General features: G+C 70.2%; 50 protein-coding genes (1 of these 50 only partly in view). 30 read left to right on the forward strand and 20 right to left on the reverse strand.

Annotated elements, in window-relative coordinates; all coding sequences use genetic code 11:
- The 3 genes from EV284_RS05665 to EV284_RS05675 form a co-directional block, all read right to left on the reverse strand.
- Positions 1-697: the 5' portion of an ATP-binding cassette domain-containing protein gene (locus EV284_RS05665; RefSeq protein WP_130330800.1), read on the reverse strand. 140 nt of this gene lie to the left of the window's left edge; 697 of the gene's 837 nt are visible here — the first part of the coding sequence; the start codon lies at positions 695-697; the stop codon falls past the left edge of the window.
- Positions 694-1,689: an ABC transporter permease gene (locus tag EV284_RS05670; protein ID WP_130330802.1), complete on the reverse strand. Its 996-nt coding sequence runs from the start codon at positions 1,687-1,689 to the stop codon at positions 694-696. Before EV284_RS05670 ends, EV284_RS05665 begins: the two co-directional genes overlap by 4 nt.
- A gap of 124 nt (positions 1,690-1,813) precedes the next feature.
- Positions 1,814-2,836: a sugar ABC transporter substrate-binding protein gene (locus EV284_RS05675; RefSeq protein WP_130330804.1), complete on the reverse strand. Its 1,023-nt coding sequence runs from the start codon at positions 2,834-2,836 to the stop codon at positions 1,814-1,816.
- Here EV284_RS05675 and EV284_RS05680 point away from each other — a divergent pair.
- Positions 2,835-3,023, forward strand: a complete 189-nt coding sequence (locus EV284_RS05680) for a hypothetical protein (RefSeq protein WP_130330806.1) — start codon at positions 2,835-2,837, stop codon at positions 3,021-3,023. The genes EV284_RS05675 and EV284_RS05680 overlap by 2 nt on opposite strands.
- A gap of 217 nt (positions 3,024-3,240) precedes the next feature.
- Complete coding sequence (locus tag EV284_RS05685) at positions 3,241-5,790, forward strand: GH32 C-terminal domain-containing protein (RefSeq protein ID WP_130330808.1); 2,550 nt, start codon at positions 3,241-3,243, stop codon at positions 5,788-5,790.
- A gap of 51 nt (positions 5,791-5,841) precedes the next feature.
- Here EV284_RS05685 and EV284_RS05690 read toward each other — a convergent pair whose 3' ends face one another.
- Positions 5,842-6,216, reverse strand: coding sequence for a VOC family protein (locus EV284_RS05690; protein ID WP_130330810.1), 375 nt, complete (start codon positions 6,214-6,216; stop codon positions 5,842-5,844).
- A 151-nt stretch (positions 6,217-6,367) separates the two neighbouring features.
- Complete coding sequence (locus EV284_RS05695) at positions 6,368-6,931, reverse strand: DinB family protein (RefSeq protein WP_130330812.1); 564 nt, start codon at positions 6,929-6,931, stop codon at positions 6,368-6,370.
- Positions 6,932-7,380: 449 nt separating this feature from the next.
- Here EV284_RS05695 and EV284_RS05700 point away from each other — a divergent pair, with 449 nt between their 5' ends.
- Positions 7,381-8,901, forward strand: a complete 1,521-nt coding sequence (locus EV284_RS05700; protein WP_130330814.1) for an RICIN domain-containing protein — start codon at positions 7,381-7,383, stop codon at positions 8,899-8,901.
- 51 nt (positions 8,902-8,952) lie between these two features.
- Here the strand turns inward: EV284_RS05700 and EV284_RS05705 are convergent, their stop codons facing one another.
- Both EV284_RS05705 and EV284_RS05710 read right to left on the reverse strand, forming a co-directional pair.
- Entirely contained in the window at positions 8,953-9,459 is a 507-nt protein-coding gene (locus EV284_RS05705; RefSeq protein ID WP_130330816.1) for a hypothetical protein, read from the reverse strand.
- 40 nt (positions 9,460-9,499) lie between these two features.
- Complete coding sequence (locus EV284_RS05710) at positions 9,500-10,594, reverse strand: hypothetical protein (RefSeq protein WP_130330818.1); 1,095 nt, start codon at positions 10,592-10,594, stop codon at positions 9,500-9,502.
- 351 nt (positions 10,595-10,945) lie between these two features.
- Here EV284_RS05710 and EV284_RS05715 point away from each other — a divergent pair, with 351 nt between their 5' ends.
- From EV284_RS05715 to EV284_RS05725, 3 genes are all read left to right on the forward strand, one after another.
- A complete protein-coding gene (locus EV284_RS05715) occupies positions 10,946-11,665 on the forward strand; it encodes a hypothetical protein (protein ID WP_130330820.1) in 720 nt (239 codons plus the stop codon).
- 67 nt (positions 11,666-11,732) lie between these two features.
- Positions 11,733-13,565, forward strand: coding sequence for an FG-GAP-like repeat-containing protein (locus tag EV284_RS05720; protein WP_130330822.1), 1,833 nt, complete (start codon positions 11,733-11,735; stop codon positions 13,563-13,565).
- Positions 13,566-14,100: 535 nt separating this feature from the next.
- Positions 14,101-16,803 (forward strand): fibronectin type III domain-containing protein, encoded by a 2,703-nt coding sequence (locus tag EV284_RS05725; protein WP_130330824.1) that lies wholly within the window; start codon positions 14,101-14,103, stop codon positions 16,801-16,803.
- Positions 16,804-16,880: 77 nt separating this feature from the next.
- Here EV284_RS05725 and EV284_RS05730 read toward each other — a convergent pair whose 3' ends face one another.
- Positions 16,881-17,381, reverse strand: coding sequence for a transglycosylase SLT domain-containing protein (locus EV284_RS05730; RefSeq protein WP_130330826.1), 501 nt, complete (start codon positions 17,379-17,381; stop codon positions 16,881-16,883).
- Positions 17,382-17,888: 507 nt separating this feature from the next.
- Between EV284_RS05730 and EV284_RS05735 the strand changes: the two genes are divergently transcribed.
- Positions 17,889-18,941, forward strand: a complete 1,053-nt coding sequence (locus EV284_RS05735) for a dihydrodipicolinate reductase (RefSeq protein WP_242625581.1) — start codon at positions 17,889-17,891, stop codon at positions 18,939-18,941.
- Positions 18,942-19,002: 61 nt separating this feature from the next.
- Here EV284_RS05735 and EV284_RS05740 read toward each other — a convergent pair whose 3' ends face one another.
- Positions 19,003-19,611 carry an XRE family transcriptional regulator gene (locus EV284_RS05740; RefSeq protein ID WP_130330828.1) on the reverse strand — a complete coding sequence of 203 codons (609 nt, stop codon included), beginning with the start codon at positions 19,609-19,611 and terminating at the stop codon, positions 19,003-19,005.
- A 527-nt stretch (positions 19,612-20,138) separates the two neighbouring features.
- Between EV284_RS05740 and EV284_RS05745 the strand changes: the two genes are divergently transcribed.
- Positions 20,139-21,503, forward strand: coding sequence for an FAD-binding oxidoreductase (locus tag EV284_RS05745; RefSeq protein WP_130330830.1), 1,365 nt, complete (start codon positions 20,139-20,141; stop codon positions 21,501-21,503).
- Positions 21,504-21,902: 399 nt separating this feature from the next.
- Positions 21,903-22,709 (forward strand): oxygenase MpaB family protein, encoded by an 807-nt coding sequence (locus EV284_RS05750; RefSeq protein ID WP_242625583.1) that lies wholly within the window; start codon positions 21,903-21,905, stop codon positions 22,707-22,709.
- A 56-nt stretch (positions 22,710-22,765) separates the two neighbouring features.
- On the opposite strand, the gene EV284_RS05755 is transcribed toward EV284_RS05750, so the two are convergent.
- Both EV284_RS05755 and EV284_RS05760 read right to left on the reverse strand, forming a co-directional pair.
- Entirely contained in the window at positions 22,766-23,737 is a 972-nt protein-coding gene (locus EV284_RS05755) for an SDR family NAD(P)-dependent oxidoreductase (RefSeq protein WP_130330834.1), read from the reverse strand.
- A gap of 89 nt (positions 23,738-23,826) precedes the next feature.
- The gene (locus tag EV284_RS05760; RefSeq protein WP_130330836.1) at positions 23,827-25,344 is read right to left on the reverse strand and encodes a catalase; all 1,518 of its coding nucleotides are present in this window, start codon (positions 25,342-25,344) and stop codon (positions 23,827-23,829) included.
- Between the two features lie 594 nt (positions 25,345-25,938).
- Between EV284_RS05760 and EV284_RS05765 the strand changes: the two genes are divergently transcribed.
- The 5 genes from EV284_RS05765 (at position 25,939) to EV284_RS05785 (ending at position 30,805) form a co-directional block, all read left to right on the forward strand.
- Positions 25,939-26,532 (forward strand): hypothetical protein, encoded by a 594-nt coding sequence (locus EV284_RS05765; RefSeq protein WP_130330838.1) that lies wholly within the window; start codon positions 25,939-25,941, stop codon positions 26,530-26,532.
- Positions 26,529-27,140 carry a toxin gene (locus EV284_RS05770; protein ID WP_242625584.1) on the forward strand — a complete coding sequence of 204 codons (612 nt, stop codon included), beginning with the start codon at positions 26,529-26,531 and terminating at the stop codon, positions 27,138-27,140. Before EV284_RS05765 ends, EV284_RS05770 begins: the two co-directional genes overlap by 4 nt.
- Positions 27,137-28,327: an MAB_1171c family putative transporter gene (locus EV284_RS05775; RefSeq protein WP_130330840.1), complete on the forward strand. Its 1,191-nt coding sequence runs from the start codon at positions 27,137-27,139 to the stop codon at positions 28,325-28,327. Before EV284_RS05770 ends, EV284_RS05775 begins: the two co-directional genes overlap by 4 nt.
- Complete coding sequence (locus EV284_RS05780) at positions 28,320-29,711, forward strand: FAD-dependent monooxygenase (RefSeq protein WP_130330842.1); 1,392 nt, start codon at positions 28,320-28,322, stop codon at positions 29,709-29,711. The genes EV284_RS05775 and EV284_RS05780 overlap by 8 nt, the downstream gene beginning before the upstream one ends.
- 266 nt (positions 29,712-29,977) lie before the next feature.
- The gene (locus tag EV284_RS05785) at positions 29,978-30,805 is read left to right on the forward strand and encodes a sugar nucleotide-binding protein (protein WP_130330844.1); all 828 of its coding nucleotides are present in this window, start codon (positions 29,978-29,980) and stop codon (positions 30,803-30,805) included.
- Positions 30,806-30,847: 42 nt separating this feature from the next.
- Here EV284_RS05785 and EV284_RS05790 read toward each other — a convergent pair whose 3' ends face one another.
- The gene (locus tag EV284_RS05790) at positions 30,848-31,696 is read right to left on the reverse strand and encodes a helix-turn-helix transcriptional regulator (RefSeq protein ID WP_130330846.1); all 849 of its coding nucleotides are present in this window, start codon (positions 31,694-31,696) and stop codon (positions 30,848-30,850) included.
- Positions 31,697-31,832: 136 nt separating this feature from the next.
- Here EV284_RS05790 and EV284_RS05795 point away from each other — a divergent pair, with 136 nt between their 5' ends.
- Both EV284_RS05795 and EV284_RS05800 read left to right on the forward strand, forming a co-directional pair.
- Positions 31,833-32,687: an NAD(P)-dependent oxidoreductase gene (locus tag EV284_RS05795; RefSeq protein ID WP_130330848.1), complete on the forward strand. Its 855-nt coding sequence runs from the start codon at positions 31,833-31,835 to the stop codon at positions 32,685-32,687.
- Positions 32,688-32,826: 139 nt separating this feature from the next.
- Positions 32,827-33,954 carry an NADAR family protein gene (locus EV284_RS05800; protein ID WP_130330850.1) on the forward strand — a complete coding sequence of 376 codons (1,128 nt, stop codon included), beginning with the start codon at positions 32,827-32,829 and terminating at the stop codon, positions 33,952-33,954.
- Between the two features lie 542 nt (positions 33,955-34,496).
- Here the strand turns inward: EV284_RS05800 and EV284_RS05805 are convergent.
- Entirely contained in the window at positions 34,497-35,282 is a 786-nt protein-coding gene (locus EV284_RS05805; RefSeq protein ID WP_130330852.1) for an SDR family oxidoreductase, read from the reverse strand.
- 38 nt (positions 35,283-35,320) lie between these two features.
- A complete protein-coding gene (locus tag EV284_RS05810) occupies positions 35,321-35,683 on the reverse strand; it encodes a nuclear transport factor 2 family protein (protein ID WP_130330854.1) in 363 nt (120 codons plus the stop codon).
- Between the two features lie 78 nt (positions 35,684-35,761).
- On the opposite strand from EV284_RS05810, the gene EV284_RS05815 reads away from it, so the two are divergent.
- A complete protein-coding gene (locus EV284_RS05815; RefSeq protein ID WP_130330856.1) occupies positions 35,762-36,556 on the forward strand; it encodes a MerR family transcriptional regulator in 795 nt (264 codons plus the stop codon).
- Between the two features lie 578 nt (positions 36,557-37,134).
- On the opposite strand, the gene EV284_RS33670 is transcribed toward EV284_RS05815, so the two are convergent.
- Positions 37,135-38,400: a nitrilase-related carbon-nitrogen hydrolase gene (locus EV284_RS33670; protein WP_347402173.1), complete on the reverse strand. Its 1,266-nt coding sequence runs from the start codon at positions 38,398-38,400 to the stop codon at positions 37,135-37,137.
- Between the two features lie 491 nt (positions 38,401-38,891).
- Positions 38,892-39,872 (reverse strand): DUF5937 family protein, encoded by a 981-nt coding sequence (locus EV284_RS05830; protein ID WP_130330858.1) that lies wholly within the window; start codon positions 39,870-39,872, stop codon positions 38,892-38,894.
- A gap of 66 nt (positions 39,873-39,938) precedes the next feature.
- On the opposite strand from EV284_RS05830, the gene EV284_RS05835 reads away from it, so the two are divergent.
- The 10 genes from EV284_RS05835 (at position 39,939) to EV284_RS05880 (ending at position 48,621) form a co-directional block, all read left to right on the forward strand.
- Positions 39,939-40,412: a cupin domain-containing protein gene (locus tag EV284_RS05835; protein WP_130330860.1), complete on the forward strand. Its 474-nt coding sequence runs from the start codon at positions 39,939-39,941 to the stop codon at positions 40,410-40,412.
- Between the two features lie 75 nt (positions 40,413-40,487).
- A complete protein-coding gene (locus EV284_RS05840) occupies positions 40,488-41,162 on the forward strand; it encodes an SDR family NAD(P)-dependent oxidoreductase (RefSeq protein WP_130330862.1) in 675 nt (224 codons plus the stop codon).
- A 353-nt stretch (positions 41,163-41,515) separates the two neighbouring features.
- On the forward strand, positions 41,516-42,325 hold the full coding sequence (locus tag EV284_RS05845; RefSeq protein ID WP_130330864.1) for an alpha/beta hydrolase: 810 nt from the start codon (positions 41,516-41,518) through the stop codon (positions 42,323-42,325).
- Positions 42,325-43,587, forward strand: coding sequence for a SpoIIE family protein phosphatase (locus EV284_RS05850; protein WP_130330866.1), 1,263 nt, complete (start codon positions 42,325-42,327; stop codon positions 43,585-43,587). The genes EV284_RS05845 and EV284_RS05850 overlap by 1 nt, the downstream gene beginning before the upstream one ends.
- Positions 43,584-43,943 (forward strand): STAS domain-containing protein, encoded by a 360-nt coding sequence (locus EV284_RS05855; RefSeq protein ID WP_130330868.1) that lies wholly within the window; start codon positions 43,584-43,586, stop codon positions 43,941-43,943. The genes EV284_RS05850 and EV284_RS05855 overlap by 4 nt, the downstream gene beginning before the upstream one ends.
- A gap of 147 nt (positions 43,944-44,090) precedes the next feature.
- Positions 44,091-44,579: a GNAT family N-acetyltransferase gene (locus EV284_RS05860; RefSeq protein ID WP_165425459.1), complete on the forward strand. Its 489-nt coding sequence runs from the start codon at positions 44,091-44,093 to the stop codon at positions 44,577-44,579.
- A gap of 417 nt (positions 44,580-44,996) precedes the next feature.
- Positions 44,997-46,037, forward strand: coding sequence for an LLM class flavin-dependent oxidoreductase (locus EV284_RS05865; protein WP_130330872.1), 1,041 nt, complete (start codon positions 44,997-44,999; stop codon positions 46,035-46,037).
- Between the two features lie 127 nt (positions 46,038-46,164).
- A complete protein-coding gene (locus EV284_RS05870; protein ID WP_242625585.1) occupies positions 46,165-46,575 on the forward strand; it encodes a hypothetical protein in 411 nt (136 codons plus the stop codon).
- A 214-nt stretch (positions 46,576-46,789) separates the two neighbouring features.
- Positions 46,790-48,145, forward strand: a complete 1,356-nt coding sequence (locus tag EV284_RS05875; protein WP_242625586.1) for an MATE family efflux transporter — start codon at positions 46,790-46,792, stop codon at positions 48,143-48,145.
- A gap of 275 nt (positions 48,146-48,420) precedes the next feature.
- Positions 48,421-48,621, forward strand: a complete 201-nt coding sequence (locus tag EV284_RS05880; protein WP_130330876.1) for a hypothetical protein — start codon at positions 48,421-48,423, stop codon at positions 48,619-48,621.
- Between the two features lie 618 nt (positions 48,622-49,239).
- On the opposite strand, the gene EV284_RS05895 is transcribed toward EV284_RS05880, so the two are convergent.
- Together EV284_RS05895 and EV284_RS32615 are read right to left on the reverse strand one after the other, a co-directional pair.
- The gene (locus tag EV284_RS05895; protein WP_130330878.1) at positions 49,240-50,274 is read right to left on the reverse strand and encodes a tetratricopeptide repeat protein; all 1,035 of its coding nucleotides are present in this window, start codon (positions 50,272-50,274) and stop codon (positions 49,240-49,242) included.
- A gap of 106 nt (positions 50,275-50,380) precedes the next feature.
- A complete protein-coding gene (locus EV284_RS32615) occupies positions 50,381-50,806 on the reverse strand; it encodes a hypothetical protein (protein WP_165425414.1) in 426 nt (141 codons plus the stop codon).
- A gap of 81 nt (positions 50,807-50,887) precedes the next feature.
- Between EV284_RS32615 and EV284_RS05900 the strand changes: the two genes are divergently transcribed.
- Positions 50,888-51,259, forward strand: a complete 372-nt coding sequence (locus EV284_RS05900; RefSeq protein ID WP_242625587.1) for a helicase associated domain-containing protein — start codon at positions 50,888-50,890, stop codon at positions 51,257-51,259.
- A gap of 65 nt (positions 51,260-51,324) precedes the next feature.
- Entirely contained in the window at positions 51,325-53,448 is a 2,124-nt protein-coding gene (locus EV284_RS05905) for a HEAT repeat domain-containing protein (RefSeq protein ID WP_242625588.1), read from the forward strand.
- A 94-nt stretch (positions 53,449-53,542) separates the two neighbouring features.
- Here EV284_RS05905 and EV284_RS05910 read toward each other — a convergent pair whose 3' ends face one another.
- Positions 53,543-54,910 carry a Fic family protein gene (locus EV284_RS05910; protein ID WP_130331154.1) on the reverse strand — a complete coding sequence of 456 codons (1,368 nt, stop codon included), beginning with the start codon at positions 54,908-54,910 and terminating at the stop codon, positions 53,543-53,545.
- A gap of 197 nt (positions 54,911-55,107) precedes the next feature.
- On the reverse strand, positions 55,108-55,872 hold the full coding sequence (locus EV284_RS05915; RefSeq protein ID WP_347402174.1) for a hypothetical protein: 765 nt from the start codon (positions 55,870-55,872) through the stop codon (positions 55,108-55,110).
- A 366-nt stretch (positions 55,873-56,238) separates the two neighbouring features.
- Between EV284_RS05915 and EV284_RS05920 the strand changes: the two genes are divergently transcribed.
- A complete protein-coding gene (locus EV284_RS05920; protein ID WP_130330882.1) occupies positions 56,239-57,609 on the forward strand; it encodes a hypothetical protein in 1,371 nt (456 codons plus the stop codon).
- Positions 57,610-57,671: the final 62 nt, after the last annotated feature.

Here is a 57,671-nt window from a genome sequence, read left to right on the forward strand (position 1 = left end):
CCCGGCGCCCCAGCCGGTGCACATGGACACGGTCCGCGATCTCGAAGACGTGCGGCATGTTGTGACTGATCAGCACCACCGGCAGCCCTCTGTCCCGCACCCGCCGGATGAGGTCGAGCACCTGGCCGGACTCCTTCACACCGAGCGCGGCCGTCGGCTCGTCCATCACCACGACGCTGCGCGCCCAGGCCACCGACCGCGCCACGGCGACCGCCTGCCGCTGCCCGCCGGAGAGCGTCTCCACGGCCTGGGTGAGCGAGCGCAGGCCGATCTTGAGATCGGCCATGTGCTCGGCGGCCTCCTGCCGCATCCGCTTCTTGTCCAGCATCCGGAAGACACTGCCCAGCACACCGGGGCGGCGCAGTTCCCGGCCCAGGAACATGTTGGACGCGATGTCCATCGAGGCGGCGACCGCGAGGTCCTGGTGGACCGTCTCGATGCCGTGCGCGCGGGCGCTCTGCGGCCCGCTGAACCGGATCGGCTCGCCGTTCAGCCGGATCTCGCCCGCGTCCGGCACGAGAGCCCCGGTCAGCGCCTTGATGAGGCTGGTCTTGCCGGCTCCGTTGTCCCCGATCACCGCCAGCACCTCACCGGGCAGCAGATCGAAGTCGGCGCCGTCGATGGCGGTCACCTGGCCGTAGCGCTTGACCAGACCGCGGGCCTGGAGGACGGGCGTGGGGGAGTCGGCGGCGGTCATCGGGCCCTCTTCCGGGAGATCTGGTCGACGGTCACCGCGAGGATCACCAGGACCCCGGTGATCAGCGTCTGGTAGATGGACGCGACCCCCATCAACTGGAGGCCGTTGCGGAACACACCGACGATCAGCACACCGATGAACGTGCCCAGCACCGAACCGCGCCCGCCGAACAGGGAGGTCCCGCCGATGACCACGGCCGTGATGCTGTCGAGGTTGTCCGTCTGACCCGCCTGCGGATCACCCACGCCGGTACGGGAGACGAGCAGCAGCGCGGCCACCCCGTAGAGCAGCCCGGCGACCGTGTACACCCCGATGGTGAGCCGGGAGGTGCGGACGCCGTTCAGCCGGGCCGCCTCCACGCTGTTGCCGAGCGCGTACACGTGCCGGCCCCAGCCGGTGCCGCTCAGCGCGTAGGCGAACAGCAGGAACAGGGCGATGGTGACCAGCGATCCGTACGTGATGTCGGTGTGGCCGAGCGGGAAGGTGCCGCCCAGCGCGGTCAGCGGGCCGGGCAGCTCGGTGACCGTCTGCTCCTCGGAGTAGATGTGGGTCAGCGCGAACGCCACGTTCAGCATGCCGAGGGTGACGATGAACGGCGGCAGCGGGACCTTCTCCGTCAACACCCCGTTCAGCAGCCCGAATCCGGCGCACACCAGCAGCCCCAGACCGATGGCGAGCAGCGGCGGCAGTGAGCCCTCGGCCGCCATCCGCGCCATCATGATGCTGCCGAACGCCATCACCGCCCCGCAGGACAGGTCGATCCCGGCCGTCAGGATGATCAGGGTCTGCCCGATGGCGAGCGTGCCCACGACCATGACCTGCTGCACGATCAGGGAGAAGTTGCCGCCGGTCAGGAACTGGTCGGTGGAGAAGGAGAAGAAGACGCAGGCGATCAGGAGGGCGGCCAGGGGACCGGTGGTGGGAGCCGTGAGCAGTCGGCGCGCCGTGCTCGGCGCCGTGAGCCCGGCGTACGGCGTGGTCGTGGCGGTCATACGACGTCCTTGTCGAAAAGGGCTTGCCGGCAGTCGAGTTGTCCGCAGGAAGGCGGGAGAGCGGGGGCGGCCGGCCCGGCGGGGGAGTGGCCGGGCCGGCCGCCCGGTCGAGGGGACCGGAGCCTCAGCCCCAGCAGTTGTCCAGGCCGTACGCGGTGTCCTTCGCGTCCACCCCGGACTGTGCCTTGTCGGTGATCAGAGTGACGCCGGTGTCGGTGTAACCGGACGCCTTCTTCCCGTCCTTGGCGTAGGACACCACCGCCTTCACGCCCTCGGCGGCCATCTTGAGCGGGTACTGCTGCGCGGTCGCCGCGATCTTGCCGTCCTTGACCGCCTTGGTGCCGGTGCAGCCGCCGTCCACGGAGACGATCAGTACGTCCTTCTCCCTGCCCTTGGCCTTCAGCGCGGTGTAAGCACCCAGTGCGGCAGGCTCGTTGATCGTGTAGACCACGTTGATGCCCGGCTCCTTCTGGAGACAGTTCTCCATCGCCGTCTGTCCCTTGGCCTGGTCACCGGCGGTGTCCTGGGAGCAGACCACGGACGGGTCCTTGGCGCCGACCCCGAAGCCCTTGAGGAACCCGTCGTGCCGCTGCACCCCCACCGAGACGCCCGGCGCCAGATCGAGCGTGGCGATCTTCGCCTTCTCGCCCTTCATCGCGGCCTTGGCGTACGCGCCGATCAGCTCGCCCGCCTTGAGGTTGTCCGTGGCGAACAGCGCGTCCACCGCGCTCTGCGGCTCGGTCGGCGTGTCCAGCGCGATCACCAGGACGCCCTTGGCGCGGGCCTTCGCCAGGGCGGGCACGATCGCCTTGGAGTCGCTCGGCGTGATCAGGATGCCCTTCACCCCGGACGCCACCATGTTCTCGATGGCCGTGACCTGACCGGCGTTGTCCCCGTCGAACTTGCCCGCCGCGGTGAGGAGCTGGGCGCCGTTCTCCTTGGCCGACCGCTCCGCGCCCTCCTTCATCTTCACGAAGAACGGGTTGGTGTCGGTCTTGGTGATCAGCCCGACCTTGACGCCGCCCGAACCCGGCTTGGCCGACCCCGCTCCGGAGCCTGAGCCGCACGCCGTGACGGCCAGGGCCAGGGCGCCCGTACACGCGGCGACTCTCAGCAGGGACAGGTGCGGGCGAGGATAGCGAGACATGAACGACTCCTGCGGGATTGCGAGCGGCGCGGCCGGCATCGGAGCATGCCGTCCCGAGGTGTCATCGTTGACTTATGTCATCGTTGACACGGCATGGCGAGGACTATGGACGGACCCTCAGGGCGCCGTCAATGCCCTGGACCTGTCACAAATCGGCAACGCCGGCGGCTTCTGCCGTACGCCGTGAACCGGCCAACCAGCGCCCGCGCGCGAACCGTTGACGCGCCCCGGTCCCTGCCGCATCATCGACCCACCCGCTCGCTGTCATCGATGACATGAGTCAACGATGACATCCTCGCCGACGCCGGGGACGACGGCACCGGCGGCCTGCCCACCTCCTCCCGGACCCGTGCGCCCCGCGCACCACGCTCCGCCGCGGGGCCGACCGCAGCACAGGAGATGTCATGAGCTCCGTACCCGGAGCGCGGCACGCCCGCGCCTGGCTGATCGCGGCGGCACTGTCCGCCTGCGCCCTGGCGGCCGCCTCGCTCACCCCGCCGGCGGCCGCCGCCGACGCACCGCCCTACACCGAGACCTACCGCCCCCAGTTCCACTTCACCCCCGAGAAGAACTGGATGAACGACCCCAACGGCCTCGTCTACTACCAGGGCGAATACCACCTCTTCTACCAGTACAACCCAGGTGGCAACTCCTGGGGCGACATGTCCTGGGGCCACGCGGTGAGCACCGACCTCGTGCACTGGAAGCAGCTTCCGCTCGCGCTGTCCCACGACGACAAGGAGATGGTGTTCTCCGGCAGCGCGGTGATCGACCGGAACAACACCAGCGGCTTCGGCACCCCGGGCAACCCCCCGATGGTCGCCGTCTACACCAGCGCCTACAAGAACGGCGGCAAGCAGGCCCAGTCCCTCGCCTACAGCACCGACCGCGGCCGTACCTGGACCAAGTACCAGGGCAACCCCGTACTGGACATCGGCTCCACCGAGTTCCGCGACCCCAAGGTCCAGTGGTACGCCCCGACCAAGAGCTGGCTGATGACGGTCGCGCTGCCCACCGAGCGCAAGGTCCGCTTCTACACCTCCCGGAACCTCAAGGACTGGACGCTGCTGAGCGACTTCGGCCCGGCGGGCGCGACCGGCGGCGTCTGGGAGTGCCCGGACCTCTTCCCCCTCGCCGTCGACGGCAACCCGCGCCAGATCAAGTGGGTCCTGGTCACCAACGTCAACCCCGGTGCGGTCGCGGGCGGTTCGGGCACCCAGTACTTCACCGGCGACTTCGACGGCACCCGGTTCACCCCCGACGACGACGGCAGCTACACCCCGCCGGCCGGAACCACGGTCCAGGACTTCGAGGCGGCCGGCTTCGGCGACTGGACGGCCACCGGCACGGCCTTCGGCGGGGGACCGGCGTCCGGCGCGGTGGACGGCCAGCAGACGGTCACCGGGTTCGACGGCACGGGACTCGCCAACAGCTTCCACGGCGGCGACCCGAGCACCGGCACCCTCACCTCACCCGGCTTCACCGTGCGCACGCCGTACCTCAACTTCAAGGTCGGCGGCGGCCGCCACCCGCACGAACCCGGCACCGCCGTGGACCGCGGCCCCACCCCCGAGGGCACCGTCCTCGCCGACTTCGAGGGCGGCACGTACGGCGACTGGACCGCCACCGGCGACGCCTTCGGCACCGCGCCGGCCACCGGCACCCTCCCCGATCAGCAGCAGGTCTCCGGCTGGCTGGGCGGCGGCCTGGTCAACACCTACCGCGGCGGGGACACCGCCACCGGCACGCTCACCTCACCCGAGTTCACCCTCGACAAGGACTACCTGGACTTCCTCGTCGGCGGCGGCAGCCACCCCGCCGCGTCCCCCGACCGCACCGCCGTCGAACTCGTCGTGGACGGCCGTACGGTACGCACCACCACCGGCCGTGACGCCGAGGCGCTCGACTGGTCCTCCTGGGACGTCCGCGACCTCAGAGGCGAACGGGCCCGCATCCGGATCGTGGACGACAACACCGGCCGCTGGGGCCACCTCAACGTCGACCACCTGGTCCTCTCCGACACCCGCGCCGAGCCCCTCACCCAGGAGACGGCCGTCGACCTGGTCGTCGACGGCCAGACCGTCCGCAGCGTCACCGGCCCCGACAGCGAGGCGATGGACTGGGCCTCCTTCGACCTGCGCCCCTACCAGGGCCGCACCGCACGCGTCCAGCTGGTCGACCGCAACACCGGGGGCTGGGGGCACATCATGGCCGACAGCTTCACGGAGGCCCAGGCACCCGCCCGCTCCGCCGTGGACCGCGCCTCATGGGTCGACTACGGCAAGGACCACTACGCGGCCGTGACCTGGAACGACGCCCCTGACGGCCAGCGGTACATGATCGCCTGGATGGCCGGCCTCGACTACGCCGGCGCCACCCCCACCACCCCCTGGCGCAGCGCCCAGACGGTCCCCCGCCGTCTGACGCTCCGCACCGTCGACGGCCGCGTCCGCCTGACGAGCGAGCCGGTGCCGGCGCTCTCCACCCTGTGGCGCCGGCCCACCACGACGACGGGCCTCACCCTCGCCGGCACCTCCCGCCCGCTCCCTGCCAAGGGCGACGCCCTCGACATCGAGGCCACCTTCTCCGTCCGCGACGCCGCCCGCTTCGGCCTCAAGGTCCGCACGGGAAGCGGGGGCGAGGAGACCGTCGTCGGCTACGACCGCACGACCGGCGAGATGTACGTCGACCGCACCCACTCCGGGGTGACGGACTTCAGCCCGTCGTTCCCCGGAGTGCAGCGGGCCCCGCTCAAGCCGCACGACGGCAAGATCCGGCTCCGGGTACTCGTCGACTGGTCCTCGGTCGAGGTGTACGGGGGCGACGGCGAGGCGACCATCACCGACCTGGTGTTCCCCGACCCCGCCTCCGACGGGGTGCGGGCGTTCGCCGAGGAGGGCTCGGTGCGGCTGGACCGGGTCACGGTGCGACAGATGGCCCCCTACCGGCAGTGAAGCTGCGGCCGGGCACCCCGCGCTGTCCGCTCGGGGTGCCCGGCCGGTGCGCTACAGGTACGGCCGGGTGATCAACTCGATCGCATGCCCGGCGGGGTCCTTGAAGTACACACCCCGCCCGCCGTGCTCGTGGTTGATCTCGCCGGGCCGCCGCATCTGCGGATCGGCCCAGTGCACGACCCCACCCTCCCGGAGCCGCCGGTAGGCCCGGTCGAACAGCTCGTCGTCGACGAGGAACGCGTAGTGCTGCATCTGGATCTCGACCGGCGGCTCGGCGAACTGGAGCAGCACGCCATCACCGAGCTGCACATTGACGAACGGCCCCCAGGACGGCGCCTCGGGCACCTCCAGCAACTCCCGGAAGAACCGGGCCGATTCCTCACGGTCCTTGGCGGCGACGATGGTGTGGTTGAACGCTACGGACATACTGACCTCACGGTGGGCTCTGACTCGGACGCGATGACATACGCGCGTCCCGGAGGCCCCCGGGCAGTCAGCCGTCCACCGGCTGACCGTCCTGTGCGTGGCTCGACGCCGATCCGGTGTTCACGTGGGGGAGGTTACCGGGTGGCGGGCTTCACTGTCCCACCCTCCCGTCGATCCGCTCCCGCAGCAGATCGGCGTGCCCGCAGTGACGCGCGTACTCCTCGACGCGGTGCACCAGCAGCTCCCGCACGGCGATGTCCGCCTTGCCGACACGCGCTCCCAGATCGGCGTGCTCGGCCAACGCGGCGTCTGTGGCAGCCTGTTCCCGTTCCAGGTCACGGAACGCCTGCTCCACCACGGCCTGTTCGCCGACGGCCCCGTCGAAGTCCGCGTCCCGGACGCCGTACAGCTTCGGCAGCGGCTCACCCTCACTGATCCAGTTCCGCCAGTCCCGCTCCACCTCGGCGAGGTGCCGGACGAGTCCGAGGAGCGACATGGTCGAGGGCGGGACGGACCGGAGCGCGAGCTGCGCCGCGTCCAGGCCCTCGCACTTCATCCGCAGGGTGAGGCGGTAGTTGGACAGGTAGTCCTGGAGGGTCGCCGACTCGCCCTCCGGGCTGGGACCTTCACGCGGGTCGTCGTCCGGATCGGTCCACATGTCGGGGTAGACGGTCGCGTCGGTCCATCGCGCGGGCTGCTCAGTCATGGGCCGCATGCTCTCGGGTAACGTCCCTTCCACGCCACCGAGTTAATGAGCACCCTGCTTCTGCTCGCCCTCTCCGGCAAGGGCCGCGGGAAAGCCCCGGTCTGCCCATGTCCCTCCCCCTGACGCGCCCGGAGTGCGACGCGCGGCGGCCGGGCGGGCAGAACGGCACCTGCCTGCCGGGGCCGCTGGGGCACTCCTCGAGGGATGCCTCTCCGTCCGCCGGTCTGTTGGGGTGCGCCAGGAGACGACGCGCGCCGGGCGCCGCCCCTCTCGTGACACGGAAGGTCCAGCTGGGGCAGGGGATCGGACCGACCGCCCGAGGCGGGCGGAGGACCCGGTCCCGCCCTCCGCGCCAATCACTCGTAAGTGATCTTGCCAACCTTCACCACCCTGTGACTTTCTGGTACCGAGCGATGACCGGCTGTAGCAGCCGGCTGGTGAACGGCGAAGGGAAGACGATGAGTACTGCGGCACCCACAGGTGACGGGCAGTCCGCCCCTCCGATCAACACCGTTGCGGGGACCGGGGCAGCAGGGTCCGCGGGGGACAGCGATCGTGCCGTCGCGGCACAGTTGAACCGCCCCTACGGGATGGCGGTGGACAGCACCGGCACCGTCTACGTCTGTGAGTTCGCCGGCCATCGGGTCAGGAGGATCACGACCGATGGCCGGATCAGCACGGTCGCGGGAACCGGCCGCGCCGGATTCAGCGGCGACAACGGTCCCGCCGCATCGGCCCAGTTGAACTCGCCGCGCGAAGTCGCGGTGGACGGCGAGGACGCCGTCTACATCGCGGACGCCGGCAACAACCGGGTCAGGAAGATCACGGCCGACGGGACGATCACCACCGTGGCCGGCACGAGTACCGCCGGCTTCGCCGGTGACGGCGGCCCGGCCACGGCCGCCCGGCTGAGCGGACCGTTCGGCGTGGCGGTGGACAGCACGGGCACGGTGTACGTCTCCGACTACTACAACAACCGGGTCCGGAAGATCACGCCCGACGGGACGATCACCACCGTCGCGGGCAACGGGACCGGGGCCTACCGGGGAGACGGTGGTCCGGCGACTTCAGCCCAGCTCAAGGGCCCGCACGCGGTCGTGCTGGGCAGCGCCGGTGACCTCTACATCGCCGACTACGGCAACAACCGCGTCCGCAGGGTCGCGGCCGACGGGACGATCAGCACGGTCGCCGGTACCGGTGCCGCCGGGTTCGGCGGTGACGACGGCCCGGCTGCCTCGGCGAAGCTGAGCGGTCCGACCGGGGTGGCGGTGGACAGCGCCGGTGACCTCTACATCGCCGACTACGGCAACAACCGCGTCCGCAGGGTGGCCGCCGACGGGACGATCAGCACGGTCGCCGGTACCGGTGCCGCCGGGTTCGGCGGTGACGACGGCCCGGCTGCCTCGGCCCAGTTGGACAAGCCGATCGCGCTCGCTGTGGACTGCGTCGACACGCTCTACATCGCTGACTTCACCAACAACAGGGTCCGCAAGATCGCGTCGGGGAAGCTTGCCGGGCTGCCCGAGTCCGGCACCGTGGTCTCCTGGGCCAACGTCCGCAGCAGGCTGCGGATGGGGGTCCTGCGCGAGTCCATCAAGGACGGGGCGGAGATCCACCAGACCCTGGCAGGCCCCCGCGACCACCAGCGTTGGCGGCTGGTCGCGGCGGGCCAGGACGACGGCGACATCCTGTACCGGATCGAGAACGTGCGCAGCCGCAAGGTCCTCGAAGTCCTGGGAGCGCAGGAAATGTCCGGCGCGGTGGTCGTGCAACGGTCCTACGAGGGCGGCGGAGCACACCACCAGCACTGGAGGCTGATCCCGGTGGGCTCCCAGGACGGTGCCTCTCAGGTCTATGAAATCGCCAACCAGAAGAGCGGGTTGCTGCTGCGGGTGGACACCAATGCCCGCGCGTCGGTCAAGCAGGACGGAGCGGACGGCGACCGCCGAGACCGCCAGTGGCAGCTGCTCCCCGTGTGACGCGCGAGGGGTCAGGGGCCTACTCGCCCCTGACCCCTCGGAAACCGGGTATCACTTCGCCTGGGGCGGCTTGTCCGCGGTCGGCTTGGGAGCCTGGGGGGCTTCCGGGGCCTTCGGCGCGTCCGGGGCCTTGGGGGGCTTGCTGAAATCGCTCTTCCTGGGCCTGTCCTCCAGGTCCTCGTCCTTCTTCAGACCGAGGTCGTCGGTCACCGTGGTACTCGACTCCCGCATGCCGGCGGACGCCGCCGCCGACACCGAGCCGGGGTCTGTCGCGAACTGGGCCTGCGTACCCGCCGATTCCCTGGTGGCCTGGATGAAGGAGCCGAGGAAGCCCAGGACGGCCCGCGCCTCCGGGGACTGCTCACGCACGATGCTCGCGCGGGAGGAGGCCCCGTGGATGGCACTGCTGAACAGGCTGGGGATCGTGTCGTCGTACGTCTCGTCGTCGGCGTCCTCGAAGTCGACGCCGGCGCCCGGCCGGGGCTTGGTGCCGTCGGTGGTCACGGAGAAGAGCCCCGCGCCCTTGCCCGCGGAGTTGAAGATGTTGTCGAACACCATGGTCGTCACCTCTGGTCGTCGTGGCGGCGGCGCCGCGCGGTCAGGGCTGCTTGTGCAGCGTCTGCTGGCTGACGGCGAGGCTCTCGCCGTCGAGCATCGTGTGGTGGATCTCCAGGGCGGAGACGACCTCGGCCAGACCCTTCATGCGGAAGCCGCCGGGTGCCAGGTCGATGTCGCCGATGTCGCGGGCGACGAGATGGTCGAGGCCGGGGTAGGTCTTGCTCTGCGGGGGAGACAGGACCGCCACGGGCACGGGGTACTGCACCGCGATCAGACCGGAGAAGGTCACCGGGATCTCGTAGGTGTACTGCTTGCGGGTGCGCCGCTGCGTCACCATGGTCTGTACGCGGGAGTTCGGCGGGACCTTCCCGGAGATCTGCGACTTCGACGCCCAGCTGGTGGTCAGGGAGCCGCCCACCGTGGCCGCGATGCCCAGGGCCAGCTGGGCGTTGAGCGAGGCGTTGCCGGTGGCGCTGCCCGAGGTGGTGAACCCCACCGAGTTCGTCATCCCGTTCGACGAGGAGTTCGTCGCGGAGCTGCTCGCGGACGTCTCGCTGGTGTTGGCGTTGTCGACCCCGACACTGTCCTTGCTGTTCTTGTTGGTGACCGTGTTCGAGTTCTTGTTCGCGGTCCCGTTCTGGCACGACGCCTGCAGCTGGGACTGGAGGTCGAGGCGGAGCTGATTCTGCAGCTGCAGCTGCAGCGACGCGCCGACACTGCCGCCGAACGTGAGCTTCGCGTCTCCGTGGAGCGACCAGGTGACCCCGTTCGACACGGTGAAGTCGACCGAGTCGGTGAAGGTCATCTCGGCCTGGCTGCGGTTGACGTAGGTGCGCGAGGAGAACGTGTCGGGCGGAGGCTGGCCGATGTCGCCGCGCACCTCGATCAGCGGCTCTCCGAGGTTCATGTAGGCGAGCCAGCCGAGCTGGAAGGCGTTGCCCGGGAACGAGCCGAAGCTCGACTTGTTCACGGAGAAGCCGATGGGTTTGTGCTTCACGCCGGAGGGATCGACGTAGACCAGGCCGGGGTGGCCCAGGATGGACTGCCAGGTCTGTTCGATGTCGAGTTCCCGGAGGTTCTTCTTCGTCAGGGGCTGACGCTTGGCCTGCACCAGGCTGTACGCGTTGGAAGGCATCTACCCGTCCTCTGATCATTCCGGATGTATCGCGCTCGGTGGAAAAAACAAAATTCGCGCACGTTCCGGCAGGCGAAATTAGCACGGCGTTGAAATCGCCGGGAAGACGTATCTGTACATCACACTCAATCGAGTGATGAGGGTTCGGTGCGAGCCCGCTGAATTCGGCGGGTGAGGACCCGAATTACCTCACTTCACTCGATCGATGACTTTCCGTAGTCGCCGCCCTTGGCTAGTGTGACCTCGATCGTTGTCGAGGACCCCGTTCTCGATTCGGCCATCCCCATGCTTTCGGACATCCGAGTGTCCGGAGCATTGTTCTCCCCATCCAGTCCAGGTGAGGAATCCGCGATGTACACGCAGGAACGCACGATGATGTCCAATTTGGTGGTCGGCGGCCCGGTGGCGGTGAACAGTTATGACAACGCCACCGTGGCGGCACTCGTCGAGAATCGGCCGGTCATGCTGGTACACGCTTTCAACGGCGGCTACCTGCGGCCGACCGAATTGAAGGAGACGAGCCACGACAAGGGGGTCAAGCTGGCCACCTCGCTCGACCCGGCCGTGAAGGAGGCGCAGGGCCACCTCTGGTACATCACCCCTGCGGGCTTCTTCGGGCAGCGACCGCTGTACGTCATCGAGAGCGCCGCGGGCCAGGTGACGCCCAAGCCGGCCGGTGCGGCCGACGCCGCCGCCGGGCGCGGCGACGACGGTGCGCCCAAGCCGCAGCGCAGGCGCATCACCGTCCACCAGGACGCCCCCAAGAGCACCGCCGACACCGTTCAGGTCGGTCTGCCCGACAAAGTGGGCGAGTTGTGGCGCGGCAAGAACGGCACCCCCGAGGACACCCAGCTCTGGGTCGTCACGGTGACGCCGTGGGGCGGGATCACCTTCGTGCCGATCACCCACCCCGACACCATCCTCGGCTTCAAGGACCACGCGGTGGCGGCCGACAGCGAAGTCCGCCTCACCTACAACTGGGGCGGGGACTTCACCGGAACGGTCATCAACACCTTCTACCCGCGGCTGCCCAGCGAGTGGAACGTCCCCTACCACCACGTCTTCACGTGAGCAGCGGCCACCGCCGCGCCGCATCCGCCCCGAGTCACCGCCCGCGCAGCCTGGAAGAGGCACCACGATGCCCGTGCCCACGGAAGAACTGAAGCTCCAGATCATCAACGACGCCACGGGGAAGACCCTCGCTGTCGGCACCACACCCGCGGACGGAGGCCTCGTGGTCCGCACGTTTCCCGACGGCGGCCCGGATCCCGACCAGTGGCAGCTCATCCCCGTTCCGGCCCAAGGCGGCCAGGACGACCAGTCGTACGCCATCCGCGCTGTGGCCGGCGGCAAGGTACTCGACAATCCCGCGGCGGCCGACCGTGGTGTGCGCCAGGGGAACGCCGCCGCCGGCAAGAAGAGCCAGCAGTGGCGCGTGGTCCCCGTCGAGGGGGAACCGGGCCTCCACTGCATCGAGAACGCGACCGACGACACCGTGCTCGACCTCGCCGGCTCCGGCGGGGAAGACATCCGGGTCGCCCTGCGTGAGTACGACGAGAACGCGCGGAGCCAGCGCTGGCGGTTCGTGACGGCCGAGCCCGAGCGCACCAGCGACCTCGCTCTCAGCTGGTCCGCGCTGAGCCACTGGAACGGACGCCGGTCCTGGCGGCTGGCCCCTTCGACGTCGCTGCGTCCGGCGCCCGGGGCGACGCCCTCCTTCAGCGACCTGCTGCTGGTCCTCAGGGGGTTCGGCAGCGACCAGGACGCCGGGGGCTGGAAGACCGAAGGGACGCACCGCCCCTGCGGGGGACAGCCGGGCTGGTGGGCCGGGCTCGGCGCGCGGTTCCTCGCCGACACCGGGGGAGCGGGGCGGGCGGACATCGTGGGGCTGAAACCCGGGAAGGGCGCCGTGAGGGCGTCCAGCCGGGGTGACGGCACCTTCGACGACGAGCGAGTCCTGCACCAGGCGGCGCAGTCCGCGAGCCCCAAGGACCTGTGGACCCTCGCGGACACGACGGGCGACGGGAGGCCCGACGTCGTCCTGCTGGCTGCGGACGGAGTCCGGGTGGCCACAGCGGACGAGACCGGTACGTACACGCCCGCGGGCGGCAAGCCGGTTCTCAAGGCGTTCGGTCACGGTGACGGGGCGGGCGGGTGGCTCGCCGACCAGCACCCTCGTTTCCTGGTCGACACCACGGGTGGCGGCAGGCTCGACCTGGTCGGTTTCCACGACGACGGCGTCTGGACCTCGCTCCAGGACGAGGACGGGACGTTCGCCCCGCTCCCCGACGAACCGGTCCTCCGGGCGTTCGGCCGCGGTGAGAAGGCGGGCAGCTGGCTGGCCGACCGGCACCCCCGCTTCCTGGCCGACACCACCGGCGACGGGCGCACCGACATCGTCGGCTGCCACGACGACGGCGTGTGGGTGTCCCTCCAGGACGAGGACGGCACGTTCGCCGAACCGCTCTACGTCCTCGACGACTTCGGAACCGACCAGGGGTGGACATCGGCCGAGGAGCACCCCCGGTTCCTGATGCCGACCGTCGGGGAAGGAGCGGTGGACCTCGTCGGGTTCGGCCCTCAGGGCGTCGTGGTCGCACGCGGACGCGGCGACGGCACGTTCGAACCCCCGCGGCTCGTCCTGAACGACTTCGGGCACGCCCAGGGCTGGACCGGCGGCAAACACCTCCGGTTCCTCGCCGATGTCACCGGCGACGGCCACCCGGACATCGTCGGTTTCGGCGACGAAGGGGTCTGGGTGGCCCACAACCGCGGTGACGGTCTTTTCGACCAGGCCCAGTTGGTGAGCCGTGGCTTCGGGTACAACGACGACTCGGGCGCCTGGCGGGTCGACCGCCACCCGCGCTTCCTCGCCGACATCACCGGTGACGGACGCGTCGACATCGTCGGGTTCGGCGGCCCGGGCGTGTACGTGGCCCGCAACCTCTTCCGCCGGTTCAGGACCCGGTGATCCTCCGAGTTCCTCACGGGCGCCAGGTGTCGTCGAGCCGGTGACAGCTCAGGCCGCCGAAGAAGGATCGCCGGCGAGGTGGCCTCGCGTCCCCTCGGCGACGACTCCGCACCAGCTGTGACTTCGCGCTGCTTCCGGCCAAGTCCGCCAACAGGAACCGGTACATCTTCCGGCAGACGCACGTCATCGGGGTCAAAGCCGCTCACGGAGTCCGTGCCTGATTCGCGGGAGGGCGTTCCGGCGCGCGCTCCGAGGAGCGATGATGATCACGACGCCGGTCGGTGCGCTCTCTGTGCTGCGGCGCGGGGCGGATGTGTGCGGAGACCGGTTGTCAGGAAGGCCCCCGAGGACTCTCCTCCGGGGCCCGGCAGCGCGCGCAAGGTGTGTCCCGTCGCGCGCCCCCGCCAAGCGTTCACCCCGGCGGTGCCACCTCTTGACGATCCGGAAGGAAACACGGTTCACGATGCGTGCGTTACACAGATCAGCGAGAACACGGCGCAGGGTCGGCCCGCGCCGCGCTCTCACCGATCACCTGGTGATACTGCTGCTCACTCTGACCATGGTGGTGACCGGGTCCGCGCTCGGCGCGGGCCCCGCGTCGGCGACCGCTGCGAGCGGACAGGACACCGGCGCGGCGTGCGCGGCGCACGCCACCTCGTTCGAGGCCACGGCCGACGCCCCGGCCATGAGCATCCGCATGGGCTGCGCCGGGGACGCGGGTTCACTGCGCACGCTCGCCCACAGCGACAGTGACCTCGTCGTCGCCTTCGACTACCACGTGCCGGAGCGCCGCGACGAGACCCGCGCCCTGGCCCAGGACGCGGTAGCAGCCGTCCAGGCCGACCAGGACTCCGGGCACACCCTCGCCCAGGCGCTCTACGACCACGCGCGGGACAACGCGGTGGGGCTCTACCCGGCGACCGACGCCGGCGCATACGACGGCCGGATCACGGCCACGGGCGACAGCGTCGTTCTCGTCCTGCCGACGGCGGAGATCGGCACGAGCGCCACCTGGTGGCAGAAGTTCCTCGCGAACGGCGTCGGCTGGGCCGTGGGCATCGGGGCGAGCGCCCTCTGCCTCGCCCTCACCGCTCCCGGGGCTCCGCTCGCCGCCCCCGTCTGCCTGGGCGTCGGAGGCGCGACCGGCGCGTTCGTCACCGAAGCGATGAACGCGGCCTTCGACCACGCGTCCTTCGGGGACCCGGACACCTGGGGCGCCCTGCTCGGCGCGGCCTTCTGGGGCGCGGTGTCGGGAGCCGCTTCCGGCTACCTGGTCAAGTGGGCGAGCGACGCCGCCGGGACCTTCGTCACCGGGCTCCAGCTCAGCCTGCGCGGCTTCGCCGCCAAGATCGGCAACCTCGGCAACCCCTTGACGTACATCAGCGACCGCCTGAGCGAGATGGTGCCGGCGCTGCTGCGCCGTCTGCAAGACCTCGAGCGGGGCATCGGAGGAGCCGACGCGCCCCTGCGGGTCATGGTGGTCGGCGACTCGATGACGCAGGGGTACGAGGGCGACTGGACCTGGCGCTACCGCCTCTGGAAGTGGTTCCACGACCAGCGTATCGACGTCGACTTCGTCGGGCCGTACAAGGGCACCAAGGCACAGGCCCAGCCGCAGCCCCCGGCGCGGCCCGCCCTGCAGGGCGAGGTCCCCGGTGCCTCGCTGGACAACCCGGACACCTCCGGCGGTTACGCGGCGGGCGTCGACCCGGCCTTCGACAGCGACCACTTCGGGGTCTGGGGCCGTCAGGCGATGCAGGACAAGAAGCTGATCCGCGGCATCGTCGAGCAGTACAAGCCCGACATGATCCTCGTCGGCCTCGGCTTCAACGACATGGGCTGGTTCGTGAGCGGCGCGCAGGGCACGCTCGACAGCATGAAGACGTTCGTGGACGAGGCGCGGGTCGCCCGTCCCGACGTGAAGTTCGCCGTCGCGGACGTCCCCCAGCGCACGTACATCGGCGGCCGGGACGACCTGCCGCTCAGCACCACCGAGTACGACCTGCTGCTGCGCCAGGCCGTCCCGCTGTGGAGCACCCCCGTCTCCCCGGTCCAGCTCGTGAACTGGTCGGGGAACTACACCTGCGCCCGTGACGCGTGCCCCGCCGGCTACGACGGTCTGCACCCCGACGCGCTCGGGGAGTTCCAGATCGCGCACGCCTTCGAGACCACCCTCCACGACCGGTACGGCATCGGCCAGATCGTCCCCGACGTGCCTCCCTCGGTACCGGATCGCCCGCTGGGCGTCGCGGCGAACGTCCGGGCCGTCTCCAGCGACCTGGGTGTCACGGTGACCTGGGACCGGGTGTACGGCGCGCGCGGCTACACGGTCCGCTCCCGGCTGGTGGGTGCCACCGCCTGGACCGAGACCCCGGTCCAGGCGAACCGTTACGACACGACCTGGACCCAGGACGGCTGGGAATGGGAGTACTCCGTCCGCGTCGACGACGCGGACGACGGCACCTCGGCGTGGTCCCCCATCGTCCGGGCCACCGCACACCCGCACACCGCGGCGGCACCCACGCCTGTCCTGACCACCCCCACCATGGACGGCGTGGACGTCTCCTGGGAGCCTGCCACGGGGCCCTACAGCGACAGCGTGGACCGCTACGAGATCATCACCCTGGACAAGGACACGCCGGGCGCCGTCCTGCAGAGCACGGCGGTGCGCGGCACCTCGGCGCACATCGCCGGGCTGACCCCGGACCATCACTACCTGGTCGCGGTGGCCACCTGGAACACGGTGGGCGGCGGTATGCCCGCCATCGCCCGGCCCGTCACCGTCAACGGCAAGAGGCCGCCGGTCCCGACGGATCTGCGAATCAAGTCCGTGGACGCCACGACGGTGCAGCTCGACTGGAGCGGTTCCCCGCAGGCCGCCGGATACCGCGTCTGGTACCGCAACCGCACGACGAGCAACCCCTGGCTGTCCGACGAGACCATCTCGGACGCCCCTGAGCGGGGCATCGCCTTCCTCTTCCCCGGCAACTGGAACTTCGAGTTCGCGGTGACGGCGGTCAACGGGCAGATGGAGTCGGCGCGGTCCGACACGGTCTTTGTCCCGGAGCCGCCGGGCACCGGAGGCGGCGGCACCGGCGACCCCGGCACGGGCACGAGCGGTACGTTCCGTCAGGCCGTCCGGACGGGCGGCGCTTCCGGTCCGGGCACCGGCCGGGACCTGGCCCGGTTGCGCAGGGCCCCGACCGCCTCCCCCGGTTCGGTGCCGACCGGGCAGTAGGCGGCCCGCCGCACGGCGACGGCCCCCGACCGGTGCGGTCGGGGGCCGTCGCGGCTGCGCGTGCGGGGCGCGCCGGCTCAGTACGCGGAGTTGACGTTGTCGATGGAACCGTAGCGCTGGGCGGCGTAGTTGGCGGCCGCGGTGATGTTGGCGACGGGGTCGGTCACGCTGTGGGCGGTGCCGGCCACGTGGTAGGTGTTGAAGGTGGGGTCGATCACCTGGAGCAGGCCCTTGGAGGGGATGCCCTTCTGCGCGTTGACGTCCCAGTTGTTCTGCGCGTTGGGGTTGCCGCCGGACTCGCGCATGATGTTGCGCTTCAGCCCGTCGTAGCTGCCCGGGATGTGCTTGGCCTTCATGATGGCCAGCGACTGCTTGATCCAGCCGTCCAGGTCGCCGGAGGCCTTCGTGCTCGCGGCGGCGTGCGACGCGGTGGCGGTGTGGGTGACGTGCGCGTCGGCGGCGAACGCAGAAGACGGCATCAGGGTCACGGCGGCGGCCGCGGCACCCGCGGTGGTCAGACCGGCCAGGGCCAGGGTGCGCAGACGGGCAGGACGGCGGGAACCGAAGATCGCGTTCAAGGGGGGTTTCTCCAAAAGACGTCGTTGAGGCGCCGGGCCGAAACAACGGTCACGGCGTCTGTAAGGCGTCGGGGCGAAGGCCCCGCTGCCGCCGGACGGAGAGTGAACCGGCACCAGGTGATCGCCCGGTCCGGCCCACTGCTCCAGCGACGAGAATGATGATTGAACACGTACGAAACGCCGCGCAAGTGTGTGACCTACTACCCCTATACGGACAAAAATCCCTTATGTCGCAATTTGACTGTTAAGGCGCTGATCGGAGGGGGGCTCCGTCTCCTATGCGCGGTAGGACGTGATCTGCCTCCTATGGGCACCGTCACGCCCCACCTGCCGGTCGCGCCGGTACCTGTCACTGCGGGCGACCGACCGGCCACGCCTCTGCGCAGGGCCGCCCACGGGCCAACCCTTGCGGTGGCATCACCCGGGTGATAGAGCTTCTCCGTGGGGTTTAGTAGCACTAAACACCGTGTGGCGGGCGTGTCGACCGGGGTGTCCAGGGGAGTGACATTGAGCAATCAGGCTGTCGTCGTGGGTCTCGGCGCCACTGGCCGGGCCATCGCTTCTTCCTTGCTGCAACGCGCGGACGTGGAGATCGTCGGAGCGGCGGACCTCGACCCCCGCGTGGTCGGTCAGGACCTCGGAGTGCTGCTCGGCGGTGCCGCGAACGGTGTCGTCGTCGTGAGCGATCCGGCCGACCTGCCCGCCGCCGACCTCGCGATCGTGGCGACCATCTCGGATCTGCACAGGGTGGCCGACGTCCTGCTGCCGCTGCTGGAGCGTTCGTACAACGTCCTGAGCATCTGCGAAGAGCTGGCATATCCGTGGCAAAGCCATCCGGACCTGGCCCGACGGCTCGACGACACGGCGAAGGCGCACGCCGTGACCGTCCTGGGCAGCGGGGCGAACCCGGGCATCCTGATGGACACCCTTCCTCTCCTGCTGACTGCATTGACCCAGCGTGTGAAGAGGGTGCGCATCCGCCGGCGGACGAACATGTCACGCTACGGCGCGATCCTGTCGAAGTTCGGCCTCGGTCTGACCCCGCGCCAGTTCGCGACGGCTCGCGGCCGAGGCGAGGTCGTCGGGCACCACGGCTTCGAGCAGGCCATCGGAGCGCTCGCGGCAGGACTCGGGTGGGATCTCGACTCGGTGGACGTGGGAGAGGTCGAACCAGTTGTCGTGACGACTTCGCCGCGTGCCGGGGACCACCTGCGTATCGAACCGGGGCAGATCGCGGCTGTCACTCATGCCGCCCAGGGGGTACTCAAGGGCGAAACGGTGATCGACCTGGAGATCACGTTCGGGTTCTTCGAGCCGGCCGATGAGGTGGCCGAGGGCGACGACTACCAGATCGTCGGAGAGGAGCAGGTCATCGACCTTCGTTCCTCCGTGGGCTTCGATTCCTTCCTCAGTACGATCGCGGCGGCGGTCAATGCCGCCGCCGCGCTCGTCGAGGCGCGTCCTGGTCTCCTGTCGATGGGAGACCTCCCGGCCCGCTCGGTCGCGGCCAAGGGAGAGCGACGGGCAGCCCGGGCCTCGCTCGGGGCCGCGGATTCTTAGGACTGAGACGCGGCCTCAAGCCGGACTTCCCATGCCCCGCTGCGGGGAGTGGCCGACCGCCCTAGGACGGTCGCCGTGCGACGCGCAGCAGGGGAGGCGACAGAACCCACAGGATCTCGCTCACGGTCGTACCCGGGTTGTCGAACTGGTGGAGCGTCTGTCCGGAGAACGAGGTGGACGCTCCGGCCGGCAGCATCCGGGTCTCCTCCCCGACGATCAGCCGGGTCGAACCGCGCAGTCCCATCGCGAAGATCGTGCCGGTGTCGAGCCGATAGGGGCCACCGGCGCCCCCGCCCGGCTCGATCACCGACCGGAAGACCTGGAACTCCGTGGTGTCGGCGGTCGTGAGCAAGTACTCGGCCACGCCTTCACCGCCCATGTCGATCGGGCTTCCGCTTCCCACGACCTGCTCGTCCGAGTAGGCGAACAAGTCGCCGACCCCGATCCGCAGCACCTCGCAGACGCGCAGCAACGTCGGGACGGACACGCTGGTGAGACCGCGCTCCAACTGACTCAGGAAGCCCTTGGTGACCTCTGCCTGCTGCGCGACCTCCGTCAACGACAACCCGCGGCTCATCCTGATCTTCCTCAGCTGCGCGCCCGCGGATGCTTCGAGCGCAGGGGAGCTCTTGGCCGCTCCGCCTGCCTGCCGGCCGTCGTCGATCCCCATCGTGTGCCCACCGCCCGTCCCGAGGTCGAGGTCGTGTGCCCGTCAGGTGACGGGCCGACTCAGACGAGCCCCTCCGTGACACGAGGCTAAGGCATGTACGTCATGGGCAGCGGGGTCCCCTCCGGGAGGGGCGACGCCACCCGGCCTCTCGCGCCCCTCGGTGGCGTGGTGACGTCGCACCCGTTTAGTATCACTAAACACCTCGCCCGAAGATGGCGCACGTGGCAGCTGGCGCGCCGCGGGAGCGGCTGGTCGAGGCGGCTGCCCAGGTGATCGCTCGCGCATGGTGCCGACGGAGCCACCGTCGGAAAGATCGCTGACGAGGCGCAGGCGTCTCCAGCCTCCCCCGCTACTGCTTCCAGGGCAGGAAAACCTCCTGCTCGCCGTCTTCGGATGTCTCACCGCAGGGATGCCCGACAGGGGTGACCCGCTGGACGGCCAGGAGGGCTTCGGGCGCGTTGCCGGGCCGGCCTGGCGCGGAGCGTGAAGTGCGACGAATACCCCGTCGAAAAGGAGATCAGGACAGCATGAGGACCGACGACACGAAGTACTACAGCTTCAGCGGCTGGATCGACCGCCCGAACGACGTGCGGCCCGCACTGGAAGGCGACCTCACCTGTGACATCGCCGTCATCGGCGGTGGCATGGGCGGCATGGCGGCTGCGCTGCGTCTCGCGGAGCGCGAGCAGGACGTGGTCCTGCTGGAGGCCGAGTTCTGCGGCTACGGCTCAGCCTCGCGCAACGGCGGTCAGATCGCCGGGGCGCCGGGCGGCGACTTGCGGATGCTCAGTCTCCAGTCCCCGAAGAAGATGCCCGTCATGGCCAAACTGGCGGAGCACGCGGGCCACTATGTGGAAAACCTCATCAAGACGCACGACATCGACTGCGACTACGTGGCGAACGGCCTGGTGTGGGGTGCGGTCTCACCCCTCATGATGCTCAGGGTGCGCACCCAGGCGGCCATCCTGCGCGCCTTCGGTGGGCGCGGGACGGTCGGCAGCCGAGAGGAACTCGGCCTCCCCGCCGGCTTCGTGGGCGGTATGCGGGAATCCGTCGGCGGGATGCTGAACCCGGGCAAGCTCGCTCGCGGTGTACGCCGCGCGCTGCTCGCCTCCTCCGCCAAGGTCTTCGAGCAGTCGCGGGTGAGCGATGTCCGGCGGACAGGCGGCATCGTCGAGATCACCACACCTCATGGCACCGTGCGGGCCAACAAGGTGCTGCTCGCGACCAGCGCCTACGGCGGCGAGTGGGACATCACGCCCAAGAACCTCGCGACACCGCTGTACGTCATCGAGATCGAGTCGGAACCCATCGCGCCGGAGCGACTCGCCGCGCTGGACTGGACCAGTCGGTCCGGCATCATCACCCAGCACCAGCTGATGACCCACTACCGGCTCACCGAGCGCAACACCATCGTCTGCGGGGTCCGCAAGGCGCAGCGAGGCCAGACCTTCCCGCTCCCGGACCGCGTCCCGGACCCCGATGTCGTGCGGGACATGGGGAAGGACCTGGCCAACCGGTTCCCGTCACTGTCCGACGTGGCCATCGAGCGGGCCTGGGGCGGTTGGATCGGCATCAGCCCGGACTGGCTGTCGGTCGCCGGGCAGGTGGGTGACAACGTCTTCTACGCCAATGCCTGCAACGGCCACGGCCTCTGCCAGGTGCCGTACGTGACCCATCAGCTCGCCGACTACATGGTCGACGGTCGGATGTCGGACGACCTCGCAGGCATCTGGTCGGACGCCTCGAAGTACCCGGCGTCGATGTCGCTGCTGATGCAGCCGTTCGTGCTCCGAGCCGTCTGGGGGCTGGACCGTTTCAACGACTTCTTCAACGGCAGCAGGACGCTGGCACGACGGGCGCTCCGCCGTCGCAGGCGCCGGAACTCCTGAAGGTTTGGGCGGCGCCTGATCGCGTACGTGTGGCGGCGACACCACACGTACGCCTGCGGGAACGCAAGAGGCGGCCTGGCGCGGGCATGCCCGCCACCCCGCACATCGACGGCCGCCCCGAGTTCAGCGCCGCCGCGTTCGACACCATCGCCCTGCGGCAAGTCCCCGATGACGACGACAGGGTCTGCCGGCCATCGCCCCGAACGACGCAGTATCGATGCGACTGGCACTGCCCGCACCACCGGTGTTCACTGGGGGGTAGTCGAGGAACAGGGCTCGTCGATGGTCGACCACTCCCCACTCACGCGGCCACAACCGCGCCCGGAACGAAGGACGACCGGCGCGGCGACATCACGCTCCGGCCTGCGAGGCCGCCTGGGCGACGCCCTCTTCCGGGCTGTGGCCGGCCCCGACGGCCCGGAGAGCAGGCGCCGGGTGCACGGCACGCCCGGCCCCCGCTGGTTCGCCCCGGACCGGCCGATCCGCGTGGTCCACGGCGACGCGTCCATGTTCCCCGGCGGCCTGGCAGCGCTGCTGCTCCAGTCCCTGCACCCCTTGGCCATGACGGCGGTGGCCGACCACTCCGACTACCGCAGCGACCCCTGGGGCCGCCTCGCCCGGACGAGCACGTTCCTCGCCTACACCACCTACGGCGCGGCGGACGACGCCCAGCGAGCCGTCGACCGTGTACGAGCCGTCCACGAGAACATCCGAGGCCATATGCCGGACGGCGAGCCGTACCACGCCGCCGACCCCCACCTCCTGGCCTGGGTCCACAGTGCCGAGGCGTACTGCTTCCTCGCGGCGCATCAGCGCTACGGCAGACACCCGCTGAACGCCGCGGGCCAGGACGCGTACGTGGCCGACATGGCGCGAGTCGCCACCGCGCTCGGCATCGAGAACCCTCCGGCGACGGTGGCGGAACTCCACACCACCCTCAACTCCTACCGCCCCGAACTACGCCTGACTCCCCAAACCCGAGAGGCAGTCCACTACATCCTGCTGCGTCCACCTCTCCCCAGACCCGTCCTCCCTCCCTACCTCGTCCTCGGCGCCGCAGCCGCCTCCCTTCTCCCCGCCTGGTCCCGCCGACAACTGGGTCTCCCGGTCCTGCCCCGCACCGAACGCTGGTGCGTAGCCCCGGCAGGGGCAGCGGTGACAGCCCTGATCAGACATCTCCTCCCACCAGCGCCGCCCCGCGCCTGACAGCCCGGCTGGCGCCATCGAGCCGGCGGAAGAGAAGCCCCCCGCAGAACGCCCCCTCAAGCCCTCTCACCATGCGCAAGGGACGAGACGTACTCCCACAACTCCTCCCGCACCTCTTCCGAATCCGCACCCGCCGCGAGGGGATACGTAGTCGGCCGGGGGCGCCGGTCATGCCAGAACAGGCCGTCGCTCTCCGTGGCCTCCGCGGCCGTGCCGAGCCAGACGATGGTGTCGGCCCCCTGGGCGGGGCTGCGGATGATGGGCCGGGTCACCGCGCGGAAGACCGGCATCCACTGCCGCACGCCCTTCGTGTCCGCCCACCCCGGATGCATCGAGTGCACGTGCACCCCCTGGTCGTGCAACCGCTCCGCCCATTTCTCGGTGACCACCACCTGAGCCCGCTTGGTGCGGGCGTAGAACTTCTTGGGGCTGTACGGCGTCTCCTCGGACTCCGGATCACCGGCGGGAAGCTGCTGCCCGTACTGCCCGCCCGAGGTCACGTTGACCACCACCGAGGGCGCTGAGCGGGTGAGCAGCGGTGTCAGCTCCTCGATCAGCACCCAGGGTGCCAGTACGTGCGTGGCGAAGGTCAGCTCCACCCCGTCCACGCTGTACTGCCGCTCGTCCGGCATCACTCCCGCGTTGTTGACCAGCACGTCCAGCCGGTCCTCCTCCTCCAGGAACCGCGTGGTGAAGTTCCGCAGCGCCGCCAGACTGCTGACGTCGCACACGACGGGCCGTACGTCGACGTCGTCCCCCGCCTGCTCCCGCGTGAGCGCCGCGGCCTCCTCGGCGCGCCGCTCGTCACGGCCGAGTACCCGCACCGAGGCCCCCAGCCTGGCGAAGCCCACGGCGGCCGCGAGGCCGACCCCGGACCCCGCGCCGGTGACCAGGACGACCTTGCCGTCCATCCGACCGGGCCCGTCGGGCCAGTCCGGCAGGGCTTTGCGCAGCAGCAGTCCGGGCCATCCGTAACCGAGGACGACGGAGCGGTCGAGGGCCGTGTCGATCAGCGAGGTGACACTCATGGCGTCCGAGGTACCCGGACGCGCCGCCCTCACACGGCCGAGCGCCCCTCACCCCACGGATGGGGGAGGGGCGCTCGGCCGGGTGCGGGTCAGGCCTTGTGCTGCATGCTGCTGCGGGCCGGGTTGCCCTGGTCCGCGGCCTTCGGGTCCTTCTCGGCGGCCTTGGCGCGCACGCCCTCGGCGATCCGCGCACCGATCTTGGCGTCGATGTTGGACCAGTACTGGAAGGCCCGCTCGAGCACGGGCTCGGTCACGCCGTTCAGGAGGTGGCCCACGACGTTGTCCACGAGCCGGTCGCGCGCGTCGTCGTCCAGCACCTCGCGGACGAGGGTGCCGGCCTGACCCCAGTCGTCGTCCTCCGCGTGCGAGACGTAGGCGGTACGGGTGATGTCGCCGTCGGTGTGCCAGGTCGGCGGGGTGCCGTACCTGGCGGTGTCCGCGGCGGGGCCGCCCTTGGAGTTCGGCGCGTACACGGGATCGCTGGTCTTGCGGTAGGCCATCGCGCCGTCCTTGGAGTACGTGTGGACGTCGGTGATGGGCGCGTTGACCGGGAGCTGGGCGTAGTTCGCGCCGATGCGGTAGCGATGCGCGTCGGCGTAGGAGAAGAGCCGGGCCAGCAGCATGCGGTCCGGGCTCGGCCCGATGCCGGGCACGAAGTTGTTCGGCTGGAACGCGAGCTGCTCGATCTCCGCGTGGTTGTCCGTCGGATTCCGGTCCAGCGTCATCCGGCCGACCTCGATCAGCGGGTAGTCGCCGTGCGGCCACACCTTGGTCAGGTCGAAGGGGTTGAAGCGGTACTCGGCGGCGTCCGCGTACGGCATGATCTGCACGTACAGCGTCCAGCTCGGGTGGTCCCCGTCCCGGATGTGCTCGAACAGATCACGCGTGTGGTAGTCGGTGTCGGCCGAGGCCATCTGGTCGGCCTCGTCCTGGGTGAAGAACTCGATGCCCTGGTCGGTCTTGAAGTGGTACTTGACCCAGAACTCCTCACCGGCCTCGTTGATCCACATGTAGGTGTGCGAGGTGTAGCCGTTCATGTGCCGCCAGGTGCGCGGCACGCCCCGGTCGCCCATGAGCCAGGTGACCTGGTGCGCCGACTCGGGGGAGAGGGTCCAGAAGTCCCACTGCATGTCATGGTCACGCAGGTTGTTGTCGGCGCGGCGCTTCTGGGACCGGATGAAGTGCTGGAACTTCATCGGGTCCTTGACGAAGAACACCGGGGTGTTGTTGCCGACCATGTCGTAGTTGCCTTCGCTGGTGTAGAACTTCACCGCGAAGCCGCGCGGGTCACGCCAGGTGTCCGGGCTCCCGCGCTCCCCGGCGACGGTCGAGAAACGGGCGACCAGATCGGTACGCGTCCCCGGCTGGAAGACGGCCGCCTTCGTGTACGGGGTGACGTCCCCCGTCACCTCGAAGTGCCCGAAGGCCCCGCTGCCCTTGGCGTGCGGCTGCCGCTCGGGAATCCGCTCCCGGTTGAACTGGGCCATCTGCTCGATCAGATACGCGTCCTGGAGCAGGATCGGTCCGGCGGGGCCGACGGTGAGCGAATGCTCGTCGCTCTCCACCGGGGCGCCGGAGTCGGTGGTGGTGCGGGGAGTCTCGGTCATGGTGAGCTCGCGGTTCCTTTCCAAAGCGCCGGGCCCGACGGGTACCGCACGCCGTGCCGACGGTCATGTGCTCAGGGGTACCGGGTGACCGGGGTCGGGGGGTGGCAAACGTGGACGGGGGCAGGATGACCTGGGTGGGTGCATTTCCGGCCTCAGCGCGGGGGTCCGGCGCACCGGCGATGGCGGCCATGAAACGGGGCGGGCTCCCCGACCGCGGGCGTCGCCCGCCTCCTGGCCGCCGGCGGCACCTGGCGACTGGCCGCCGCCCCCGACGGCCGCCCTGCTGCCGCGGCCGCGGTCTCGGCCCTCGCGGCCGTGGAGGAGGCCGACCGCGCTTTCGGGGGGCGCGGCCGGCCTCCGTCTGTGCCCTTGAGCGTGCCCGTTACGGGCCGCTCGAGGAGTCGGACGGCAGGGGCAGCTCTCCACGCGATCGGTCGCAGCCGACCGCATCCCCTCGACGGGATCGTCCTACCCCCAACCGGCCTGTGTCAACGATGAGTTGGAATTCGTAAACGATCGTTGAGCGATCGAGGGGCCGTGCGTAGAGTGGCATGCACACCACAGCGCCGGCCCGTCGACCTCTGGAGCACACCGGTGGAACCACCCCCGCTGGCCGAGTCACTCGCCCGGATCGAAGCGCTGATCGAGGAGCGCGGCCTGGACCGGCAGGAACTCCTGGACGCGGCCACGCTCGCCACCCGTACGGCCCTGCCGCAGGACACGGTTCGCGCCCTCCTCGCGGGGGAGGCGCCCCCCGGGGACACCGTCAACGACCGGGTGCGAGCCCGGATCAGCGCCCTCGCGGCAGCACGCCTGGCCTCGTCGAACCGGCGCATGGCCGATCTGGCGGCCGAGCTGCACGCCAGGTTCGGGGTCTCGCCGATGTGGGCGCGACAGGTGTGCGACGGCAAGAAGGTGCCCAACGTCGAGCTGCTGCACGAGCTGGTGGGGTTCTTCGACGTCGAGGGCGAGGCGTTCTTCACCCTCCCGGCCGACGACGCCCTCAACCAGGTTCTGCGAAAGATCATCGCCAGGTTCGAGGACGACCCCCTGCAGGCGCTGATGGATCAGTACGGCGTCCGGTCCACGGCCCTGCGGACGCACGGTTCGCTGTCCCGCCGCCAGTTGGAACGGCTCCTCGAAGGCGTCTTCCACTCCGTGACGACCGACGAGGAAGGTGAGCGGTGAGCCGGGCCATGAAGGGGCTGCTGGCCAGGTTGGAGAGGACCGTCTCCCGGACGCTCCAGCCACCGGCCGAACCCCGCACGGTGATGCGGGCGTTCTGCCAGGCGATGAGTGAACACCGGAACTCACCGGTCGAGTTGGTGTTCCGTGCCTTTCCCGAGGACCTCGCCGTGTCGGGGATGCGACTGGACTGCGGCGACCGCTCCCTGATCGTGGTGGAGGAACGCACCCCGCCCGAATCGCAGCTGGTGATCCTGGGCCATGAGCTGTGGCACGAGGAGCAGGGCGGCTGCGGCCACCACGTTCCGGGCCTGTCCGCGGCCGCCGCCCGCGCACTGGACCCCGAGCCCGAGGTGGACGTCGTCCGGCGGGCGGTCTGCGAGATCCTCGCCGGGGAGGAGATCTCCCGCCGTACCGTCCTGTCCGTCGCGGCGCGGGCCGGGTCGGCCGACCGCGAAGAGCAGGACGCCGAGACCTTCGGTCTGCTCTTCGGACGGGAGGCGCTCAGATGGATTCCCGGCCGCCACGCCCGGGGCCCGGTGGACCCGGAGACCCTGGAAGGCCGCATCCAGCTCTCCCTCCTCAACAGGGACGGCGGGACCGCCCGGTGAGTCCGCACATCCCGTACCTGCTGCCCGCCGTCCTCCTGGTGCTGGCCCTGGCGCTGAAGGCGCCGACGTTCCTGCGGGCGTGGCAGGACTCCGACGTGCGGGCGACGACGCTGCTGCTGCTCCTGGCCGCCGCCGTCTTCGTGTCCGTCCCACCGGCCGTCATCCATCGCGTGAACACCGTGACCGGGGTGCCCAACCTGGCTGCCGTGTGGGTGTACTCGCTGCTCACGGCGTTCTGCGGCTCGTGTCTCGCGATGGTGGTCACATGGCGGGAGAAGCCCTCGCGCCGGCGCTCCCGGATCATCCGCCGCATCTGGGCGTTGTACGCCGCTGTCATCGCCGCGCTGTGGGCCACCTTCCTCCTGGCCGACGTGCCCGACGAGCGGATCTACGACCTGGACACCTACTACGCCACCGAACCGTGGATGCGTGAGCACATCCTGCTGTACCTGACCGCGCACACTGTCTCCGCGCTCGTCGCCGCCTACCTGATCTGGACCTGGATCTCCCAGGTGCGGGGGGCGTGGCTGCGGACGGGACTGGTGTTCCTCCAGGCGGGGTACGCCTTCGGACTCGTTTTCGACGTCGCCAAGTACTGTGCCGTCGGCGCCCGTTGGACGGGCAACGACCTGGACTGGCTCTCGACCCGACTGGCACCGCCGTTCGCGATCCTCGACGCCAGCCTGGTCGCCGTCGGCTTCATCCTTCCCCAGGCCGGACCCCGCCTGCAGAAGTGGGCGCGCGACAGGGCGGGTTTCAGCCGCCTGCGCTCCCTGGAGCGGGCCCTGCGGGAGGTCGGGCCGTCCACCGCCCGCGCCCGTGTCGGGGTCCTGGCCCCGCTGGACCTGCGGCTCCTGCAACGCAGGCAGCGCATCCACGACGGCCTGCTGCGCCTGGCACCGGTCCTGGACGCCGGCCTGTGGCAGCGCGCTCATGACACGGCCCGCGCCATCGGCCACCCCGAGCGTACGGCCCGTGGCATCGCGGGCGCGATCACCGTCGACGCGGCCCTCACCGCGTGGCGTGCCGGTCAGCGGCAGGCCGTCGCCCCGGGAGCCGGGGCGCTGCCGCGCCTGGGTGCCGAAGAGGGCGACATCGAAGCCGTCTCCCGCGTGCTGCACCGGCCGCGGACCCTCGATCCCATCCGCGAGCGGATGGCCCCACAAGAAACGCGAGCGCATGCCTGACGCCCCCCGCCCCACCGCCGTCGTGATCGGCGCCGGCATGAGCGGCCTGCTGGCCGCCGCCGCCCTGGCCGGCCACGCCGACGTGACCCTGATCGAGCGCGACACCCTCCCCGCCGGTCCCGAGCCGCGCCGGGGTGTGCCCCAGGCCCGCCACGCCCATCTGGTGTGGACGGGCGGCGTGACCGCGCTGGACACGCTGCTGCCGGGCCTGACCGACGAACTCGTCGCCCGTGGCGCCCGTCTCGCTCACATCATGGGCGACATGGTCTCGCGGGCCCCCAACGAGATCTGGTTCCGCCGCTTCACCTCCACCCCGCACCGCAACCTGGTCTGCTCCCGCGACCTGCTGGACGCCGCCACCCGCGAACGCGTCCTCGCCGACCCCCGCATCACCCTGCGCCAGAACACCGTCGCCGCCCGCCTCGCGGGAGACGCCACCCGAGTCACCGGCGTGTACCTGCGCCCCCCGGACGGTGACACCGAGGAGCACCTCGCCGCCGACCTCGTCCTGGACGCCTCCGGCCGCGGCTCCCGCGCCCCGCACTGGCTGGAACAGCTCGGTCTGCCCGCGGTGCCCGAACGCCAGGTGGACGCCGGCGTCGCCTACGCCACCCGCGTCTTCAGGGCCCCCGCCCCCGACTTCCCCCTGGTCAACGTCCAGGCGAACCCGGCCACGGCTCCCGGCCGGGGAGGCATCATCCTGCCCGTCGAGGACGGCCGCTGGATCGTCACCCTCTCCGGCACGCGCGGCGGCGAACCCACCGACGACCCCGAGGCGTTCACCGCGTTCGCACTCGGCCTGGGCGACCCGGTCATCGGCGAGCTGATACGCGACGCCGAACCGCTCACCGACGTCGCCACCACCCGCAGCACCGCCAACCGCCGCCGCTACTTCGAGAAGCTCGGCCGCTGGCCGGACGGCTTCACGGTCATCGGCGACGCGATCGCGGGCTACAACCCCGTCTACGGCCACGGCATCACGGTGGCCGCCCAGAGCGCGGTCGCGCTGCGCGAGTACGCGGCCACGAGGGGCCTGCTCCGGCCGGGCAGTGCCCGGCGCCTGCAGCAGCTGCTGACCCGCCCGGTCGCCGCGGCCTGGGATCTGGCCATCGGCCAGGACATCTTCTACCCGGGCGCGACCGACCGCCCTCCGACCCGCGTGGAGCGCGCCCTGGCGGCCTTCGTGGACCGCGCGGTGGCGACCGGCGCCCGCAATCCGCGCGCCCTGGCCGCGCTGCTGGACGTGATGAGCCTGTCCCGTCCGGCGACACGGCTGTTCTCGCCGGGCATGCTGCTCCCGATGCTGTTCGGTCCCAGGCGGCCTTTCCTGGCGGCTGCTCCGTTGACCGAGGAGGAGCGCAAGGCGGTCGTGCGGGAAGGGTGAGCCGCCAGGCCTTCGGCACACGGCGAAGCGGCCCCGTCGAACTCCGGCACACGTGCAGGCGGGGGAGCGGCGACCGGAGACTGCCGCCTCCGTCGTTCCCGGCCGCCCCGGCCACTTCCGTGCCGCCTGTCCACTCGCGCCTGCGGGGCCTGCTCGGCCGGTGTGCGGGGTGGCGGGTGGGTCGGTCCTGCGGGTGCTCTCGACCCGTCCCGGCGGAGTCGGAGCCAGTCTCACCGTGAGCGGGACGGCCTCTACTGTGTCGACTCATGACCATCCTGATCATCGGCGGCAGCGGCTTCCTGGGTACCGAGCTGGTCCGCCAGGCGGCAGCGGCGGGCCATACGACGGCGGCGACCTCTGCCACCCGGCCCGGTGGCACTCCGGAGGTCGCCTGGCACGCCCTCGACCTGCGCGACGTCGACCGCATCGAGGCCGTCATGGCCGAGGTGGGGCCCCGTGTGGTCGTCAACGCGACGAGCGGCGGACCCGATTGGACGGTCACGGCCGAGGGACCGGTCCGCCTCGCGATGACCGCGGTGAAGCGGGGCATCCGCCTGGTCCATGTATCCAGCGACGCCGTGTTCTCCGGCGCCCGCGTCCACTATGACGAATCCCGCCTCCCCGACCCGCTCACGCCCTACGGCGCCGCGAAGGCCGCGGCGGAGACCGGCGTGCGCCTCGTACACCCGGGAGCCGTCGTCGCCCGAACATCCTTGATCATCGGCGACCGGCGATCGGAACACGTACGCGCGGTGCACGACCTCGCGGCCGGCACCCGTACCGGTGTCCTGTTCACCGACGACATCCGCTGCCCCGTGCACGTCGCCGACCTGGCCGCCGCTCTGCTGGAACTCGCGTCGAGCGACCTGTCCGGCATCCACCACCTGGCAGGAACCGATGCCGTGAGCCGTCACGAACTCGGTACCCTCATCGCCCGGCGCGATGGGCTCGGCGCCTCCCGGCTTCCCGCTGGTCTGCGGGCCGGCAGCGCGTTTCCCGGTGCCCTCGACGTACGCCTCGACTGCCGCGCCACCCAGGACCGGCTTCGGACCAGGCTCCGCGGCGCCCGCGAGTTCCTCACCCCGGAAACGTGATGTACGGCGGGCACGCCGGGCACCCGGACGGCTCGCTCGGGGTCAGGAGCCCGTCGGCGTCAGGTCCTGCAACCCCACCACCCGCAGCAACCGCAGGCGCTCGTAGGACTCCGTGCCCGGGCGGGCCGTGTGGAGGACGAGCTGCTGGTTGTGGTCGGAGTTGACGAGGATCTCGCAGTCGAGCTCGAGGATGCCGATCGCGGGGTGCCGGAAGCGTTTCGTGGAGGCGCGGCGCACGGCGACTTCGTGTTCGTCCCACAGGCGGGCGAACTCCTCGCTCCTGGAGCGTAGTTCGGCGACGAGAGCGGCGGGTTCGGGGTCCGTGGGGCGGGCCGAGGCCACCGCACGCAGGCCGGCCACCTGCTCGCGGGCGCGCTCCGGGCGGTCCTCGGGCGGGAAGAGCTCCTGGACGCCCGGGTCCAGGAAGAAGCGGCGGATCATGTTCCGCCCTCGGGGCGGCCGGGCCAGGACGTCCCCGCTCAGCGCCCGCGACAGCGCGTTCTGGGCCAGAACCTCGCCGCAGTCGGTCACCACCATCGCCGGGGTGTCGTGCAGCCGGTCCAGGACCAGGAGCAGACCCGGGCGCACGTGCGTGCTGGTCTCCTCCCGGCGCGGCGGCTGTTCACCGGTGAGATGGAAGAGATGGTCGCGTTCGTCCTCCGTCAGGCGCAGGGCGCGGGCCAGCGCGGCGAGCATCTGACGGGACGGACGCGGGCCCCGGGACTGTTCCAGCCGCGTGTAGTAGTCCACGGACATGCCGGCCAGCTGGGCCACCTCCTCGCGGCGCAGCCCCGGCGTACGACGGCGGGCGCCGGCCGCGAGGCCCACGTCGGAGGGTCCCAGGCGGGCGCGGGCGCGGCGCAGGAAGTCGGCGAGTTCGACTCGGTTCACCTCTCCAGGGTGCGCGAGGCCGCCCGGCTTATCCAGGGACTCCCGGTCCCCGGATGAGGAAGTCTCTCCCGCCCGGTTCCGCGTCCGTCGAGGCTGGTCGTCGACGACAGAGGACACCGTGCGTGAGGAGCACACCATGCTGACTTTGGTGACCGGTACGACGGGACAGGTCGGGCGCCGCTTCGTGCCGAGGCTGCTGGCCCAGCGGCAGCCGGGCGAGCAGGTCCGCGTCCTGGTACGGGACGCCGCCCGCGGCGACCGCTTCGCGGAGCTGGGCGCCCAGGTCGCCGTAGGGGACATGCGGGAGGAGGAGACACTCGGCAAGGCGCTCGCCGGCGTGGACGCCGTCGTGAACGTCGCCGCCTCCTTCCGCGGGGTGCCGGACGAGGAGGCATGGGCCGTCAACCGGGACGCCGCGGTGGCCCTGGGCCGCGCCGCGCAGGCCGTGGGTGTGGAGCGGTTCGTGCAGGTCAGCACCAACAACGTGTACGGCGTCGGACGTGGCCGTCCGCTGACCGAGGAGGACGAGAGCCGGCCGGGTGGCGCGATGTGGGGCGCCTATCCCGAGTCCAAGGCCGAGGCCGAGCGCGAGCTGCTGGCGCTCAAGGGTCTGGACGTACGCGTCGGACGGCTCCCCTTCGTCTACGGCGAGGGCGACCCGCACCTCGCCGACGTCCTGCACTGGGCGCACCGGTGGGCGCCGCACCAGCGCCTGCAGATGGCCCACCACGCGGACGTCGCCCAAGGCCTGATGCGCCTGCTGTACGCGCCGGGCATCGCCGGCCGGATCTACAACATCGCCGACGACGCCCCCGTCACGACGGTCGAGCTCTATCAGCTCAACGGCGTCGAGGTGCCCCCGGGGCTCCACGGGCTCACAGACCCCGACCCGTGGCTCGGGATCACGTCCAACCAGCGAATCCGTCGGGAACTCGGCTTCCGGCCCATCTACCCGAGCGTCTGGACGGCCCGGGACGCCGGAGCCCTGTGACGCCACCGCGCCCGACGCCGGCTGTGGCGGCCCTGGAACGACTGCGGCCGGCGTCACCCCACGCGCCGCGCCGGCGTCGTGACGATCCCGGCTGGAATATCCCGATCTTGCGAGGGTGCGAACGGCTACCCTGCAGCGCATGGCGATACGAAAGCGGACGTGGCGGAACGTGGACGGCGAGCGTATCGAGGGCACCTGGCGGCACGCCTTCATCTGCAACGGCGGCACCTACTTCCTCACCGACCTGCTGATCTACGCCGACGGAATGGTCGACTGTTGGGGTCTGGAAACCCTGGAGGGCTTCGCCGGCAAGCTCGCCTCCGGATGGGTCGCCACCGACCTGCCCGAGGGCGCTCCGGCATCGGCCCACCACCTCGCCTCGTGGACGTTCACCGAACCGAAGACCTGGCTGACCCCCCAGATGCTGCTCGGCGAGGTCCGTGACGACATCGACAACCTCAACGGTCGCCCGGACTCGACCCGCCGCTGTCTCGCCGCCGTCGACGTCTTCCGGCAGCAGCCGACCGAGGCCAACCGGGCCGCCGTTCGAGAAGCCTACGAAGCCATCCCGGAACACCTGCGCAGATACGCCCTCGGCGACATGGACCGCAAGGACTTCCCCCTCCGGGTGATCGTGACGGGACCAGGCAGCCCGATCGAGCTGTGGGACGGAGACACCGTCGACGTCACCAAGGAGATGCACGCCTCCGCCATGGAGTACTTCGCGGAGCGCGAGCGACTGCGGAAGCAGTACGACACGAAGACACCTGCCGACGGCCCGACCGAGCCGGTCGGGAGCAGCGTCCATCTCAGCCAAGTGGTCTTCCCCCGCGGCTGGCCCGAGAACCCCGGCACCCACGTGCTGCGCAACGAGTTCCCCGCTCCGATCGTCGTGGGCGGCCTGACCTGCCCCACCATCGCGCACGCCTACTGGGCGCTGGCGGTCGCCGACGAACACCGACAGGCCGAGATCCTCGGGGCGGAAACGCCGTACGACGCCCAGAAGCTCGCTGAGGCTTCCGCCCTGCGCGACGACTGGCCCCAAGTGCGAGTCGCCGTCATGACGCGCCTGCTGCGGGCGAAGTTCCAGCAGCACCCCGAATTCGCCGAGACGCTGATGGCGACAGGCGCCACCCGACTGATCTACACCGAAGTCGGATCGACCTTCTGGGGGCAGCAGGGGTCCGAAGGACGGAACTGGATGGGCCGCCTACTGGAGCTGACCCGCTCCGAACTCGTCGCCGAGAAGCTGAGCGTCCTGCCGTGACCGACCGGAGTGGCCGACGGCCTGAGCACGATGGTCCACCCTGCCGGTGGTACCCGTGCGCGCACGCTGGCCCTCCGGTTCATGCCTGGCCAGGCAGGTGGAGTCACCACGCCCCCCTGCCGACCACGTCGAAGAGGCGCTGCTGAACGTCATCGGCTGAGCCGACACCCCGCCACACCCATCTGGCGAGCGCAGAGCCGCGGCCCTCGGCGTGACCGTGGCTCTGGTGGCTCGTGGCGCCTCCGGGGCACCGTTTCCGAGTCGCAGCCACCACGTGTCGTCGTCGCGGCCGAGGTGCGGCGTCTGCCGTTGCCCGTCACCGAAGCGGAGCTCGACTTCGGCCGGTTCCGGCACTGCCGGGTCATGCGGAGTCGCCTCCACCGGCCCGCCGTTGCGCTTGCTGCATCGGCAGTTGCTCAGCTTCCGTTTGCTCGGAGCCTGTTGAGGCCTCCGACCGTCGAGAGTTCGTCGCTGAAAGGCTCGGCGCCGGCCAACCGGCTCAAGAACTCTCGCGCGGTTGCGACTCGTTATCGGTGCCTGGCTCAGACGGTTGGAACAGTGCCGCCGTCGATGACGTACTCGGCGCCCACGATGGATGAGGCTCGGTCCGAGACGAGGAAGCCGACCAGGTCCGCGACCTCTTCCGTCGTTGCGAACCTTCCGATTGGAATCCCTCCGAGGGAATCCATCAGGCTCTGCTCCGCCTCTTCGCGGGTCAGTCCGTTGCCCTTGGCGAGCTGGTCGATGAAGCCCGCATACGCTCCGGTCTGAATCCCCCCGGGACTGACGGCGTTTACTCGCACGCCTCGTGGGGCCAGTTCGTTCGCGAGACCCTTGCTGTACGTACGTAGGGCACCCTTGGCTGACGCGTACGGCAACGTCGCGTCGTGCAACGGCATCTGACGCTGAATCGACGTGACGTGGACAACTACTCCTGATCCCGCCTCCACCATCGCCGGCAGCAGTGCTCGATCCAGTCGGACAGCTCCCAAGAAGTTCAGGTTGAGCTCCGCCAGCCAGTGCTCCTCAGTCGCTGCAGCGAATCCGCCAGGCGGGGTCGACGATCCTCCGACAACGTGCACCAGGATGTCCAGCGCACCTCCCTCAGAGATCTTGGACACTACAACCTCTACACCACCCACCGTGGAAGTGTCCGCCTCGATGAACCGGTCGGGGCGCTCGTAGCCGCCGGGCATGGTGCGTGCCGTGGTCCACACGTCGGCACCCATCTCTCGCAGTCTCTCTACGACGGCCTTGCCCGAGCCCTTCGAACCGCCCGTGACCAGCGCCCGGCGACCGTTGAGGTGATCGCGATATGAACTAGACATTGTTCTCTCCACTGAAGTTCGAGGTGGTGCGGGTTCGGTCAGGCCGGATGGTTGGCGATGACGAGTTCGGCGATGAGGTCGTCCCGCAGCGCGAACCGGTAGTCGAGTTCGGCGACGCCTCCCGGGAAGGTGCCTTCGAGGCGCACGGTCACCACCCAATGGGTGTCGTCGACGCGGTGAGCGCCGATCTGCTCGGTCGTGTATTCGAACTCGGACCCGGCGTCCCGCAGGAACGCGTAGGTCTCCTCCCGGCCGCGGAAGGTCTCGTCCTGGTCGACGATCACCGCACCCTCGGCGAGGAACGACGAGGCGGTGTCGGCGTCGCGGACGATGTGTGCGCCCAAGAACTGGCGCAGGGTGGTCGGGAGCAGATCGGACGGAAGATCGGTGTGCTGTGTCATGAGCCCACCGTGTGACCTCGCGGGGTGGGAGGGTCAAGCCGTGGACTCTCCCCCAGGGGGAACGTTCAGAATGAGGGGATGCTGACCATTGGCGAGTTCTCGCGGCTGACCCACTTGAGCGTGCGGACCCTGCGCCGGTATCACGAGGCGGCCCTGCTGGAGCCGGCCGTGGTGGACGAGACCACCGGTTACCGCTACTACCGCGTCGATCAAATCCCGACCGCGCAGGTCATCCACCGGCTCCGCGAGCTCGACGTCCCCCTGAGCGATGTGCAGCAGATCCTGCGGACCCCCGACCCTGGTGTCCGGGCGGCGCTGGTCGCGGAGCACCTGCAACGCCTCGAGGACGCGCTCGACCGCACCCGGGCCGCAGTCGTGTCGCTGCGCCGCCTGCTGCGGCCCGACCCCGCGCCCATCGACGTCGAGCTACGTGCGGAGCCCGCACGGACGGTCGCGGCGGTGGAGGCCGTAGTCGGGCATCGCGACATCGAGACCTGGTACGCAGGCGCGATGGCCGAATTGGAGGCGGCCGTCGGCGCCGACGTGACCGGACCGCCGGGCGGCAGCTACGACAACGCCCTCTTCGAGCAGGAGCGCGGTCACGCGCTCGTCTACCTGCCGTCAGCTGCGCCACCTCGCACCGGACGCGTGCACCCCGTGAGTCTGCCGGCCGCGGAACTTGCGGTCACCACCCATGTCGGCGAGCACGACGGCATCGAGGTCACGTACGGCGAACTCGGGACCTGGGTGGTGGAGAACGCGATGTCGGTGGCCGGGCCGGTGCGGGAGGTCTACGTGGTCGGCCCCCGTGACACGAGCGATCCCGCTGCGTGGCGCACCGAGATCGGCTGGCCGGTCTTCCGTGTCACCTGAGGCAATCAGTGCGGTGCGGAGTCTTGGAACGACGGGGCGCACACGTTGAGCCTCGCGCTCTCACGAGTCGGAGCACCGAGGCTTGATCAACTAGGCAGAGAGCGCTCCTGAACTGCAACGCAACATCGGCGGACACCCGTGATCCGCGGATTGTCCGCCTCGGCGAACAGGCAGATCGCCGACTTCGAACGAAGCCACGGCCTCCCCGCAGGCGAAGTCGCACACTCGTTCCGCCGCTGGAACACGTCTATCCACCAGCCACGCGGAGGCCACGAGCTGTTCTACGAACGCGATGACACAGACCTCTGCAAAGGCGAGTATCACGTCCGCACGCTGCTGGAGCTCACCCTCCATGCTCTGAGGTCCAAGGCGCGACGCGAGCTGAGCGCACTGACCGGTCACGCAGACGAACGTGTGCTTCACCGCACGCTCAACAACCCCTTCGCGCCCCAAGACCTCCCCTGGTGGATGCGTCGAATAGGTGTCTGAACCTCCATGCTGGCGCGGATACGTTTCACCTGGTCACCGTCGCCGCTGCGGCGCTCCTCATCCGGTCCCGAGCATGAGCCGATCGAAGCTCATCCGACGTCGGCCACGACGAGCATCGCCGTCTGCGTGTCGGCCTCCGTCAGAAGGTCGCCGCCCGGGGCCCACACGGAGGAACGGCCGCAGCCGGTCCACGGCCCGGCCGGTCCGACATGGTTCGCCAGTACGACGTGCATGTTCAAGGTTTCGGCGATGCCGGGGTAGATCACGGCGAGCTCCGCAACTCCGCCGCCGGTGCCGTACAGCGAGCTGGCCAGGTGCACCTGGCACCCGTCGGCAGACCCACGCGCGGCCAGGTCGGGAAAGTGATTGTCGTAGCACGTGGCGAGCGCGAAGCGGACTCCCCCGAACTCGAATCGACCGTCGTGCTGCCCAGCGGTGAAAACCGCCTCCTCATGCTCGAAGAGGTGCTGCTTCCGGTAAGTGGTGAGCAGCGCACCGTCAGCCCCGAACACCAGCGTCTCGATCGCAGGCAGGGGTCCTCCGGTGGCCGCAACACAATTGACGACAGTGGCGGTCCCGCTCTCGCGGATGGCATCCAGGCGCGGATCTTCCGGCGTCACCCACAGACCGGGATCAGCGAGTACGGTCTCAAGCTCGTACCCGGTCAGGGCCAGCTCGGGAAACACCACGAGCTCTGCACCATGAGCGCCGGCCTGGCCTGCGAGGACGGTCATCTGCCGGACGTTGGCGGCCACATCAGCCGGAACACAGGTGAACTGACCTGCTGCGATCTTCATGGAGTTCCATCCTGCCACTCCACGCTCTCCCATCTCACGGCAGGAGCCCTGCCATGGCCCATGATCGGATCGTGCTCGGGTCGACGGTGCCTTCGGGCCGGCCCGAGCGGGGTCTTGTACGTGCGGCTGCGAGGCGCAGGAGGGCGTCGACGCGATGGGGGTCCCCTGGGCCTGTTCGACGGCCGCGGAGTGCGCCTCGCGTTTGGCGTGTTCGGCGAGGGCGAGTTCGGCGGCGTCACGGCCGAGCCGCTTCATCTCGTTCACGGTGGCCTCCCGCGCGGTCGGCAGCGCCTGCTCGAACTTCGGTCGGGCCCCCACCGGGGTGCTGATCTTCTCACCGAAGATCGTTTGCCTCGGGATGCCGTGCTTGCTGAGCGCATCGAGCTGGGAGTCGAGTTCCTGCCCGAGCGTCGAGCACCTCGCGTAGCCGATGCGGATGTCCGCGCTCGGCAGGTCCGGGTCGATCGGCGTCGGCAGCGGGGTGCCCGGCCGCCACGGTCGCCCCGGATCTCGGCCGGCGGTTGGCACCCGCAGTGCCTTCTTCAGCCGGTGCACCATGGTGAAGCAGCGGGTGTGGTAGGCAGAGGCTACCGCCCCGCCGCACGAGCGGCACGGCGAGCCGTGCTGTGCGTCGCACTTCGGACAGGCGTGCTGTTCGACGTCGTCCGCGTCCGACCGATCCGCGGGGGATGGCAGCTGAGGGCCCGTCATGGGCCCGGATTTTCGCCCAATGCAAGTATCAGAAGAGGGTCAGTCCCGCTTTTGAGTGAGAACAGGTTCTGCGAACGAATACGGGGTCGGCGGGCGTCCGGCGGCCCGTGATTGATCTTGCTCGCGCAAAGGACCGTTTGCGAGAGTCCAGGCGTCGCGCCGGAGTTCCGGGTGCGGGGAACGCCCGTACAGCGGATTTCGGTGAAGATCATCAGGGGTCGGCGGGGACGGCTGAGGTCATCTGTTCGGGCTTCGAGGGCAGCGGCTTGTGGTCGGCGACGGCGTCGTGCGGGCCGCCCGCAGGGTTGGTTGCGGTAGGCGCCCCGCTTGACTGCCTATCAGGAGCTTCCCGACCTGTCATGACTTGGCGAGGCCGCGTCAAGGAGAGCGCGTCCAGCCTCGGTGAGCTCGTGCGTGGCCGTGCGACCGGCCCGGCTGCTGTCGATCAACCCGGCGTCTCGCAGGATTGCCAGGTGTTCGCTGGCCGTCGGGGGAGTGACGCTCACCAGCCTGGCCACAACGGTCGTCTGCAGCGGAGTGGCGAGCGCGGCCAGGATCCTCGATCGGGTCATCCCCAGAAGCCGGTCAAGCGACCTCGGAGTGGGAGGTGCCGCCCATAGGTACCGCCCGGATGCCGGGTAATAGATCGCCGGTGTCCAGTGGTCCGAGGTGGTGCACTGGATCCGGTCGGTGATGAACAGCGACGGAACGAGAATGAGTCCCTCAGGGCAGTCGACGTCGATGTCGACGGTCTTTTCGACGGTGATGGTGTCGCCCTCGCACGCAGCGGAAGGGTGCAGGCGCGGAAGGACTGCGCGCAACCCCTCGCGGTTGACCTGGAGGGCCCGGTCCAGCATCTCGGCACGCAACGCCTGCCGCATGGATGGCCATTCCGGTTCGACAACTGCCTTCCAGAGGCGGCGCAGCGCATCGGCGGCCTCGGACCTGGCTCGGTCGGGGTCATCGAGCAATCGGCGGCCTATTTCTGCCCCGCGTCCCCTCGTAGCGTCGACCAGCTCGGCGTACGTCTGGTCCGCCGGCGCGGCGAGGAGGGCATCCACGCCTTCCTCGAACGTTGGCTCACTGGACATCGGCGACGGGTCAAGGAAGTCGGGTCGGTACGCGCCATCGGCCATGAAGACCGTGAGCGCCCTCAGGTCCGGGAGCGAGGGACGGTGGCGGCGACGGCGAAGCCACGGGTGGAACATCGGGTGACGCTGCGGTTCGGTCAACAGCCTGGCAAGACTGACCACTTCGTGCATCGGCGACATCGCCCACCGCACGCTCGCAGCACCAACGCCCAATCGGTAGCGGATCACTGCACCATTGTTAGGCCACCGCCGAAGTGAGCGCGAGTAGAACGGTGAGGCACCGAGACTCGGGTCATGACCGACACCAAGTCGATCGCCCGGTGTTGCAAGGAGCCCGAGCGAGCCCAACAGACGCGAACGATCCGGCTGGGCGCCAGCGGATCGACCATCGAAGTCCTCGCGGGTCCGGCGGAGACCAGCGGAATCGTGAGCATCTACCGGTGGCACATGTCGCCCTCCAGCCGGGGACCTGCCCCGCACTTTCACACGACCTTCAGCGAGACCTTCATCGTTGAAGAAGGTGAAGTCGACTATTTCGATGGGCATGCCTGGCGCACACTGCTGCCCGGCGACACCGCACATGCCGCGGTGGGCGACGTCCACGCCCTCCGGAAGGAGCGCGCCGAACCTGCCACCCTCCTGATGGCACTCTCACCAGGTGTACCGCGGGAGGAGTACTTCGCACAGCTCGCCACTGTGAACGAGCGTGACCTGAACCGGCTTCACGAAGCCCACGACAACCATTTCGTCGACGCCTACGGACGGTGAGGGCACCGGCAACGGCATGTGCCCCGCCCCGGCCCACCCCCCTTTCCCAAGGACTTCCCAGCAAAGGAATTCACTGTGCCCAGCATCGCCATCGTCGGAGCCGGCCCCGGTATGGGCCTGGCCATCGCCCGTACCTTCGGCTCCCACGGCTTCGACGTCGCTCTCATCGCCCGCAACCGCGACAAGCTCAACGACCTGGCCGGCCGGCTCGACGCCGAAGGCATCACCGCCGCCGCGTTCCCCGCGGACGTACTCGACCATGACGCACTCACCCAGGCGCTCAAGGACGCCGCCACCCGCTTCGGCGGCATCGACGTCCTGGAGTACTCCCCAGGCGGGAGTCTCGAATCCACGCCGCTCACCACTCCGTCCGAGACCAACCCGTCCGATGTGCAGTGGGCGATGGACATCCTGCTCTACGGGGCCATTGCCGCCACGCGGGCCGTGCTGCCCGTGATGCGCGAGGCCGGCGCCGGCACCCTGCTCTACACCAACGGCGCCGGCGCGGTCGACCCCACTCCGATGCTCGGCAACCTCAACGCCGCCCAGGCCGCGCTGCGTAACTGGGTACTCAGCCTGCACAAGGAACTGGCCGACACCGGCGTCCAGGCCGCGCACGTCGCCATCGGCGTGTGGATCGGCACGGACGGCCCGCCCGGAGTACCGGCGGCCTCGGCCGAGGAGATGGCCCCCCTCTACTGGGACCTGCACACGCAGCGCGACCAAGTCGAACGCGTCTTCACCGTGTGACGCTGTCCCGGCCCCCGTCCCACCATCGTTGATCTCTGATCCGCCAGTACGGTGGTGGCCGGCCTCGGTACCTCGGGACAACTGATCAGTTTAATTATGACGGGGCGTCAGTTTAGATCGTCGGACGCCAAGGTGTACGCGGTCTCACGTGAACCCTTCCCCTCGCAGTCGAACAATGGGGTAACGCTCCGTGACGACTCCCCAAGATTTGTGCCAGAACCCGAGAACGGGCGGCGTTTGTTCACCGGTTCGGGGCACCTGAACTCCCGCGGGAAACGAACGCTCTCCACCCCGGCGCCAGGCTCCGGATGGCGACGCGATCACCCCCGGAGCCGTCTGCGACGATGGTGGGCATGGATGTGCGGAGCAGGAACCATGTGAGGGTGACCGGGCGGCCCGGTGCACCGGTGGTCGTGCTGGCGCACGGGTTCGGGTGCGATCAGAACATGTGGCGTCTGGTGGTGCCGGCGCTGGAGCGGGACTTCACCGTCGTCCTTTTCGATCACGTGGGCTCGGGCAGCTCGCAGATGTCGGCCTGGAGCCGGGAGCGGTACGGGTCGCTGGACGGGTACGTCGATGACGTGCTGGGGGTGTGCCGGGAGCTGGCGCTGGGGCCGGTCACGTTCGTGGGGCATTCGGTGAGCGCGATGATGGGCGTGCTGGCCGCCGCGCGCGAGCCGGAGGCGTTCGCCGGGCTGGTGCTGCTCGCCCCCTCTCCCTGCTTCGTCGATGATCCGGCCACCGGGTATCGGGGTGGTTTCAGCGCTGCGGACATCGATGAGCTGCTGGAGTCGCTGGACGCGAACTATCTCGGCTGGTCGGGCGCGATGGCGCCGGTGATCATGGGTAACCCGGATCGGCCTGAGCTGGGTGAGGAGCTGACGAACAGCTTCTGCCGTACGGACCCGCAGATCGCACGGGTCTTCGCCCGGGTGACGTTCCTGTCCGACAACCGCGCCGATCTAGCGGCTGTGCGGGTGCCCACCCTGGTCGCCCAGTGCTCCAGCGATGCGATCGCTCCGCCGGAGGTGGGCGCCTTCGTCCAGGCGCACATACCTGGAAGCCGTCTGGTCACGCTGAACGCGACGGGGCACTGCCCTCAGCTCGCCGCCCCCGAGGAGACCGTGGCGGCCATCGCGGCGTTCGCGGGGGCGGCACGGTGATGTGCGAGGCGGGTGACGCGGCGGGCAGCAGGGACCGGGCACCGTTGGATGAGGAGGCCCGGTTCTCCGCGCTGCTGGAAGACAGTGCCGAGGATCTCTACGAGCGCGCCCCGTGCGGCTACCTCTCCACGCTGCTGGACGGCAGGATCGCCAAGATCAACGCCACGCTGCTGGACTGGCTCGGCTACGAGCGGGACGACCTGGTGGGCCGCAGGCACTTCTCCGATCTGCTGACCGTCGGCGGCAAGCTCTACCACGAGACCCACTTCGCCCCGCTGCTGCGGATGCAGCGCGAGATCAGCGGCATCGCCCTGGAACTCAAGGCCGCTGATGGCTCCCGCCTGCCCGTGATGGTCACCTCGACGGTCAAGACCGGCAGCGACGGACAGGCGCTGCTGATCCGCACCACCGTCTTCGACGCCCGAGACCGCCGCGCCTACGAGACGGAACTGCTGCGCGCCCGCCGGGAAGCCGACCTCGAGCGCGACCGCCTCAAGCTCCTCAACACCACCCTGCAAAAGACCCTGCTGCCGCCCGTGCTGGCGAACGTGCCCGGCCTGGACGTTGACGCGTACTACCACATCGCCTCCGTCGACGAGGTCGGCGGCGACTTCTACGACCTCTTCCCGCTGGCCGACGGCACCTGGGGGCTGTTCCTGGGCGACGTGTGCGGCAAGGGCGCCGCCGCTGCGGCCGTCACCTCCCTGGCCCGCTACACCCTGCGTGCCGCCGCCGTCTACGACCCGGCCCCGGCCGCCGTCCTCGCCAACCTCAACACGGTCCTCAACCACGAGTACCAGGGGACCGACCCCCGCTTTTGCACCGTCGTCTTCGGCCTGCTCACCCCCGACCCTCTCCGGGGCGGCTTCCGGATCACTCTGGCCAGCGGCGGCCACCCCCCAGCCCTGCTGATGCGCGCCGACGGCACCGCCGACTACCTGCCCACCCCCGGCGGACAGCTCATCGGCGTCCTGCCCGACGCGCACATCGCCACCACCACCGTCCACCTCGCCCCCGGCGACACCCTGCTCCTGCACACCGATGGCCTCACCGAAGCCCACACCCACGCCGTCCCGGGCGGCAAGGAGCGCTACGGCGACGACGCCCTCCTCGACTTCGGCCGCCAGCTCGCCCCCACCACTGCCTCGGACACCATCAGCTCAGTCCGCGACCTGCTCGACACCTTCGGCACCGGCGTAGACGACGACACCGCCGTCCTGGCCGTCCACGTACCCCGAACCCCCAGTGAAGAGCAGCAGTGACCAAGCACCTGACCCTTCGCACCCGCACCACCCCTGCCGGCCCGGTCCTCGAAGTCATCGGAGAACTGGACCACCACACCGCGCCGGAAGTGCGCGCCGTGCTGGCCGGCCTGACTCCGAGTACGGGCCAGCAGCTCGTTCTCGACCTCGGCGGCCTCGCCTTCTGCGACTCCACCGGCATCACGGTCCTGATCACCGCCCGCAACCACGCCCTGGCCGCGAACGCGACCGTCGTCCTGGCCGCCGTCCCCGCCCACCTGAGCCGGATCCTGCGCATCGTCGGCCTCGACCAGGTCTTCGCCGTCCACCTCACCGCACAGGACGCCGAAACCGCCTGGCACACCGTCTCCGACTGACCCGTCGTACCTGCCAGAGGAAGCTCTCGGCCCAGGGGGAACCGAACAAGTACACCCACAGGGCGTTACGCATGCTGATGCCGCAGCGCCTGCGCGGACAGTCGACCCGCCGCACAAAAACCTTCCCCGGTGCGAAATACTTTCCCGATGAGTTCACGCCCTTCCCCGGTCAGTCAGCCGATCACCATACGGAGGGCCGTCGCGCGGGACGCCAAACGGCTCACGCGGCTCGTGCGTGGCTCAGGCGCCTACGCGGGCAAGTACGCAGCCGCAGTCGCGGGCTACCGGGTCGGTCCTGATTACATCGAGGCCCACCGCGTCTTTGTGGCCGTCGCCGCCGACGAGCCCGGAGGCCGGGTCCTCGGGTTCTACTCGCTGGTCCTCGATCCACCGGAGCTTGACCTGCTATTCGTCGCCGACGAAGTGCAAGGACGGGGTATCGGACGGCTACTCGTCGCGCACATGCGGTCCGAGGCCCGTGCCGCCGGGCTCGACCGGGTCAGGGTCGTCTCGCACCTTCCCGCCGAAGACTTCTACCACCGCGTAGGCGCGGTACGGACCGGGACCGCACGCGCGAACCCGCCCGCCGTGCCGTGGGATCGTCCCGAATTCGAGTTTCGCGTTTCTTCGGAATGACGCGATGTGCGGCTTCGAGTGCACCCTGCTTCGCCGGCATGGTGGTCTGCACGCAGAGCCGTAGGACGCCGCGCGCTCCGTGCGTGCCGTCGTCTACGCCCTGGCGGAAAGCGGGATCGGCTGCGCCGGTGGTTGGGGCAGGGCACGGCGGTCAAAGCACACTCACCCCAGCTCGGCCCGCCAGGCCCGCAGACAGTAGGTGCCCAGCTTTTCTGGGCCACCGCTGACGCCATTCATGCCACCGGTGTGGCAGCGTCGGGAACCGGGGTACGCGGGCGGCGGCCCCCGGAACCGTGATCCACGGCTGCGCGCCGTCATTGCGATCACACGGTTGTCACATTCGGCTGCGAGAATCGGGCTCGTTCCCGGCCGAAGTGCGGCCGGAGCGCTTCGAGTGCCGTCCGAGTGGAGGAGGCCGTGGCGTCCATGTCGCGTCCGCTGCGCAAGCTGGGGTTTTTGACGATCGGACTTTTCGATCCCGCGGAGCCCGCCCGGGGACACGCCGACACGCTGGAGATCATCGAGCTGGGCGAGCAACTGGGCTTCGACAGCGCCTGGGTGCGGCACCGGCACCTCCAGCACGGCATCTCGTCGCCCGTCGCCGTGCTGGCGGCGGCCTCGCAGCGCACCCGGCGTATCGAACTGGGCACGGCGGTGATCCCGCTGGGCTGGGAGAACCCGCTGCGCCTCGCCGAGGACCTGGCCACGGTGGACGTGCTCTCCGGCGGCCGCCTCAACCCCGGGGTCAGCGCCGGACCGCCGATCCACTACGACCAGGTCAAGGAGGCGCTCTATCCGGCCTCCGCCGAGGCGGAGGACTTCGGGTACGGGCGAGTGCGGCGGCTTCTCGACTTCGTCGCGGGGGAGCCGGCCACCGACTTCAAGGGCGCCGAAGGCTTCGAGGAGTACTCCGATATCGTCCAGCCGCATTCTCCCGGCCTCGCCCGGCGCATGTGGTACGGCGGCGGCAGCCTGGCCTCGGCGCGCTGGGCCGGTGAGCAGGGCATGAACCTGCTCACCAGCAGTGTGGTCAAGGCCGAGGACCCCGACGCGCCGCTGGACTTCGCGGCGATCCAGGCGGCCCAGATCCGGGAGTTCCGAGCGCGGCACCCCGAGGGGGCGGCGGCCCGGGTCTCCCAGGGCCTGGTGGTGATCCCGACCGACTCCGCTACGGCCGGACAGCGGGCGCGCTACGCCGAGTTCGCCGCCGCCCGGCTACCCCGTACGGCCTCACCGCAGGGCCCGGCCCGGCTGCTGTTCGCACCGGACCTGGTGGGCACCAGCGAGGAGATCGCCGAGCGGCTGCACGCGCACGCGGGGTTCGGCGAGGTGGACGAGGTGGCGTTCGCGCTGCCGTTCACCTTCCGGCACGAGGACTACGTACAGATCCTCACCGACATCGCGACCAAGCTCGGCCCCGCGCTGGGGCGCCCTGACGGCGGGCGCTCCAGCGGCTGATCGCCTGTGGCCGGGTTCCCGTACCCGTCAGCGCTTCGGACGGCAGGAGGCTCGCTGGTGCGGTGAGCGCGAAGGTTGACCGAGTTGAGGTCTTCTGCCTGTGCTGGTGGTCTCGGAGTATCGAGGTATGGGATGTCGTAGGGGTCTCTCCGAGGTGTTTCGGGCGGAGGCGGGTGCTGAGTTCGCGTTCCTGGTCGACGACGCGGGCTTCTGGGGTCCGGAGCAGACCGACAGCGGGCTTCTCTTCCACGGCAGCGGTCTCGACGTGGAGGTCTGGTTCCTGGACGGGCACGAGCCCCAGGTGACGACGCTGATCGCCCCGGTCGCATCGGACGGGGTGCGGGCCAGGGGGGTATGGCTGGACGACTTGTACGTCTTGAGCGGATGCGGTCCCGCTCAAGACGTTCCTGGCTCGGCCCCGACCCGGCGAGCCACGCTCAAGCGCGTCCAGCAGCATGCGGCAGCGCTGCGTCGGCTCATGCCGCGGTTGCTCACCGCTGAGGGCGCTCAGCTCATTGCCCGCTGTCGCCGGGGCTGAACCGCGACGAGCGGACATCAGCCGGGCCGGGTCCACCTTTCGACGGCGGCGGCCCTTCAGGCCCCGCGTTCTGTGCCGGTCACGGGGGCCCCAACCGTCGGCCGCAAACCCGCTACCAGCTGGGCGAAGAATCCGTAGCCTGCCGGCCGAGCTGACAGTTTCAAGTTCGCCATTTCCGCTGAGCGGTCGGCTCCCGCAATGTGATGATCGAACCGTGATCAGCATCAGGCCCGGACCAGCCGGACGCGGTACGTGGTACGGGATAGCGGCGGCAGCGCTCCCGCTCTACCTGACGATGATCGCCGCCTCAGCCGGCGCTCTGGTCGACACCGCGCTGCTCGGTAACCACGCCACCGCCACCCTCGCGGCCTTCGCCGTCGCCATGGCCGTGTTCAGCCCCGCCACCGCCACGGTGGCGGGCGCGCTGCGTGGCGTGATGCCCTTTGTCACGCCGAGCAAGGAGGACCCTGACCTTCTCCTGCCCGTGGTGCGCAGCGGCACATGGCTCGCGATCACCGTCGGCGCCGTCGCCGCGGCGGCGGTCGCGTCTGTTCCTCTGCTCGGCCGAGCGGCCGGGGTTGCCCACACCACCCTCGCCCAGCTGGGGATCTTCCCTTTGCTCCTGGCCGGCAGTGTGCTCGCCATCGCGGTGAGCTCGTCAGCCACGTCCGTCCTGGTGGCGCTGGGCCACTCAACGTCGGTGATGCGGGCCGGGCTGCTCGGCACCGCCGCCTCCACCACGCTGTCCGTCCTCCTCGTGGGCGGTCCCGGACCGCTGCCCAGTTACGGCCTGACCGGGGCAGGCATCGCCATGCTCGCCTCCAGCGTGATCAGCGCCTTTGTCAACCAGCTGGCCATCCGCCGCTCCTCCGTGCTCATCGGCCGCTCTCTGTGTCCGGGCTGGCCTCATGTGAAGCAGATCTGGACGCTGGCCACCGTGGGCGTTCCGCTGGCCGGCACGGTACTCGTCAAGTTCGCGGTCCTGGGCGTATTGACCTTCGCGGCGGCGAGGATCGGGACGGACAGCGCTGCGGTGCACAGCGTCGGCATCTGCCTGGTCAACCTCCTCTTCACAGCCGCGGTGGCGGTTGGCCAGGCCACCATCCCCCTGATCTCCGACCACGCGACGAAGCTCGACAGCGAGCGCGTCCGGCGCGGTGTTCGAGCGGGAACGTGGCTGGCACTGGTCGTCGTGGTGTTCACAGCGGCAACGGTGATCGTCCTCAGTTCACGGGTCGTACCGCTGTTCACCCGGGATGTTGATGTGCGGCTACAGATCACGGACCTTCTGCCTCTGGTACTGGCCGTGGTCGTCACCGACGCACTGCAGGCAGTCGTCGGCTTCGGCCTCATCGGTCTCAAGCGCACCGTACCGAGTTTCGTGTCGACCTTCGTCTGCTATGCAGTCCTGGCCGCTGTCGCCGCTCCGGTAGCCGCAGCCGGCGGCCTCGCCGCCCTGTGGGCGGCCCTCGCCCTTGCCAACCTCCTCCAGGCAGTGAGCAAGGCGTACTCCTTCTACCGGCACAGCACATTCACCGAGAACCGCGAACCCGCGCTGGCCACCACGTGAGAGGTACCCTCGGTTTTGTTTCCGGAGTCGGGCGGGTGCGGCGTTGGGCTGCGAGGCGGGGTGACTGGGTGCGGGGGCGGGCGTCACGTGGGACGGCCTGGCGTGGAGCTTTCAGCGCCGACCTGGCCACGGTCCGGATGTCGGCCGCGCGCACGCGGGGCCGTCTAATGCGGAGCCTGTGATGACGCGGCGTAGTGCCCATCCGTCAGATCGGCCGACTGCATTCGATGAGACGGCGGTTGGCCTGCGCGCTGCCGGACAGCAATGATCCGGGGATGAACCTCTCGCGCCGCCACCTCGGCACCGGCCCCGCCGCGGCCACCCTGCCCACGCCCACGTTCACCCCGCTGCCTGTGCGGCGTCTGCCCGCCGAGCCGGTCACCGTCTCCGAGGACCAGGCGGCCGGCGCCGCGCGCACACCGGGTGCCGCCAGCTCGGCTGTCAGTCGCCGCGTGCTCGGTGACCGGGGCCGGTGAATCCCGCCGACGCCCCCGGTTGCCCGAGCGGGCCGGGGGGCGTTGAGCGGGGCGTGGGAAACACGATCAGGTCCTTCGCCGCCTCTGTGATGCTCGCGGCCGCCGTCGTCCTGCCCGGCACGACGCCGGCCCACGCGAACGCCGACGTCCAGGAGGGGAGAGTCCTCAGCGTCAGGGGGCATGGCCTGACGGTCCAGAAGGCGGGCGGCTGGATGACCGGCCACCGGGCGGGTGCCCGAGCACGCCTTTACTGGGGTCTACCAGGGATCGCGCACGACTGTGCCCCAAGCAGAACCGGACGGCCGTGGGTTTCCCCCCCCCGGGGGGGGGGAGCCCCGCCGGCCGGGGGGGGGGGCGGCCCCCCCCCCGCCCGGGGGGGGGGCCCCCGCCCCGTCTTTTTGTGGGTTCTCCTGGGGGCCCCCCCCGAGCCCACACCACCCCCCCCGGGCGGCGGCCCCCCCCCCCCCTGGGGGGGGCCCCCCCCCCGCCCGTCCGGTTCGTCGTCCTGCCCACCGCCGGCCTGTCGAACCGGCGCCGGGATGGATCACGACGCCCGCCGCAATGTACGCGACTACGAACGCCTCCCGCAGCATTTGCGACAGGCGTGGGGGTGCCCGGTCAGACGCCTCCGGGGCGGTCCTTGCTGGCGAGGCGACGCAATTCAGCCAGGTGCTCTGGAGCGAGCTCGAGTGCTGCCGCCCGGGTCACCAGCGTACCGAGCTCTTCGGCTCGGTCCTGGTCGGCAAGGAACTGCGCGTAGTGCGTAAAGGCTTCCTCGTCCCCGTGCTCGATGGCGTCCCGGTAGCGCCGGTCGGCCTGCTCGGGCTGCTCGAGGTCTTCGTGGAGGAGCGCTAGATTCAGATACGAGTTCGTCTCCTCATCCTGATCGAGGGCGGCCTCGTAGTAGGTCACCGCCTCCCGCAGGGCGCCGGTGTCGGCCAGATGAACGGCGTAGGCGAAACGCGCACCGGACAGATCCTCCTCAAGAGCCTCCCGCAGGTGACGTCCCGCCCATTCTGCGTCCCCCATGTCGTTCTCGGCCGCGCCGAGTTCGACCAGGACGGAGCGGTCGCCGGCCTCTAGTGCCTGCCGCAGCCACTCGACGGCCTCCGCGGCCTTGTCCTGTTCGAGCAGGACTCGGCCGAGGTTGCCGGCCGCCAGGGTGTCGCCCTGGTCCACCGCGCGACGTAGCAGCTCCGCGGCCTCCTCCAGCCGTTCGCCGTCCTCACTCAGGAAGACGCCGTAGTCGTTCAAGGCGCGCGGGTTGTTCTCGGCCAGCGCCCGCCGGTAGTACTCGTCGGCGCGAGACCGGTCCTCGATCTCGTCCGCCAGGACCCCGGCGATCCACAGGGTCACGTCCCGGCCGTTCCGCTGCGCCTCCTGGAGAACCGAGACCGCTTCCTCGGGCCGGTCGAGTTGGATCAGCACATCGGCCCACGGCTCATACGCCACGGAGTTGCCTGCCGCCGTGGCGGCGGAGAGCGCCTGGAGGGCGGCGTCGGTGTCTCCCCAGTCCTTCACCAGATCCAGCATCTGCTCCGCGACGTCATCGTCCCGGGTGGTCCATGCTTCCAGGTAGAGAGCCAGCGCGGCAGCGTGATTCCCCGCCGCCCACTGCCGTTCGGCATCGGCCGCAGCATTGTCCTCGGACATGAAGGTTTCCTCTCGTCTTGCTTTCCGGGCTCGTGTCCGTACGTGCGCCGGGGCGTGTGCCAGCCTGGCACACGCCCCTGGACCGAACGGCCGGAGCCGTTACGCGTCAGCGCTTACGCTTGTTCGGGTTGTCGAACTTCTTACGACCGCCATGGGCGTCGCCCTTCTCGTGCTTGCCTCGGGTGTTCTTGGACTTGCCCCCGCGGTGTCCCTTCCTGTTCTTCTGTGTCTTGTGGGTCTCGTCCTTCTTGCGGTGCTTGAAGGCGACACGCAGTTTGTAGACAGCCGCGCTTACGCCGTACCACAGCGCGTAGGCGGCGAGGGCGATCACGAAGGCCGCGCCCACGACGATCAGCACCTCACTGAGGCTGAGGCCCGCTGCGGCGACGACGAACGCGCCGGCCATGCGGCCGTCCAGGTCGTAACAGTTGACCGGGTCGCCGTAGCAGTAGTCGTAGGCGTTCGCGCTGCCGCCGAGGCCCTCGCCGCACTCGCCCCCGACTGGCGCCTGCCGCACGGAGCGGACTGGCACCGCAAATACCACCTCCTGCGCGCCCACCTCGCCACCGGCGCCGACCCCGCCACCCTCCCCCGTGACACCGTCCTCGCCGGCGTGAAGATCGGCTCCTGGCTGGGGCACCAGCTCACCACCTGGTCGGCCCTCGCTTACGGCCAGCAACAACTGATGACCGCGCTCGACCTCACCCCCGAGGCGAACCCGCTGGCTCCCGCCCGCCGTACTCGCCGAACGTTCGAGGAGACCGTCCAGCTACTGGAGCTTTTCCTGCACCGCGAGGGCCGCATCCCTGCCGCCCGGGAGACCATCCGCGTCGACGGCGACACCGTCAAACTCGGCGCTTGGCTGGCCAAGGCCCGCCACCGGCACCGCGCCGACCAGCTCCCCGACCATCACGTACGCCTGGTCGCCGCCCTGTTCGAGGGGGACTGGACGGCCGAGGACGCCGTGCCGGCCGTCCTGGTGTAGACGCTCTACCGTGGGCGGGCATGAGCACGCGGGCCTTGTCAGTGCCGCCTGGCATGGTTCTGATCATGTTCGACGGACTTCATGACATCGACTGGGCGTCGATGGAGCACGCGTACGGCTCGGCCGAGGAGGTACCGGCGCTGCTCACGGCGCTGCGCTCCCCGGACGCCGAGGAACGCCGCAAGGCCCTCGACCGCTTCTACAGCGCGGTCCACCACCAGGGCAGTGTCTACCCACCCACGGCAGCCAGCCTGCCCTTCCTGTTCGAGCTGGCCAAAGGCAGCGCCACGCCCGATCGGGCCGCCGTCGTCGCGCTGATGGTCAGCATCGGCCGGGAGTCCCTCGACCGGGGCTTTGAGGACGACGGCACCGAGATCGAGTACTACCCCCCGACGGGCTGCGCGCAGGCCGTTGCCTTCCTGCGCGAGCGGGGTGCGCAGTTCGCCGAACTCGCCCGCGACCCCGACCCGGACGTTCGCCTGGCCACGATTGCCGGGCTCGGGCTCTTCCTCGACGACGCCGACCAAGCCATCGCCACGCTGCGCGGGCGGCTGGCCGCCGAGAAAGGTATCGCGGCGCGGCTTCGGATCGTGGAGGCGGCGGCCACCCTGGCACTGCGCCTGCCGACCGCGTCGCAGCAGGTGAGGGACTGGCTCGCTGATCTCGCCGCCGACCCGGTCCAGGGTCCGGCGACCCGGCTCGGCGCCCTTGTCCAGCGGGCCCGCTGTGCGCCCGACGAGATCGGCGAGGGCGTCGTACCGGCCGCCGTCGGCTTGCTGCGCGAGACCGTCCGAGCCATAGCCGTGCGGCCCATTGCATCGGGCCCGAGCCGCCCGGCGGCACCCAGGGACGGCGTTGCGCCCCAGATCGTCGCCGCCTTCGAGGATCTCGACCGGCACACGCGCGTGTACGCACCGACCACGGCCCTGCTGCGGACGTTCCACGAAGCCCTGGGCGCCCGGGTGGCCGAGCGCACCACGGTGCTGGCGGAGCAACTGAGCAGCCCCGACCCCGGCTCCCGCCTGGACGCGGTCCGCATGAGCGGGGAGCTGATGCGCACCTGGCGCGGGGACCACACCCGGCTCCTGATGCTGGTCGCCGACCAGCTCGCCACGGCCGACCAGGAGGTCGCCGCCGAGGCCGCGACCGTCCTGGCCTCCTGCCACCCGATCGCCGCCCCAGCCCGGGAGGCACTCGCCGCGCACATCGGCACCCACCGCGCGGCGCACGGCCCACACGTATGGGCCGCACCGCAGGCGCCGCTGCGCAGAACCCACCAGGAAGCCGTCCGGGCCCTGGCGCGCCTCGGCGACAGGCGAGCGCTGCCGAGTCTGCTGGCCGCGCTGGACAGCGACATCGACGCATGGCGTGCGATCCAGGTCGCAGGTCATCTGCCACAGGCAGCGGACCAGTTGGTGCCACGGCTCTGCGACCACCTGCGCCGGATCGACCTCTCCCAGCAGTCGACCGAGATGAGCGCCAACGTGATCCTCTCCGCCCTGACCGCGCTGGGCGACCCGGCCGCGGTTCCGGAGGTCGTGGACACGCTCGGCGCCGCGATGGGCCATGAGCAGCACCGCGTCACGAAATCAGCCCTGAAGGCACTGCGGGCGTTCGGCTCAGCCGCGGCCGGCGCCAAGGGCACGATCCGATCGCTGACCACCGCCACCGACGCGCACGTACGGCCTGCCGCCGTCGCCGCGCTGTGGGCCGTCGGCAGTGACCTGGCCGAGGTCATGCCGCTCCTGCTCGATCTCCTCGACGACCGCATCACCTTCCGGATCAGCGACGCGGCTGACCTGCTCGGCGAGATAGGCCCGCCCGCCGCCGCCGCACTTCCGCGCCTGCGGGACCTTCTGACGCACGACTACGAATGGGTCCGGGTGCACTGCGCGGCCGCACTCTGGGAGATCGGTGGCGAGACCGAAGCGGCGGCCGTCCTGGACGCCCTGCTGCAGGCCATGGCCAAGAACCCCGCGACCTCCAACCACGTCGTGGCCTGCCTGGACAGCATGGGCCCCCTCGCGGCACCCGCCCTGCCTCTGCTCCGCGAGCAACTGGCCCAGCCCCGGCGCGGTGGCAGGTTCCAGAGCATCGAGCACGACGAGGAACTCCAGCGGGTCGGCTGCATCCTCATTGCCCGGCTCGATCCTTCACGGCCCGAAGCCCCCGCTCCGCGAACAGTTTGAGGCTGCGCGCTACCCCTCCGCCACCGGCTCGTCGGACTCGGACATGGACGGCCCCGCGACACTTAAGGGGGCCGGTCGCCGGCCCTTAAGCCTCTCAGGGAGTCGGGTTGGTGGTTCGTCGTCGGGTTTCGCGCAGGTGGAAGTCGATGTACCGGGCGAGGATCAGTGCGTCTTGCGGGTCGTCGGCGTGGAAGGAGACCCGGCGTAGCAGTTGCACGCTGTCGAGTGCGACGTCTTCGCGGGCGAGGACGAAGAGGAGGGTGAGGAGGGCGGAGCGGGCGTTGCCGTCGTCGAAGGGGTGGAAGAAGCAGACGTCGAGGAAGGCGCGTGCGGCCCGGGCGGTCAGCGGGAGGGGACGTATGGCGTCCTTGGCGCTCTCGGCGAGGCAGGCGTCGAGACGTGCGCGGGTGTCCGGGGCGATGCCGTAGCGCTCCCGGCCGTACTTGGCGAAGGCGGGCAGGCCGCGCAAGGGCGGCAGGCCGGGCGTGGCCAGGACGTGTTGCTGCCAGCGCTGGATGAGGGCGAAGTCCAGCCGGGCTCCGCGCGCGGCGTCGGCCCGCATCAGTTCCAGGGCGGTGAGCAGGCCCTGTCCGCGGGCGGGGTCCAGGACGGCGTCGAAGGTGCGGATCTCCTCCGCCATTCCGTCACAGGACGGTGTCACCGGTGCGTCCCCGGTGCTGTCGGCGGCCTCATGCCACGGCACGGCGTCCCGCACGGCGAGCCAGCGCTTCAGGTGGTCGGGTAGCGGCGACGCACAGACTCGAGCGGCCGCGTCCGGCCGTACGGCGTCCGCGATGCGTTCGGCGATGTCCTCGACCAGCACCGGGTCGGGACCGGTCCAGCTTTCGAACCGGCCGCCGATCGCCTGCTCCACGAGGCGCTCGGCGTCGTCGGCCGGGACACCCCAGCGGCTGAGGAACCAGCTCAGTACCTGATGGCAGTGCGCGTACCAGCCGCTGCCGCAGCCGGTGCGGTCGGTGACGTGCAGGATCAGGTTGCGGGCGGTGCGGTCCCACAGGATCCGCTGGTCGTCGATGTCGGCCAGGCTTAGCGGGTAGGCCTCGAACCGTGCGGCCAGGCTCTCCAGCCACTCCCGCCACTCGCACAGTGCTGCGGTCACCTGGTCGAGGGTCTCGTCCGGGGTGGTGACCGAGTACTGGGGGCGGCTCCAGCTGCCGACCGGCCCTCCGTCGAAGTCCCCTTCGTCGTGCGCCCAGCGCCAGCCGGCGACCCAGCGACCGTAGTGCTCGGCCAGCGCGTGGGTCATGGCGTCGGCCCAGGGCCCGGCCTCCTCCCAGCCCCAGTCGTGCACGGCGCGGTCACCCGGCGGGACGTCGGGGCGTGGGGGCACCCGCCCGGCCGGTCCGAGCGATCTGACCACCCGTGCCGCTGACTCGCTGTCGAAAGGATGACGGGCGGGGTCCACCTCGTCCCAGGTCAGATCGCGGGGCGACAGCTCCATGAACACCGCGCAAGTCTCTTGCCTCACCGACACCGGTTCAACCCGATTACCGAACCGCGCCGGAACACCTGCCAGGGCGCATCGGGTACGTCGGGCGTACGGTTATGCGCGCGCAGCCTGTGCGGGCGGCGGCCGATGCGGCTGCTGTTTCGGACCTGCCGTTTCGGCAGCGCGGTAGGCGTGCCGCGCCCGGGTGTTCACGTCCACGCGATGTTGAACAGTGCGTATTCGAGTAGGTCGGGTGAGGCGTCGGACGGCCAGCCGTCGGTGGACGCTGCCTGGTGGGCGGCGGCGTGCATGAAGGAGAGGTAGACCTGGTAGCGGTGGGGTGACCAGTCCTGGTCTCTCCAGACCCAGCGGGCCATCGAGCCGTCGGGGTCGTGGCCCGTTTCCCGGCCGACCGTTGAGGCCAGGGACCGCATGCGGTGGGCCAGGACGCGGTCGAGGATGAGCGGCTGGGGGCCGTTCGCCGGCGGGACTGTCTTGCCGGCGAAGTAGAGGAACTTGGTGAAGAAGGACGGCCCAAGCTGGGGAACGCGGCCGCGGAGTGCCGCGTAGGCGGCTTGTGCGCTGTGCTCGCTCAGTGCGGTGACCGCACTGGCCAGCACCGCTTCCAGGCTGTCCGCGGTCAGGATCGTTCGCAGCGTGGCCGGTCCGCTGCCGCCGGGGGAGCCGCTCTTCCCCTTCCCCCACACATAGGTGGCCACCAGGGCCTCTGTGAAGGCTTCGCGCCGCAGTGCGTCCTCGACGATTGATGTCACCTGCGCCCGGCTGACTGCGGCGTCGCCGGCGCCTGAAGGGGAGGCCAGGGCTGGGGGCCAGGGCGTGATCTGTGCCCACCGGCCGGGTGCGTAGGGGACCGTGTGCGCGCCGGGCGTATTGTCGGGGAGCCTTGCAGCGTTCTGACCCCACCACCGGGCCAGCGCCCGCAGAACCTCATCGGGCAGAAGGTGCTTGGCCATCTCTCGGTCCACCGCATCCGCCCGGTCCTGTCTGCTCACAGCCCGCCCCCGTCGATCCTGGCTCCCGCCCTTGCCGCCTGCACTTCACGCGCAGGACAAGGACTAGAAGATATCCCCATTGCAGTCCTGCGTCCCGGGCCCATGGACGTTGTGCGTTGGGTTGGCGGGCCCTGGCTCCGCAGTCCGGGATGAGCGGCGTCGGGGCGTCCAGCGTTCGAAGGCGTCGGCTCTGTTGAGGACGTCTGTGTCGCCGCTGCGGGAATCTGTCTCGAATTCGCTGTGTCGATCTGCTTTCCAGTCGTGTACTACTGCGCATCAGCAGTGCTGTAGCTAAGTACAGCAGTTGAGTTGAGGAGGGGGAGCACGTTGGTCTACGACATTCGCCCGCTCGCGAACGGCCTGCGGACGGACCACCCGGTGCCCGGTCTGCCGTTCGTCGACGACTCGCACCTGCCGCTCGACGACGGCCCCGAAGCCATCGAGGCGGTCGGCCGCAACAAGGGCGAAGGCATGTGGGGCCGCTGCGACACCTCCCACGCAGGAGGCTGGCTGGCCTTCACCACCGACCCCATCGCCCACCACCTGGGCTGGGCCGTGCGCCACCATCCCGAGCACGGCCGCACCGTCCTCCTCCTCCGCGACGAGGACACCGCAAGCCTGCACACCTACTGGTCCGGCGCGCCGCTCATGTTCCGGGCCGGCGGCTACTGGTGGGACGGTGACACCTGGTATCGGCCCGGCCAGATCTGGGACCCGGTCACCGAGGACTACGCACGCCACACGGCACGCGCCACCGCCACCGTCCACGCCGCCGACCTGCTCGACGGCCACGCCCACCCCGACCGCGCCCACCTGCACAAGGTCGCCACCTTCGATCCGGCCACCGCCAAGCCGGAGAACTGGATCGACGACCTGACCCGGTGGGCGCAGCGCCACCAGAAGCAGGACGACCCCCGGCCGCTGGCGCGGTGCGTCGTCGACCTGGCCAGTCCCGAACTCGCCGGGGACCGGCTGCTCGGCGTGCCCGAGATGGCCGCACTGGGCGGCATCACGGCCTCCACCCTGCGCGGCTACATCTCCCGCGGCGAGAACGACATCCCCCTGCCCCAGGCGACCGTCGGCGGCCGCGCACAGTGGTCCCGCCCGGTCGCCGAAGACTGGGCCGAAGCCCGGCGCCGCTCCTCCGAGGGGCTGAAGGAGGCCATGTCGGCCGGCGACCGCCACCGTCTCGCCCCGGGGGCCGCCCAGATCCGCGACCGGCTCAGCGAGACCTTCTTCCGCCTGCTGTGGAAGCGCCCCGACACCCGCAAGCGCTGGGCGCTGCGCCACCGCAACGAGCCGAGCGTGCGGGAAGTAGCCGACCAGCTCGCCTTCGAAGTCGCCGACAGCCTCCGGCAGATCATCCCCACCGACGCCCTCGGACCGACCCTCCGCCACGCCGTCCTGGAGGACTTCACCACCTCGCTGCGCACCGCCAAACGCCGGGGCGGTGAGCTCAAGGGCTTCGACCTCATCCTGTCGCTGCCCCTGGCGAAGATGATCAGCTGGTTCATCCAGCACTTCCCGACCTCGGCCCATTGGTACCTCGGCGAAGTCATGAGCGAGGCGGACAAGCAGCTCGGCATCCCCGCCCAGGTGTCCGGCGAAGCGCTACGGCGGTCCGCGATCACGAACGGGGACCTCGACACACAGGCAGCGAAGGAGTTCTTCTCCCGCCTCGTGCCGAGGGAGAGCTGAGACCACCGGTGGACACCGGGACCTCGTCTCCGGCGCAACCCCACGTTCCACGCCTGGTACGC

The sequence above is a fragment of the Streptomyces sp. BK022 genome, from assembly GCF_004217355.1.
Taxonomy (GTDB): Bacteria; Actinomycetota; Actinomycetes; order Streptomycetales; family Streptomycetaceae; genus Streptomyces; species Streptomyces griseoluteus.

Excerpts from the sequence above, each read along its gene's own strand:
- EV284_RS05670 (WP_130330802.1), bottom strand. The coding sequence starts at position 1,689 with ATGACCGCCACGACCACGCCGTACGCCGGGCTCACGGCGCCGAGCACG.
- EV284_RS05680 (WP_130330806.1), top strand. The coding sequence starts at position 2,835 with ATGAACGACTCCTGCGGGATTGCGAGCGGCGCGGCCGGCATCGGAGCA.
- EV284_RS05675 (WP_130330804.1), bottom strand. The coding sequence starts at position 2,836 with ATGTCTCGCTATCCTCGCCCGCACCTGTCCCTGCTGAGAGTCGCCGCG.
- EV284_RS05685 (WP_130330808.1), top strand. The coding sequence starts at position 3,241 with ATGAGCTCCGTACCCGGAGCGCGGCACGCCCGCGCCTGGCTGATCGCG.
- EV284_RS05690 (WP_130330810.1), bottom strand. The coding sequence starts at position 6,216 with ATGTCCGTAGCGTTCAACCACACCATCGTCGCCGCCAAGGACCGTGAG.
- EV284_RS05695 (WP_130330812.1), bottom strand. The coding sequence starts at position 6,931 with ATGCGGCCCATGACTGAGCAGCCCGCGCGATGGACCGACGCGACCGTC.
- EV284_RS05700 (WP_130330814.1), top strand. The coding sequence starts at position 7,381 with ATGAGTACTGCGGCACCCACAGGTGACGGGCAGTCCGCCCCTCCGATC.
- EV284_RS05705 (WP_130330816.1), bottom strand. The coding sequence starts at position 9,459 with ATGGTGTTCGACAACATCTTCAACTCCGCGGGCAAGGGCGCGGGGCTC.
- EV284_RS05710 (WP_130330818.1), bottom strand. The coding sequence starts at position 10,594 with ATGCCTTCCAACGCGTACAGCCTGGTGCAGGCCAAGCGTCAGCCCCTG.
- EV284_RS05715 (WP_130330820.1), top strand. The coding sequence starts at position 10,946 with ATGTACACGCAGGAACGCACGATGATGTCCAATTTGGTGGTCGGCGGC.
- EV284_RS05720 (WP_130330822.1), top strand. The coding sequence starts at position 11,733 with ATGCCCGTGCCCACGGAAGAACTGAAGCTCCAGATCATCAACGACGCC.
- EV284_RS05740 (WP_130330828.1), bottom strand. The coding sequence starts at position 19,611 with ATGGGGATCGACGACGGCCGGCAGGCAGGCGGAGCGGCCAAGAGCTCC.
- EV284_RS05745 (WP_130330830.1), top strand. The coding sequence starts at position 20,139 with ATGAGGACCGACGACACGAAGTACTACAGCTTCAGCGGCTGGATCGAC.
- EV284_RS05755 (WP_130330834.1), bottom strand. The coding sequence starts at position 23,737 with ATGAGTGTCACCTCGCTGATCGACACGGCCCTCGACCGCTCCGTCGTC.
- EV284_RS05760 (WP_130330836.1), bottom strand. The coding sequence starts at position 25,344 with ATGACCGAGACTCCCCGCACCACCACCGACTCCGGCGCCCCGGTGGAG.
- EV284_RS05780 (WP_130330842.1), top strand. The coding sequence starts at position 28,320 with ATGCCTGACGCCCCCCGCCCCACCGCCGTCGTGATCGGCGCCGGCATG.
- EV284_RS05785 (WP_130330844.1), top strand. The coding sequence starts at position 29,978 with ATGACCATCCTGATCATCGGCGGCAGCGGCTTCCTGGGTACCGAGCTG.
- EV284_RS05795 (WP_130330848.1), top strand. The coding sequence starts at position 31,833 with ATGCTGACTTTGGTGACCGGTACGACGGGACAGGTCGGGCGCCGCTTC.
- EV284_RS05800 (WP_130330850.1), top strand. The coding sequence starts at position 32,827 with ATGGCGATACGAAAGCGGACGTGGCGGAACGTGGACGGCGAGCGTATC.
- EV284_RS05805 (WP_130330852.1), bottom strand. The coding sequence starts at position 35,282 with ATGTCTAGTTCATATCGCGATCACCTCAACGGTCGCCGGGCGCTGGTC.
- EV284_RS05810 (WP_130330854.1), bottom strand. The coding sequence starts at position 35,683 with ATGACACAGCACACCGATCTTCCGTCCGATCTGCTCCCGACCACCCTG.
- EV284_RS05815 (WP_130330856.1), top strand. The coding sequence starts at position 35,762 with ATGCTGACCATTGGCGAGTTCTCGCGGCTGACCCACTTGAGCGTGCGG.
- EV284_RS33670 (WP_347402173.1), bottom strand. The coding sequence starts at position 38,400 with ATGGTGCACCGGCTGAAGAAGGCACTGCGGGTGCCAACCGCCGGCCGA.
- EV284_RS05835 (WP_130330860.1), top strand. The coding sequence starts at position 39,939 with ATGACCGACACCAAGTCGATCGCCCGGTGTTGCAAGGAGCCCGAGCGA.
- EV284_RS05845 (WP_130330864.1), top strand. The coding sequence starts at position 41,516 with ATGGATGTGCGGAGCAGGAACCATGTGAGGGTGACCGGGCGGCCCGGT.
- EV284_RS05850 (WP_130330866.1), top strand. The coding sequence starts at position 42,325 with ATGTGCGAGGCGGGTGACGCGGCGGGCAGCAGGGACCGGGCACCGTTG.
- EV284_RS05860 (WP_165425459.1), top strand. The coding sequence starts at position 44,091 with ATGAGTTCACGCCCTTCCCCGGTCAGTCAGCCGATCACCATACGGAGG.
- EV284_RS05870 (WP_242625585.1), top strand. The coding sequence starts at position 46,165 with ATGGGATGTCGTAGGGGTCTCTCCGAGGTGTTTCGGGCGGAGGCGGGT.
- EV284_RS05880 (WP_130330876.1), top strand. The coding sequence starts at position 48,421 with ATGAACCTCTCGCGCCGCCACCTCGGCACCGGCCCCGCCGCGGCCACC.
- EV284_RS05895 (WP_130330878.1), bottom strand. The coding sequence starts at position 50,274 with ATGTCCGAGGACAATGCTGCGGCCGATGCCGAACGGCAGTGGGCGGCG.
- EV284_RS05905 (WP_242625588.1), top strand. The coding sequence starts at position 51,325 with ATGTTCGACGGACTTCATGACATCGACTGGGCGTCGATGGAGCACGCG.
- EV284_RS05910 (WP_130331154.1), bottom strand. The coding sequence starts at position 54,910 with ATGGAGCTGTCGCCCCGCGATCTGACCTGGGACGAGGTGGACCCCGCC.
- EV284_RS05915 (WP_347402174.1), bottom strand. The coding sequence starts at position 55,872 with ATGGCCAAGCACCTTCTGCCCGATGAGGTTCTGCGGGCGCTGGCCCGG.